We start from the raw sequence: 56,640 nt of genomic DNA, 5'->3' as shown, positions 1-56,640 counted from the left end.
GGCAATCTCACCGTCGAGAGCCTGAGCCAGATCGCCAAGGATCAGGGCCTCGATCCCGCTCCGATCCTCAAGCAGATGAACGATGACAAGGTGACCGAGGTGCTGCGTCAGAACTACCAGCTGGCACAGCGCATGGCGATTTCGGGCACCCCGGCCTTCGTGATCGGCGGGCAGCTGCTGCGCGGCTACGCGCCGGAAGCGGCGATGGCGAAAATGGTCACCGAAGAGCGCAACGCCGAGTGATCCGCATCTGAAGAACGCCGCGCACGGCATTCTTTGGATTGAGATTTTTAAGATAGCAAGCGCCGTCCGGGTCCATCGCGATCCGGGCGGCGTTTTCATGTCGTTTACCGTGCGAGTCCGAAGTTTTCACGTCTTAGGGGGCCGTTAATGGATCGGGCGTAGCCTGCCCTCGAAAAGGACTGTGATGCGACTCGAACTGCTGCTTATGACCCTCTCGGTGCTCTGCGCGCCGATCGCCGCCCTCGGCATGCTGCCAGAGGACCGACCGGGGCTTTACCTCGTGGTAGTCCCGCCTTGGCGCGCCGCCGATCAGGTGATCGCCGCCGCAGGGGCGCACCCCGTGGGACCGGTGCGCGCGCCCTTGGGGGAATTCGCAGCAGCAGATGCGCCGGGCACGCTCGCCCGGCTGCGGGCGGCGGGTGCATGGGTCGTTCTCGACGCCAAGAAAATGGCCTGGCTCTGCGGGGCGGCCGAGATTTGAGGGACCTCTGATGATTGACGGGAACACCGCTGGGCCGACCACTGTGCAAGCGCCACAAAAAGACGCGCATATGCGCCAGGTGCGGAAATTGCTGGCCTTCGGGACAGTCGCCATGGCCGCCATCGTCACGGCAACCGCCTATCTGGTGGGCAATGCCTTCCTCGTGGCCAGCGTGACCGCCTGGGTCTTCGCCTCTGCCGCTCTGCTCGGGTGGCGGATGCGCGATCGGCGGCGCGGCAACACCATCCTCGCGCAAGGGGTGATCGGCCAGGCCGTGGCCCTCACCGCCGCACTCTCCGGGCATCCGTGGCAAATCGATGCGCACCTTTCGTTTTTCGCGCTGATGGCCGTGCTGATCGTGATGGTCGACAACCGCGCGATCTTCTTCGCCGCAGCGACCATCGTGGTGCACCACCTCGCGCTCTCCGTCCTGATGCCCAGCCTGATCTATCCCAGTGCCGATATCTGGGAAAATGTCACGCGCTCGCTTTTCCACGGTGCGACCGTCGCCATCGAAACGGCGGTGCTCGTCTATGCCGTGCTCAACCGCCGCCGCATGGAAAGCTCGATGGAAGAGCGCGTGGCAGAGGCGATCGACGCCACCGCCCAAGCCGACGAAGCCCGTCGCCAAGCGGAGGGAGAGACCACGCGCGCCCAGCAGATGCAGGACGCCGCGAGCGAAGCCGCCCAAAAGGCAGAGGCGCTGCGCGTCGATGCGGAACGCAACGCGCGCGAGGTCGAAGAAGCGACCCGCCTCGCCCGCCTGGCCGAAGAAGATCTCGCCCAGGAACGCGCCGAAACCACAGCGCGCCAAACCCGCGTCGTCGAAGCGCTCGAAATCGCCCTACAACAGCTCTCGCGCAAGGACCTAAAGGCCCGGCTCGGTGAGGTGGATGCGGATTACGCGGGGCTGGCCGTCAATTTCAACACGGCGATTGAACAACTCGAAGGCGCCATCGCCCTCGTCACCGGCCACAGCGTCGACATCCGCCAGCAGATCGGCGAGATCAGCGCCGCCTCCGCCTCCCTCTCGACCCGGGCCGAGAAGCAATCGGGCACCCTTGCCGACGCGGCCGCCTCGCTCAACGAATTGACCTCCTCGGTGCAATCGGGCGCGAAAATGGCAGCCGAGGCCGCGAGTGCCGCCAGCAATGCGGAAACCGTCGCCAAGGAAAGTGCCGCGGTGGTCAGCGAGTCGATCCGCGCGATGAACGAAATCGAAACCAGTTCGAAACAGATCGAGCGCATCACCTCGGTGATCGACGATATCGCCTTCCAGACCAACCTCCTTGCGCTCAACGCCGGTGTGGAAGCTGCCCGCGCAGGTGAGGCCGGTCGCGGCTTCGCCGTCGTCGCCTCTGAAGTGCGAGACCTCGCGCAGCGCTCCTCCGCCTCCGCAAAAGAGATCACCGCACTGATCGAAGCCTCGGGCCAACAGGTCAGCACTGGCGTCGAACTCGTCAGCAAGACCGTCGCCTCGCTCGAAGGCATCGTGAAATCGGTCGAAGAGATTTCACAGCGCGTCGCCCAGATGGCGCGCTCCTCCGAGGAGCAATCCCGCACCCTCGCGGCGATCAACGGCTCGGTCGAACAGCTCGATCACGCCACCCGCCAGAATGTTGCGATGTTTGAAGAAACCACCGCCGCGAGCAAAATGCTCGACGACCTCGCCGAGGCGCTCCGCGAAGCCGTGACGCAATTCTCGACCTCCCCCGCTGTGATTGAGGACCAAGACGCGCTTCCGCGAGCGAGTTGACGATTGGCCCGGCTCAATAGCCGGAGCGCTCGACCGCGGCGAGGACCATGCCGCTCGCCGAGGCCCGCGACGCGGCAAGTCGATCGCGTTTGGCTGCGAACCGGATAGGACTGCGTGCGAACTGCCTACCGCGATAAAAAAGCCGGCGCGGTGAGGCGCCGGCTTTCTTTATGGTCTCTATCATCGAGCCTTACGAGGCGGGCACGACGTAGACGATCGCGCGGCTATCAGGGTTCACGAAGACCGTGTTGTCGTTGATGTTGCCATAGGCATAGGTGCTGTCCGGCACCGGCGTCAGCGTCACCATGTCCGGAATGACCTTGCCGGTCGCGACTTCCCCGTCGAGATAGACCGGCGCGACGGGGTGCTTCTCGACCCAGGTGATCGTGGTCGGCTCGGGCTTGGCCGCAGCGCCCACACCGGCCGAGCCGATCAGCGCGCCGACCACGGCGCCGACGGGGCCACCCACGGCCGCACCGGCTGCCCCGCCAGCAGCAGCACCGGTCAGGGCCGCTGCGCCTTGGCCATCCTTGTTGGCGTTATCACCCGGGACCTGAATCTGGTTCACGGTGACCGATTGCGGGCCGGTCGACAAAAGCGCCATCTGGCCGTCGACCATCACACCCAGCTGACCTGCGGGCGCATAGCCATTCATGCCATCAAAAGTCACCTGACAGATCGTGCCATCGGGCAGACAGCCTTCCACCGGGACGATGGTGCCGTCGGAGACCGTCGCGATCGTTTTCGACGAGGCCTCGATCCCGGCGTGGATATCGAACTCGCCTTGGGCGGTGGCCATCAGCGGCGGGCTGGTTTCGGCAAAAGCGGTACCGGCGATCATCGTGGTGCTGGCGGCAGCAGCGAGGATAGTTGCGAACTTGCGGGTCATTGGAATTACCTCCTTCATTACCCTGACCGTCGCGAGGGACGGCCTCTCTCCGTTGTGGGGAGGGAAATGTGGAGGGGCGCCAATTCGTTCCCCGGGAACCCCATCACGGCAGCGTGATAAGGGCTGATTTCGGGGGCACTGCGGCACTTTTCCGCTTATTCGGCGGCGGCTTTCTCCGCTTCGATTTCGGCCGATTTTTTCTCAACCAATTCAACGATATGGTCGATCATATCCGCGTTGGATTGCTTGTGATCCTGCTTGCCGGCCATGTAAACCATGCCCGATCCGGCACCGCCGCCGGTAAAGCCGATATCGGTCATCAGCGCCTCGCCGGGACCGTTCACGACGCAGCCGATGATCGACAGCGAGATCGGCGTCTTGATGTGTTCGAGCCGTTCTTCCAGCTCCGCCACGGTCGCAATCACGTCGAAGCCCTGGCGCGCGCAGGACGGGCAGGAGATGATCTGCACGCCGCGGGTCCGAAGCCCGAGCGATTTCAGGATCTCGAAACCGACCTTCACCTCTTCGACCGGATCGGCCGAGAGCGAGACGCGCAGCGTGTCGCCAATGCCCATCCACAGGAGGTTGCCCAGCCCGATCGCAGATTTCACCGTGCCGGAAGTCAGCCCCCCTGCTTCGGTGATACCAAGGTGGATCGGCGCGTCGGTCGCCTCAGCGATGCCTTGGTAGGCGGCGGCGGCGAGGAACACGTCCGATGCCTTCACCGAAATTTTGTATTCGCGAAAATCGTGATCTTCGAGAATGCGGATATGGTCCATCGCGCTCTCGACCATCGCCTCCGGACACGGCTCGCCGTATTTCTCCAGCAGGTGCCGCTCGAGCGAGCCCGCGTTCACGCCGATCCGGATCGAACAACCGTGATCCTTGGCGGCGCGCACGACCTCGGCAACGCGCTTCTCGTCGCCGATATTGCCGGGGTTGATGCGCAGGCAGGCCGCCCCCGCCTCCGCCGCCTCGATCGCGCGTTTGTAGTGGAAATGGATGTCCGCCACGATCGGCACCGGGCTTTCGCGGCAAATCTCGCGCAGGGCGCGCGTGCTGGATTCATCCGGGGTCGAGACGCGCACGATATCCGCGCCGACATCGGCCGCGCGGATCACCTGATCGAGCGTCGCGCGCACGTCCGAGCTGTCGGTATTGGTCATCGTCTGCACCGAGATCGGCGCATCACCCCCGACGGGGACATTGCCGACCATAATCTGGCGAGACTTGCGGCGGTAGATATTGCGCCACGGACGGACCGGGTTGAGAGACATGCAAACGCTCCTTCGAGACCTCGGCTCCTGATACGCCAAGGCCCGCTGCGGTGCAACGGGCCGGGGCGGATCGTGATCTGCGGTTTATTGCTGGTCGGTCTGGGCCGGCGCGGCGGCATCGCCCGCATCGGCCACGGCGATCATCTTCGCGAGGTCCTTGTCCTGCGCGAGATTGGCGACCGGATAGTCCTCGTCGAGTGCGGCGGAGGACAGCTTGATGTTCTTCGTGACCTGACCGCGCTTGCCGACCGGGCCATGCGTCACGCCGTTGACCGCGAAATAGATCGCGCCGGATTCACCCGTGCGCATCGTCGGCGCTTCCTCGAGCTTTGGCAGCACGTAACGCTCGCCCGCATCCATGACCTTCTCGAACAGCGTCGCGCCATCGGCAGACTTGATCCGCACCCAGGACGGGCGCACGGCCAGCACGACGACATCGGGCTGATCCGCTCCCAGCGCCTTGGCGACGGCGGATTGGATATTGTTCTCGGGGCCTGCCGCCGAGGCGAGTTGCGTGCCCTGCGGCGTGTTCGGGGACGTGTTGGACTGCGCCAGACCGATGAGATTGGGGGTCAGACCCGGAGCGGCCGCGCCCACGCCCTGCCCAGCAAGCGCGCCGGTGGCATTGGGGTCGATCGAGGCGATGGGCCCGTCGCGCGAGACCAGAACCGGCGCGTCGAGGGCCGCCGGACGGTAGATGCGCGCGGAGCGCTCGGGTTGGTTGACCTCGGGCAGCGTGTCGTCGGCCTGCGCCATCTCCGGCCCGTCCTTGACCGAGTCGAGCGGGTCGAGATCGGCCATCACGCCGGGGGCCTGATCCACGGGCGTCAGCTGCACGCGCTGCACTTCCTGCAGCACGGTCCAGCCGCCATAGCCGATACCGCCGCCGATCAGCGCCAGAACGAAAAGCGCACCGACGGCGCGCGGCTCGATCTTGGTCCAGAGCGATTCCTTGCGCGGAATGAAGGCGGGATTGGCGAGCGCCTCGGCCATGTCCTTCGGGTCGCGCTGCGGCTTCGGGCCGGAGGCGGCCTCGGACATGCCATGGGCGGGCGAGTAGCCAGCCTCGTTGCAGAAGCGCTGGAACGACCATTCCGGGTCAAGACCGAGATAGCGCGCGTAGGAGCGCACATAGCCCGCGATGAAGGAAGGCGTGTCGAAAGCCTCGACGTCGCAGGCTTCGATGGCCGCGATATAGGCTGCTTTGATCCGGAGTTCACGCTGGACATCAAGGAGCGATTTGGCGAGCGTCGCCCGCTCGCCGCGCATCACATCGCCAAGACGAAGTTCGAAATCGTCGAACCCTTTAGGTTTGACTTCGTCCCCCGTCGAAGGTTTAGCCCTTCGCCCGATCATGCTGCCTGTCCCTGCCGTTGCCCGCCTGCGTCGATTCGGAGCCAATAGCCCCTTCGATTAACAAAGGCTTATCACAAGCAAGCGAGCCGCGCACGCGCCTATGTGGCTTACGCGCTGGCTTCGGCGCGATTTAGCTCACAGCGCGCCCAAAGCGCGTCCATGCCCTTGACCAGACCGTCAATCATACCGGTGTCGTGCACCGGCGAGGGCGTGAAGCGCAGACGCTCAGTGCCGCGGGGCACGGTCGGGAAGTTGATCGGCTGGACATAGACCCCGAACTCGTCGAGCAGCATGTCCGACAAGGCCTTGGTATGTTTGGGGTCTCCGATGATCACAGGCACGATATGCGAGCCGTGGTCGATGATCGGCATGCCCATACCTTTCAGGCGCATCTTGAGAATCTTCGCGTGCAGCTGCTGCTTGTCGCGCAGCTCCTGACCGCCCTCGCCTTTCAGGAAGGCGATCGACGCGGCAGCGCCAGCCGCAACCGCCGGCGGGATCGAGGTGGTGAAGATGAAGCCCGGCGCATAGGAGCGCACGGCATCGACCATCTTGGCCGAAGCCGCGATATAGCCGCCGAACACGCCGAAGGCTTTGCCCAGCGTGCCGTTGAAGATGTCGATCCGGTCCATCTCGCCCAGCTTCTCGGCGATACCGGCACCGCGCGGGCCATACATGCCGACTGCGTGCACCTCGTCGAGATAGGTCAGCGCGCCGAATTCCTCGGCCAGATCGCACAGCTCGGAGATCGGGCCGAAATCGCCATCCATCGAATAGACCGACTCGAAGGCGATCAGCTTCGGCGCGGCCGGATCGTCGGCGGCCAGCAGCTCGCGCAGATGCGCGACGTCATTGTGACGGAAGATGCGCTTCGCCCCGCCGTTGCGACGGATGCCTTCGATCATCGAGGCGTGATTCAACTCGTCGGAATAGATGATGAGGCCGGGGAACAGCTTGGGCAGCGTGCTCAGCGTCGCGTCATTCGCGATATAGGCCGAGGAGAAGACCAGCGCGGCCTCTTTGCCGTGCAGATCAGCGATCTCATGCTCAAGCCGCTTGTGATAGACCGTCGTGCCCGAGATGTTGCGCGTCCCGCCCGAGCCTGCGCCGGTGGCGTCCAGCGCCTCGTGCATCGCGGCCAGCACAACCGGATGCTGACCCATGCCCAGATAATCGTTGCCGCACCAGATGGTGATGTCCTGCTTCGACCCGTCCGGCTTGGTCCAGACGGCGTGGGGGAAATTACCCTTTTCGCGCTCGATATCGATGAAGACGCGATAGCGGCCTTCCTCGTGCAGCTTGTCAATCGCCTGATCGAGTGCGCGGTCGTAATCCATCTCGTGCTTCCCTTGCATGACTGTTCGCTGGGTCTGCCCTACCGGGCACCACAAAGCGCGACATTGATAAATGTCAAATTCCTCTCCCTGAAGGGCAAAAATGTCGCAAATAGTCATGAAAAGCAAACATTCAGTTTTCGCAATTTGTCGCGCCCTTGCGTCACCCCCTCTGGACAGTGCCGCGCGCGGCCCTAGGCTGAGGCCAAAATAAAGGAGGCCAGCATGGCACTGAACGAGGTTCTCACGGAAATCGATAGCGGCCTGGACGCCGCGATGGACCGTCTTTTCGAGCTGCTGAAAATCCGCTCGATCTCGACCGATCCGGCCTATCGCGAAGAGACCCACGAAGCTGCGGAATGGCTCGTCAAGGAATTGAAATCGCTGGGTTTCGACGCCGAATTGCGCCCGACCACGGGGCACCCGATGGTGGTTGCGCATTCCAAGGGCGAGGGCCCGCGCCTGCTGTTCTACGGTCACTACGACGTGCAGCCGGTGGACCCGCTGGAGCTGTGGGACACGCCCCCCTTCGAGCCGCAGATCGAGGATACCGAGAACGGTCGCGTCATCCGCGGTCGCGGCGCGTCCGATGACAAGGGTCAGCTGATGACCTTCATCGAGGCCTGCCGCGCCTATAAGGCCGTGAACGGCGAGCTTCCTGGCAATCTTGTGATCTTTCTTGAAGGCGAGGAAGAATCGGGCTCGCCCTCGCTGGTGCCCTTCCTCGAGAACAATCGCGAAGAACTGACCTCAGATCTGGCGCTGATCTGCGACACCTCGATGGTCTCGCCCGGCGTGCCCTCGATCGCAGGCTCCTTGCGCGGGATGCTGAAAGAGGAATTCACCCTCCACGGCCCGCGCATCGACCTGCATTCGGGCCATTACGGCGGCCCTGCCCTGAACCCGCTGCGCGAGATTTCCAAGGTCATCGCGAGCTTCCATGACGATCAGGGCCGCGTTGCGGTGGATGGCTTCTACGAGGGCGTCCACGAAGTCCCGGCCGAACAGCTCGAAGCGTGGAAGACCTGCGGCTTCGACGAGAAGGAATACCTTCAGCACGCGGGCATGACTGTGCCGCATGGCGAAGAGGGCTATTCGACGCTGGAGCAGCAATGGGCACGCCCGACGCTGGAGATCAACGGCCTCTGGGGCGGCTATCAGGGTGCGGGCTCGAAAACCGTGATCCCGGCCGAGGCGCATTGCAAGATCACCTGCCGCCTCGTGGGCGACATGGACCCCGCCCACGTCCGCAAGGCGCTGCGCGCCCATGTCGAGGCACGCCTGCCCGTCGATGCGCGCATCACCTGGGACGGCGATCTCGATGGCGCACCGGCTTCCGTGATGGACACCTCGCGCCCCGAATTCGAAGCCGCGCGTCAGGCGCTTTCGGACGAATGGAACCGTGAGGCGGTGATCGTCGGCATGGGCGGCTCGATCCCGATCGGCTACTACTTCAAGTCGATCCTCGGCATGGACGCGATGCTGATCGGCTTCGCCAATGACGACGACGCGATCCACTCGCCGAACGAGAAATACGACGTGAAAAGCTTCCACAAGGGCATCCGCTCCTGGGCGCGCATCCTCGACCGGATCGCGAAATAAGCACATGGCGGGGGCTTCGCGGCCCTCGGCAGACGCAATTATCGCAGAAGGCTGCCGGAGCTTGGCCCGGCAGCCTTTTCATTTGTCATTGGGGCGCGATCATTTCGCAGCCTGCAGGACAGTGCCGAGGGGCGGCTCGGCGCGTTTCTCGACTGGCTGACGGAACCCAGCTGACCGACGCCTCAGCGCTCGGTCAGTTTCAGCTCGATCCGGCGGTTCTGGGCGCGCGCTTCGGGCGTGTCGGCGGTGTTCACCGGGTCGAACTGCGCGAAGCCGGCGGCGGCGAGGCGTTGCGGCGGGAAGCCGAGGCTCTCGACCATGTATTTCACCACCGACAGCGCGCGGGCCTGGCTCAGCTCCCAGTTATCCTTGAACTCGCCCTGCCCCGACAGCGGCGTGTCGTCGGTATGGCCATCGACGCGGATGATCCACGGGATGTCGCCGGGGATTTCCCCGCGCAGCTGGTCGAGCAGCGAAGTCACCTGTTTGATCTGCGCGCGGCCCGCATCCGAGAGGGTCGCGGAGGCCGGCGCAAACAGCACCTCGGAGGAGAACACGAAGCGGTCGCCTTCGATCTTCACGCCCTGCTTGCCCTTCAGAAGCTGCGACAGCTTCCCAAAGAATTCAGAGCGGTAGTTCTCCAGATCTTTTGCCTTGGCCTCGGCCTCCTTGCGCATCTTCTCCTGCAGGTCCGCGCGCTTCTTCTCCTCAGACGCCGCACGGGCGAGCGCCGCGTTCAGCTGCTGGCCGAGATTGTCGAGCTGCACCTTGGCCGCGGCATCCTTCTGCTGCGCCTCGTCGAGCACGTTTTGCAGCTGCGCGAGCTGGCCCCGCAACGCCGCGACCTGCTGGTTGAGCAGCGCGACTTTCTTCTGTGCCCCTTCCGAGATCGCCTGCTGATCGGCCAGCGCCTTCTGCGCGGTGGCTTTCAGCGCAGCCTGCTTCTCGGCCTCGGACAGCTGCTTGCCGAGTTGCTTTTCCAGATCGTCTTTCGCGGTCTGCGCGGCGGCGAGCTTGGTCAGCGTGTCCTCGGCCTTTTTGCGCGCCTCTTCGAGCTGCAGCGTCATCGCCGCGACCTCATCGCCCGATTTCGTCAGCTTGTCGCGCAGATCGGCGATGGTTTCCTTGCTCAGCCGGATTTCGTCGGCCTTGGCGCTCGCATCCTGCTGGGCGGCGTTGCGCTCGCCCACCAATTGCGCGACGCGGGCCTCGAATTCGGTGATCTTCTGCTTGGCATCGGCCAGCGCGGCCTTGCGGTCATCGAGCTGCGAGGTCAGCGTCGCGATCAGCGAATCCTGCTGGTCGGCCTTGTCCTTCGCATTCTCCAACTCGCCGGTCAGCTGCTGCGTCTTCGTCTGTTGCAGCGACAGCGCCTTGGCGAGGTTCGACACCTGTTCGTTCAGCTGGATCAGCTCGCCTTCCTTGGTGCTCAGCGTATCGCGCAGCACAGATTGCACGATCATGAAGATCGACAGCACGAACATCAGGACCAGAAGAAGCGCCGTCATCGCATCGACGAAACCCGGCCAGATATTGGTCGAGAACCGATTGCCGCCGCGCCGTGCCAGAGCCATGAATTAATCCTCGCGATGCGGTTTGTAGCCGAGGATCGCCCGGGTGAGACCTGCGAAATCATGGCGCAGCTCGGCCATGCTTTCCTGCCGCCCGGCGCTGACTTCCTCGAGCATCCGCATCATCTGCTGATCGATCGAGCGCAACCGCATCCGGGTCTCCATCAGCGCCTCTGCTTCGGGCGCGCCTTCGGCCGTGCGTTGCGCGAGGTGATCGAGCGCGCCGATCAGCCGCTCCTGCCCCTCGGCCATCTGCTGCAGCGCGCCTTGCTGGCGGTGGCGCGCATCCATCTCTGCCGAGAGCCGTTCCGACAGGTCGTGGATCGCGTTCGACAGATGCGCGATCCGCGCCTCGGTCTGCACGCGACCGGCATCGGAGCGCACGAACAGCGTCTGGATCTGGTCCATCTGCTCGGACATGTGATCGAGGACGCCCGCCACCATCGAGCCTTCGCCATCGCCACCTTCAAGCGCGGTGAAGCTGAGCCGCGTGATCGAGGAAATCCATTCCTCCAGCTCGCGGTAGAACCGGTTCTGACCGTGGCTCGCGAACAGTTCCAGCAAGCCCACCACCAGCGAGCCCGCGAGGCCCAGGAGCGACGAGGAAAACGCCGTGCCCATGCCGCCCAGCTGCGCCTCCAGCCCCGTCATCAGGTTGTCGAACACGCCGATCGCGCTCTCGCCTTCCTTGGGCGCCAGTGCGCGGATCGTCTCGACCACCGCAGGCACGGTGGTGGCGAGGCCGTAAAACGTCCCGAGAAGGCCGAGGAAGATCAGCAGCCCGGCAATATAGCGCGTGATGTCGCGCGCCTCGTCGATCCGGGTCGCGACGGATTCGAGGATCGAGCGGCCCGAGGACGACGAGACCGCGCGGCGTGCCTCGCGCGAACCCAGCAGGGACGCGAGCGGCGCCAGCATCGACGGCGGGCGCACCTGCGGACGACCGGGTCGGTCCGCGGCGAAGCTTTCGATCCAGTTCACCGCCTTCACCAGCTGCACCACCTGCCAGAAACAGGCGAGGATGCCGAAGACGAAGACCGCGAGGATCACCCCGTTCAGCCAGGGATTGGCGAGGAAAATCGGGAAGATGCGCGAATAGGCGAAATAGCCCCCCGTAGCGACCAAGCCGAGCACCAGAAGCATCAGGATCACCTGACGCACGGGTTGTGAGAATTGCGGCTCCAGCCGGATCGGCTCTTCCATTATTGCCCCTCTTGCCTGTTTGCGCAGAGCCTAGCGAGGGTGCAGCCCTTCGCCAAGGGCTATCACGACAAGTCGTGCAGCCGTGCCACCAATGCATCAAGATGGGGATCGGGGATGCCCAATTCGTGCAGATGCTGGGCAGTATTGAACAGATAATCGCGGTTCGGCCCGCGCCCGCCGGTGGCGCTGGCGATGATCCGCGCCTGCTCGTCATCGGAAAGCCCGCCGCAATACTGATCGTGATGGCGGTCGATCACATAGGTCACCGCGCGCAGGCGCCGCCCGTCATCGAACTCCACATCGATTTCACGTTCCAGATAGGCCGAGGTGACCAGTTCGCGCTCGCGCAGATAGGCCATGACCGCGTCTTCCTGTCCGGGCTTCACCGCGAAGGCGAGCCCCGCGCAGGCGCCCTGCCCTTCGTCGAGCGCCAGCACCAGCCCCGGCGCTTCGGGCGTGCCCCGATGCACCAGCGAGCGCAGGCAGAAGCTGCGCTCCCAACCCGGCGCACGGGCGAGCATCCGCTCGTCAAAATCGAAGCCGGGGTTCCAGATCAGCGAGCCGTAGCCGAAGACCCAGATCCTGTTGTCGTCGCACTGGTCCTGCATGAGAACACGGCTTACATGGGGTTCACCCGATTTGCAAAGAGGCGAAGATGCGCAAACTGATCATTCTGGTGCTGGTCGCGACGCTGGCCTATTGCGGCTACTGGTTTTACGGCGCGCATAAGATCGAAAACGGCGCGCGCGACATGCTCGCGCAGGCCCGGCAGGAAGGCTGGGGCGATGCGCAATCGGTGTCGCTGGCGGGCTTCCCCTCGCGCTTCGATCTGACCTTCGACAAGCCCGAACTGAAGGATCAGGGCGGCCTGTGGCACTGGAGCGCGCCCTTTGCGCAGCTCTTCGCTCTGGGATACGAACCCAATAAAGTGATCGCCTACCTGCCCTCGGGCCAGTCGCTGCAACTGGGCGATCAAAGCTACAAGCTGACGCAAGAGGACATGCGCGCCTCGCTGACGGTGGGCTATTCGACCGCGCTGCCGCTGGAGCGGGCGATTGCCGTGATCTCCGCGCCGGTGCTGACGCCCGCGGGCGAGACGGCCCCCGCGCTTTCGGCCGATCAGCTGCGCCTCGCCATCGAGCGCAAGGACAAGGCGCAGGGCGCGCTCGGCGGCTCGGCGCAAGCCGCCGATCTGGTGATGCCCGCCGCCGCCTATCGTCTGGGCGCGGAGGCGAAGTCGCTGAAACTCCCGGCCGATCTCCTAGAGCGGGTCGACCCGAAGGGCAAGCTGCCCGACACCATCGCACGCATCCATTTCGACGCGCTCATGGGCACGCGCGAGCCGATTGACCAGACCGCGCTGGAAGCGGGCCTACCGGGGCTGATGACGTTCTCGGTTTCGGACCTTTCGCTGAGCTGGGGCGGCAACGATGTTTCGGTCGAGGGCAACCTGACGGTCGATCCCTCGGGCTATCCCGACGGCACGCTGACGATCCGCTCTGCCTCGTGGCGCAACTGGGTCGGCATCGCGCAGAGCATGGGTCTGATCGGCAAGGACCAGATGAAGCTCGTAACCGGGATCGGCGCGATGCTGGCCGCGAAGAACCCCGATGGCGCGCTGGAAGTGCCGCTTGTCTTCAAGGACGGGCAGATGAGCCTCGGCCCGGTGCCGCTCGGCCCGGCACCGCAGCTGGTCGCGCAGCGGCAGTAAAGGTTAACGGCAGTAAGCCCCGCCGCGGTAGCTGGCCACGTCCACGTGGATGTGGTCCTGATGGAAGCGATCCGATTTCGGCCCCAGCACGGTGCCGAACGGGCCGCAGGCCGATTTGTGCATCCGCTTGATCACCCGGCCCCGGCGCCAATCCTCCAGCACGCTCAGCGTCTTGCCGTTGCGCAGGACCACGCCCGAGACGTCGATTGCGTTGCCCTTGGCATGTTCGGACAGCTTCGCGCCGGGCTGCGAATTGCGGCTCCGGCAGGAATAGGAGGCTGCGATGCGGATCGCCTCGATCCCGCCGCCGCGCCGCCCCACCGCCGGTTTGATCCCACGATCCACCCAGCGCTTGAAGGACTTCGCCGCCGAGCAATTCACCCGAACCGGCGAGGTCAGGCGGATACCGGAGACGGAGGTGATCTGAACCGGATCGGCGATGCCGCAGCGCCCCGGCCCGTCGATCGGCGCGATATGCGCGCCTTCCAGCCCCGCAATGCCGCAAAGCTCGCCCGACGAGGAATAGCGCGCCGAGCGCGCCGAGCGCCGATCTTCACCGCGCCCGCAAGAGCCAAGCGCCACCACTGCCGCAAGTGCGATCAGCGCCGCTACTCTCATGCGTCTTTCTTCGGCGCACCGCGCCCGAAATCGGGCGCATCCGTATCCTGCCCGGCCTCGATGATGCCGCGGCGGATCGCGCGGGTGCGCGTGAAATAGTCGTGCAGCATGTCGCCATCGCCCATGCGGATCGCGCGTTGCAGCATGAACAGCTCCTCGGTGAAGCGGCCAAGGATATCGAGCGTGGCTTCCTTGTTGGTCAGGAACACGTCGCGCCACATCGTCGGGTCCGAGGCCGCGATCCGGGTAAAATCGCGGAAACCCGTAGCGGAATATTTGATGACTTCCTCGTGGGTTACACGACGAAGATGATCCGCCACGCCAACCATCGTATAGGCGATCAGGTGCGGCGTGTGCGACACGACCGAGAGCACGAGATCGTGGTGATCGGGCGCCATCTCGTCGGTATTCGCGTCCATCGCCTCGACCAGAGATTTCAGCCGGGTCAGCGCCTCGGGGTCCGTGCCCTCGATCGGCGTGAACAGCCACCAGCGATTGGCGAAGAGCGTCGCAAAGCCCGAGCGCGGGCCGGATTGTTCCGTCCCCGCCAGCGGGTGGCCGGGGATGAAATGCACGCCTTCGGGCACATGCGGGCCGACCGCGTCGATCACCGCGCGTTTGACCGAGCCGACATCGGTGATCGTAGCCCCGGGGGCCAGATGCGGCGCGATCTCTTCGGCGATCTTCGCCATCGCGCCGACCGGCACGCAGAGCACCACCAGATCCGCGCCCGCGACGGCCTCGGCGGCGGTCTCGTAGACGGCATCGACCAGCCCGATCTCCAGCGCGGTGTCGCGCGTCTCGGAGGAGCGCGCATGACCGACGATCTCGCCCGCCAGGCCCTTCTCGCGCATAGCATGAGCCATCGACGAGGCGATCAGGCCGAGCCCGATCAGCGCGACCCGCTGGTAGAGTTGGCTCATCTGGGCACCTCGATCCCGCCTGCCTTGAAGACGCCGATCAGATGCGCCACGCGACGGCAGGACGGCTCGTCGCCCACCGTGATGCGCAGGCAGTTGGGCAGGTTATAGCCCGCGACCCGGCGCACGATGATCCCTTCGGATTTCAGATAGGTATCGCAATCGGCAGCCTCCTGCTCGGAGGCCAGACGTGCGAGGATGAAGTTCGCCGTGGAAGTATCTGACGGCACGCCCTTTTCCGCCAGCGCCTCTGCCAGCCACGCGCGCAGGCGCGTATTGTCATCGCGGCATTTGTTGACCCAGTCCTGATCGCGCACGGCGGCCTCTGCGGTCTCCTGCTGCGCGGTCGATAGGTTGAACGGCCCACGGATGCGGTTGAGCACGTCGATCACTTCGCGCGAGCCGTAGCCCCAGCCGACGCGCAACCCGCCGAGTCCGTAGATCTTCGAGAAGGTCCGCGTCATGAAGACATTGGGCAGGCGCGTCGCCAGCTCCGCCCCGCCGTCATAGCCTTCGACATATTCCGCATAGGCTGCATCGATCACCAGCAGCGCGCCTTTCGGCAGCCCCGCCGCCAGCCGCTCCAGTTCCGCCAGCTGGATCATCGTGCCGGTCGGGTTGTTCGGATTGGCGAGGAAGACGAGCTTGGTCTTCTTGGTGCAGGCGCTCAGGATCGCATCGACATCGGTCGTGCGGTCGCGCTCCTTGACCTCGATCGGGGTGCCGCCCGCGGCCATGGTCGAGATGCGATACATCAGAAAGCCGTGCTCGGTGAACACCACCTCGTCGCGCGCGCCGACATAGGCCTGGCACAGGAAGTGGATGATCTCGTCCGAGCCCACACCGCAGATGATCCGGTCGGGATCGAGCTTATGCACCTCGCCGATCGCCGTGCGCAGCTTGGCATGGTCGGTCGGGGGGTAGCGATGCATCGAATGGGCGCATTTCGCGAACGCGTCCTTGGCCTTGTCAGAGGGGCCGAACGGGTTCTCGTTCGAGCTGAGTTTGACGGCATCGGTGCGCCCCGCCACATGGGAGGCGCCGCCCTGATAGAGCTCGATGTCCATAATACCGGGCTGGGGGCGAATATGCGTGGTCATTGTGCACTCCTGAATCGTGGCCCGAGTTCTATCCGCCATGGCGCGACAGGGCTAGTGAGAAGATCACCCGCATAGCAGACGCGGCAGGGATGCAACGGATGTCATAGCACGTCGATGAGAGATGTATTGCCCAACGGTGCCGCAGGGCAGCGCCCGACCGCCGGGTGGGCGCGCTTCCTTCAGAGGTCGCCCCTTTATCTCTCCACATCCGCACAACCTCGCCGCGCGCGATGAGACCGAAAAGCGCCCGCCCGAGGGGGCGGTCGGGCGCTGCCCGGGCCGCTGCGCGGCTGTTCCGGGCAAAGGCGCGCCCAAAAGAAAAAGGCCGCGCCCCGGGGGCACGGCCTTTCCGAATGATCGGCGAAGACTGAGAGATCAGTTCTTCGCGTAGAATTCGACCACGAGGTTCGGTTCCATCTGAACCGCGAAGGGCACGTCGGACAGAGCCGGGGTGCGCACGAATTTCGCGGTCAGTTTGTTGTGGTCGACTTCGAGGTAATCCGGAACGTCACGCTCGGGCGACTGAACGGCTTCGAGAACCAGAGCCATCTGCTTGGACTTCTCGCGGACTTCCACCACGTCGCCTTCTTTCAGACGGTAGGAGGGGATGTTCACTTTCTTGCCGTTCACGAGCACGTGGCCGTGGTTCACGAACTGGCGCGCTGCGAAGACGGTCGGGACGAACTTGGCGCGGTAGACCAGCGCGTCGAGGCGGCGCTCGAGCAGACCGATCAGGTTTTCACCGGTGTCGCCCTTCACACGCTCGGCTTCGGCGTAGATGCGGCGGAACTGCTTCTCGGTCAGGTCGCCGTAATGGCCCTTCAGCTTCTGCTTGGCGCGGAGCTGGATACCGAAGTCGGACAGTTTGCCCTTGCGGCGCTGACCGTGCTGGCCGGGGCCGTATTCACGACGGTTGACGGGCGACTTGGCGCGGCCCCAGATGTTCTCGCCCATGCGGCGGTCGATTTTGTACTTGGCAGACGTGCGTTTGGTCACGGCTGATCTCCTTCTCTATAGTTTCGAAGGGCGTTGTCCTCCTCCGGGCCTCGCGGCGACCGGCGACAGGTTTCCTCTTACGAGGTCCACCAACACCAATGAATAATCCCGGCAACTCGCGTCACCGGAATGGCGGGCTTATACAGCGGCGCGCGCGGGTGTCAACCACTCCGGGGGACACATCGGTGCCGCGCGAAGTCAGCCGCCCGTTCCCCCTCCTCTTCTTAGCTGCCCCGGAACGCCACGCCCTCGCAGTTTCGTGAGTGTTTTGTGTTCGCCACCCCCCTGTTCAGAGCAACATTTCAAGCCATGATTGCGCTAACGGGACGCGTACCGGATGCGCGCCCCGGCGCTGCCCTGTCCGCAACCGGCACAGGCGGCGCGCTGGGGCAAGGCGACGCCACCCCACGGGAGGAACCCATCCGGCCTTAGGAGGATTATAATGAAAGACATTCGTCGCTCGACGTGCGGAACCGCCGCGCGTCTCGCTGGAACCAGCGTTCTCGCGCTTGGCCTGATTGCAGGTGCCGCGCAGGCTCAAGGCGTCACCGCCGACAGCTTCGGCGCTGATTTCTCGGCCATGGGCCAGCTCAAGGACGTCGCCGCCAAAGGCAAAGGCAAAGTGGGCGTGCTGCTGCCCGACACAGCAAGCTCGGCCCGCTACACCTCGTTCGACGAGCCCTACCTGAAGAAAGCCTTCAAGGCAGCAGGCCTGTCCGCGGACGATCTGATCATCACCAACGCGCAGGGCTCGGAAGCCGACCAGCTCACGCAGGCGCAAACCGATATCAGCCAGGGCGCGACCGTTCTGCTGATCGACCCGATCTCCTCGGGCGGCGGTGCGGCTGTCGAGAAATACGCCAAAGAGCACGGCGTCGCGGTCATCGACTATGACCGGATCACGCTTGGCGGCTCGCGCGACTACTATATCAGCTTCGATAACGAGTATGTCGGCGAGCTGATCGGCAAGGGCATGGAACAGTGCCTCAGCGACTGGAACATCGAGAAGCCGAATATCCTCGTGATGGCGGGCTCGCCCGATGACAACAACGCCACGCTGTTCAAGCAGGGCTACATGAGCGTGCTGAAGCCGAAATTCGACGATGGCAGCTACACCAATGCGGGCGAGCCCGCAGGCACCTGGGATCCGTCGGTCGCACGGACCACCTTCGAGCAGCAGTTCACCGCGCATCAGGACATGAACGCCGTCGTTACCCCGAATGACGACAACGCCAACGCGGTCATCTCCTATCTCAAGACGCTGAAGGTTCCGGCGAAAGCCTTCCCGACCACCGGTCAGGACGCGACGGTCACCGGCCTGCAGAACGTGCTCACCGGCTACCAGTGCGGCACCGTCTACAAGCCGATCTATCTGGAAGCTCAGGCCGCCGCCGCGCTCGCGCTCTACATGCGTGCTGGCGACACCCCGCCCGACGGTCTCGTCAACGGCAAGGTCAATGACAGCCAAGGCGGCATGGACGTGCCCTCGATCCTGCTCAAGCCGATCTGGGTCACCCCGGAGAACATGGCCGACACCGTCGTGAAAGACGGCTTCGTCGACACCTCCAAGCTTTGTGCGGGCGACGCGGCCGATGCGTGCAAAGCCGCTGGCATCGGGAACTGATAGCCAATGATGGACACGGGTAACGGTACCGGGTCCCTGACGGAGGATCGCGACGCGATCCTCCGTATTCGGGGTCTCGAAAAGAGCTTCGGTGCAGTGCAGGCGCTCAGCGGGGTCGATTTCGACGTCCGCCCCGGCGAGGTAACGGCACTGGTCGGTGACAATGGCGCGGGCAAATCCGTGCTGACGAAAACCATCGCTGGCATCCATGAAGCCGATGGCGGCGTAATTGAATGGGAAGGCAACGAGGTCCGCGTCCGCTCGCCCCGCGACAGTGCGGAGCTGGGCATCGAGGTCGTCTATCAAGACCTCGCGCTGTGCGACAATCTCGACGTCGTGCAGAATATGTTCCTCGGTCGCGAAATCCTGACCAACGGGATGCTCGACGAGGACGCGATGGAGCGCGCCGCGGCAGAGACGCTGCAAGGGCTCCGCGTGACCACGCTGCGCTCGATCCGCGCGCCGGTCTCGGCGCTTTCGGGCGGCCAGCGGCAATCGATCGCGGTCGCCAAGGCCGTGATGTGGAATTCCAAACTGGTGATCCTCGACGAGCCCACGGCGGCGCTCGGTGTGGCCCAGACCGGTCAGGTGCTGCAACTGGTGCGCCGCCTCGCCGATCAGGGCCTTGCAGTGGTGATGATCTCGCACAACCTCAACGACGTCTTCGCGGTCTCCGACCGCCTCGCGATCCTGCGTCTGGGCGAGATGGTCAGCCAGGGCCCGATCGAGGAATACGACACCCAGCGCGTGGTCGAGCTGATGACCACGGGCAAATCCGACCACGTGGTCGAAGCCGGTGCGATGCGCGCCGCCGCCTCGATCGCGGCAGAGAACGCCAAGGATGTCGCGGCGCAACGCGAGGCGTCGGGCGAAAGCGGCCCCTCCGCCGTGGTGGGCGCCACGACCGAGGATCAGAGCTTCTCGAGCTACCTTTCGCGCACATGGGCGAAGATCAAGGCAGGCGAAAGCGGCGTGCTGCCGGTGCTTCTGGGCTTCGTACTGATCTCGCTGATCTTCCAGTTGCAGAACCCGAAATTCCTCTCGCCGGGGAATGTCGTGAACCTGCTCGTTCAGGGCTCGGTCTTCATGATGATCGGGATGGGACAGGTCTTTGTCCTCTTGCTGGGCGAGATCGATCTGTCGCTCGGCTTCGTGGCCGGGATCGGGGCGACGGTGGCGACGCTGCTGGTGGCGCCGGGTACCGACTGGCCCTGGTGGGCGGCGGTCGTGGCGGGCCTGGCCGTTCCGGCGGTACTGGGCATCTTCCAGGGCTCGCTGATCACACGGCTCAAACTGCCCTCTTTCGTGGTGACGCTGGCGGGTCTTCTGGGCTTCAACGGTCTGATGATCCAACTGCTGGGCGCCGGGGGGACAATTCCCGTCGCGAGTGACACGATCAACAACTTCGCCAATGGCACGCTGAGCCCGCTGATGGGCTGGCTGATGACCGGAGCCGTTGTTCTGGTCTTCGCGATCATGACCTTCCGCAAGGATGCGAAACGCCGCAAGAGCGGCCTCGTCGCGCCGCCGATGGGTCTCACCATCGCGAAGATCGCCGCGGCCGTGATCGCGGGCATCGTGCTGGTGACGATCTCGAACATGAACCGGGGCGTCGCACGCTTCCCGCTCTCGGGCATGCCGTGGGTGATCCCGATCGTCTTCGCGGTGCTGCTGGCATGGTCCTTCCTGCTGGGACGGCTGAAATTCGGCCGCTACGTGCTCGCGATCGGCGGCAATGCAGAGGCCGCACGCCGGGCGGGCATCAACCTGCGCCTGATCCGGACCGCAGCTTTCACGCTGGCCGCGACGACGGCGGGTCTGGGCGGCATCATCTACGCCTCGCGCCTGCGCTCGATTTCCACCAGCTTCGACGGCGGCACGATCGTGCTCTACGTCGTCGCGACTGCGGTGATCGGCGGCACCTCGCTGTTCGGCGGGCGTGGCCATCCGATCCACGCGATCCTCGGCGGTGTCGTGATCGCGGCGATCGTCAACGGCATGGCGCTTCTGGGCCTGCCGGCGGCGGTGCAGCTGATGGCGACGGCGGCAGTGCTGCTTGCATCGATCACGGTCGACGTGGTGGTGCGCCGGCGCGGCGAGACGACCCGCTAAGCCAAGCGAAACCCCTTGAAAACGAAACGCGCGCGAGACATCTCGCGCGCGTTTTTCATTGCACCCGGCGCCCCTGCCCCACGCCGACCCGCGCCCCCGCCTGCGCCATCTCCGCCGCACGCGAGGGAAATCGCAAACCACCCGAATTTCCGCCGAAAAACCGCTTGTCTCCCCCCGAGACGATCCCTATACGGGTCCGCGGAGACGTGGCCGAGTGGTCGAAGGCGCTCCCCTGCTAAGGGAGTAGGCCCGGAAGGGTCTCGAGGGTTCGAATCCCTTCGTCTCCGCCATCACCCAGTGCGGAAAATCTAATCTGTTCCTGCCAATCGGTTATCGGGACAGATCAAAAGCCCTTCGCCACGCGTGAACACCCCACATCATCCTCTGCCACACAGTCTTGAACGATGAGCCCGGCGCATCTTCTATTGCTCGATCGGCCACACGTTCGACGATCTGCGGGTCGATCAGGTGACTGAGATCATCCGGCGCGGGATGCGGTGGGCGGGTCTGCGCAACCGACCTGCCCCCGAGCGATCCGGGACCGCGCCGTGCTATGCGCTGCGGGAATACGCGCCCATCGATGTCGCATCGGGGCATTGGAGCGACGTATGTGCTCGATTGGAAGATGAAAAATCGTCGTAGGCGCGGGGCACCTTTAATCCGGGTTTGCGCCCGGCGGTCGCCACGCGGTTCATTCTCCGCCTCGAATTTCCCCCGGAGGCCATCATGGCACGCCAGACAAAGCTCATCCTCTGCCCGATCAACCTGCGCCACGCTCAGGTCGAGCATCATGCCTATATGGAAGCCGTCGAGATGGCGCGGCGGCGGCGTGCGAAGCTGATCGTGGCGACGATCGCGCCCGAGATCGAGCGTAACCTCAATATCTACAACTCGGATACCTATTGGGGCCAGCAGCTGCGCAAATTCCTCAACGACAATCCCGCCAGCGGGGTGACCGAGGTCGAGATGGTCGTGCGCAAGGGCGCGGTACACCGCCAGATCGTCAAGCTGGCGGATGAGCGCAAGGTGGACCTGATCGTGATGGAAGCGGCCAACCCAAAGGTGCAGGACTACCTTCTAGGCACCACGGCGTCCCATGTCGTGACCCATGCGGAGTGCTCGGTCTACGTCGTGCGGAGCTAAGGGCTGGCCCGGGGTGCGACCAGCACACCGGGCAGCGCCCGACCTCCCCCCGGGAGGGCGCTTTTGCGCCACCTGCGCGCGGATGAATGTCGGAAGGGTGCGGCGGGATAAAGCGTAGACCACCAAGGTCGGGGACATGCGCCCACCCGAGGTCGGGCGCTGCCCTCTCGATGCGCCACCCCACGGGCCGGCGCGCGCCCCGCTTCCACGGCAGCACAAGCTGATATTCGGGAAAAGCCCGCGCCTGTCGCGCGGCGGGTCGGACCCGCCCCAATCAGGGGCGGATCCCTTTCTTCTTACCTCTTGGCGGTCTCGCCCGAGGATTGCGCGGGCACCAGCGCGCGCATGATCGAGGGCATGGTGAGGCTGCCCACCGGCTCGCCCCTCATCATCACGCGGTAGCGGCGGTCGAGCGCCCCTTCGGCCTTGGCGATGACGCTCTCGAGGTTGTCGTTGCCGTCGATATCGCCCGACATTTCGCCTTCCGGCGCGCCGCGCTCCATCACCGAGCGCACGCGCAACACGCGGGCGCGGTTGATGTCGGCCACGAAGTCCTCGATGTAGGGATCCGCCGGGTTGAGCAGAATCTCCTGTGGCTCGCCCTGCTGGACCACCCTACCGTCATTCAGGATCACCAGGTGATCGGCGAGCTTGAGCGCTTCGTCCAGATCGTGGGTGATGAAGATGATGGTCTTGTGCAGCTCGGCCTGAAGCTCGAGCAGCAGGTCCTGCATGTCGGTCCGGATCAGCGGATCGAGCGCCGAGAAGGCTTCGTCCATCAGCATGATGTCCGAGTTCGACGCCAGCGCCCGGGCGATGCCCACACGCTGCTGCATCCCGCCCGAGAGCTGGTGCGGGTGGTGATCGCCATAGCCGCCGAGCCCGACACGATCGAGCCATTTCTCGGCCTCGGAGACATAGTCGGAAGCCGGGAAGCCACGGGTGGCCAGCGCCATCGCCGTGTTCTCCGCCACCGTGCGGTGGGGCAGAAGGGCGAATTTCTGGAACACCATCGACATCCGCTCGCGCCGCAGCTTGCGCAGCTGCGCCTCGTTATAGTCGAGGATGTTCTCGCCATTGACGATCACTTCGCCGGCGGTGGGCTCGATGAGCCGGTTGAGGTGCCGGATCAGCGTGGATTTCCCCGAGCCCGAAAGGCCCATGATGACGGTGATCTCACCCTCTTTCATGTCCACGTTGATGTCGTTGAGCCCGAGCACGTGGTTGCGCTTCTCGAGCAGTTCCGGCTTGCCCATGCCCGCTTTGACGTCTTCGAGCGCCGCTTGCGGATCCGACCCGAAGATCTTGTAGAGGTGTCGGATCGAGACTTTGATTTCTTTCGTCATGTCTGTCTCCTCACTTCCGGCTCTTGCTGGTGTCGATCCGGGCGAGCGAGGCTTTCGTCACACGGTCGAGCAGGATCGCGATGATCACGATCCCGAAGCCAGCCACGAGACCCGTGCCCAGTTCGAGCGACCGGATGCCGCGCAGCACGAGCACGCCCAGACCCGGGGCCGAGACGAGCGAAGCGATCACCACCATGGCGAGGCTCATCATGATCGTCTGGTTCACACCGGCCATGATGTTGGGCAGCGCGAGCGGGATCTGCACGCCGAACAGCTTCTGGCGCTTGGTCATGCCGAAGGCGTCGGCCGCCTCGATCACGTCGGGATCGACCAGCCGGATGCCGAGGTCGGTCAGGCGCACCACGGGCACGATCGCATAGAGGATGATCGCGATACCGTAGAGCTTCGGTTCGGTGACCGAGAACAGGAAGATCAGCGGGATCAGATAGACGAAGGGCGGCAGCGTCTGCAGCATGTCGAGGATCGGGATCACGGTGCGCTGGAGCCGGTCGCTCCGAGACATCGCAATGCCTATGGGCACCCCGAAGAGGACGCATATGAAGGCACAGACGAAGATGATCGCCAGCGTCTGCATCGCCGCCTCATAGTGATTGATGAAGGCGAGGAAGGCGATCGAGACCAGCACGAAGACCACCAGTCTCCAGGACCGCGTCACCAGCCAGGTGATCAGCATCAGGATCGGGACCATCAGCCACCACGGCGTGTTGGTCATGACCCAGAGCATGTCACGCAGGGCCCAGCTCAGCGGCTGGGTCAGCGGATCGACGATGGCGCGCAGCCCGCCACGGATCGCGAGGAACCCGTCCTCGAGGCCCTGCGTCACGTCGCGCGAGGGCGGGATCGCCCCGCAGGCCTTGTTCAGTGCGTCGAGCGAGGGGAAGGGCCAGTTCCAGAGGCTGGGGCCCTGCGTCGTGGTGCCGTCGGTCTGCGCGATCAGGTCGGCCATCGACGTCATGCCGCCGCCACCGTCGCCGCCGGCCGAACACCAGTCCTTCAGCCCCACCGCGTTGAAGAAATTCTCGTAAGCTGCCATTGGTTTTCCGGGTCGCACAGGGAGACCCGTCCCATATTGTTGCGTGATTGATCGAAAAAGGACGGGGCCTGTCCCGGCCCCGTCCATGTGTTGCGCGTCAGGCGCGCGTCACGATCATCCGCCGATCAGCTTCGAAAGCTTCTTCTGGGCATCGGCATCGAGCCAGTTCTTCCAGGTGTCCTGGTAGTTCTTGATGAAGTAGACCGCCGTCTCTTCACCCGAGGCTTTGTTCTCGTCCTGCCAAGCGAGCAGCTTCGACATGGTGTCGGTCTTGAAGCTCATCTTCGAGAAGAACTCGGTCTCGGCCGGGTGGGTCTTCGCGAAGTCGCTCGTCACCGAGGTCAGCACCGGAGCTGCCGGGAAGTCCGAAACCTGCGGGTTCGACGCGTCCTTGTTCTGGAGATTGTCGAACTTGGCCTTGTCGTAATCGCCAAGCTTCACGCGGGTCATGTCGTAGTTGCCCATGACCACGGTCGGACCCCAGTAGTAGCCGAACCACGGCTTCTTGTCGGCGAAGGCCGAGCCGATCGACGAGGCGAGCGTCTGGCCGGAGCCGTGGTTGAACACCTCGATGCCCGAGCTCTTGAGGTCGAGCGCCTTGATCAGGTTGTCGCTCACGACGCGGCAGCCCCAGCCGTCGGGGCAGTTGTTGAACGTGCCGCCGACCCAGTCGGGGTGCGCCATCACGCCCTCGATGGTCTTCAGCTCGGGGTGCTCCTTGGCGAGGTAGGTGGGGATCCACCAGCCTTCGACACCACCCGGCTGGAGCGTCTTGGCGACGCGCTTGATCTTGCCTTCGCTCTCGAGCTTCTTGTAGGCGTCGCCGGCCGAGTTCAGCCACAGGTTGGTGACGACGTCCGGACGGCCGTTTTCGGCGATCGAGGTGATCGCGGGAATCGTGTCGGATTTGACCAGGCTGGTGTTACAGCCGTAGCCTTGGTCCAGCATGAACTTCGCGATGTTGGTGGTGACTTCGGCAGCAGCCCAGTTCATCTGGGCGATCGAGATGTCACCGCATTGCTCGGCGGCACGGGCGGTGCCCGTCTGTGCTGCAAAGCCGGTGACCATAGCGGTCGCACCGGCGACCGCGAGAAGTGTCGTCTTCCGCATGTATTTTCCTCTCATCCGTTGGATTGTCTGCGATCGTGTCGGGATCGCATTCGCATTGCGCGTGATGAGACCATCCGACCTCCCCGCGCGGGCGTGCTTCCACCCGGGGGAGCGTCTAGGCCCATCGTCGATCTTAAGGTTGCGCAGTGCACGCGAATGCGCCCTCTCGACGATTGCCGCGAACGGTAGCGCCCACAGCCCTGATCAGCAATCGTCCGCCGGTCACATTAATTTGAGAAAAGCCTTAGGGAACCCAATGATTACTGAGGGAAATTTTGTAAAAGGAGACACTTGCGCGGCGACAGAACGGCAAAGAGATCCGGCCGCCGGGGGATGCCGGACCGATAACTTCGGCGCGTGTGTGCGCGAAGTAGCTAGGCGCGCCTTCGTTGCGTGAATTGACGCACTGACGCCCCTGCACGAGACGACGTCGCCTCGCCCCTCGCCCGCGCAAATTTCCGCGCTGCCCGGGCCGCACGCCCGGGCTTTTGGAGTCAGACCGCCATGCCGTCCGCGTCGAAGAAGACCGTGCGATCCGGCTCGAAGCTCAGCCCTGCCACATCGCCCGGACGCAGATCGGTATCGCCCGCGACGCGCACGTTCACGGCGCCCAAGGGGCCGCAATCGAACAGGATGAACGTGTCCGCGCCGAGGAATTCCACCACATCGACGCGCCCGTCGCATTGCCCCTCGCCCTCGGCCACCAGCGAGATGTGCTCGGGCCGGATGCCAAGCTGCGTGGCTTGCGGTGCGGGACAGGCCCCGCCGCGCCCGCCTTCGAGGCTGTAGCTGCCGCCCGAGACCGCGCAGGGCATCACGTTCATCTTCGGGCTGCCGATGAATTGCGCGACGAACAGGTTCGCGGGTTTCTCGTAGAGCTCGCGCGGCGTACCGACCTGCGCGATACGACCGTATTCCAGCACCACGATCCGATCCGCCAGCGTCATCGCCTCCACCTGATCGTGGGTGACGTAGATCATCGTGCGCTGGAGGTTGCGGTGCAGCCGCGCGATTTCCAGCCGCATCTCCACGCGCAGCGCCGCATCGAGGTTCGACAGCGGCTCGTCGAAGAGAAACGCCGTCGGGTCGCGCACGATCGAGCGCCCGATCGCCACGCGCTGACGCTGGCCGCCCGACAGGTCCTTGGGTCGCCGGTCGAGGAAGCTCTGCAGCTTCAGGATATCGGCCGCCTCGTCGACCTTGGCGCGCCAGTCTTCCTGGGGGGCCCCCGCCATCTTGAGCGAGAAGCCCATATTCTCGGCCACCGACATATGCGGGTAGAGCGCATAGGACTGGAACACCATCGCGAGGCCGCGTTTCGAGGGCGGCTGGTCGGTCACATTCGCCCCGTCGATCTCGATCGCCCCGCGCGAGGTATCCTCAAGCCCGCCGATCATCCGCAGAAGCGTGGACTTGCCGCAGCCCGAGGGCCCCACGAAGACGACGAATTCGCCATCCTTGATCTCGAGGTCGATGCCCTTGATGACCTGGACGTCGCCGAACCACTTCTCGACACCGTTTAGCGTGATCGAACCCATTTCACCCCTCCTTGCCGGCCCAGGCGAGCCAGACGGCCGCCGTCCAGGTAAATGCCTTGCCGCCAGCTGCCGCGCCCGTCATCGGGTCGAAATACTCGACGAAGCCATAGCGCCCGATCACCTCGCGGGTGCGCTTGCGGACCTCTTCGCCAAGCGCGACGCCCCGCTCCGAGGCGCCCTCGCCGATCATCATGTTCATCATCCCCCAGGTCGGGCCGCGCCAGTAGCGCTTGGCGTCGAACCGCGGATCGAAAGGCGCGAGCGACGGCACGCCATAGGGGGCCGCATCGAGCACGCGGGCCAGATGCTGTTCCATATGCGGTGCGTCGAGCCCGCCGAACCAGCACAGGAAGGAAGCGTTGCTCAGCGCATTCGACCAGATACCGTTGTTGCAGTTGTAGCTGTCGTAATAGCCCATGCCGGGGTTCCACAGCGCCTCTGCTCCGGCTTCCAGCTCGGCCAGCTGCGTGGCCATGTCGCCGGTGTCGAGATCCTGCGCCTCACCAGCCGCCAGCAGGTCGCGCAGGCCGCGCATCAGGATGAAATGCATCGTCGGATCGGCCACCTTGAACGGGTTGCCCTCGGCGACTTTCGCGTCGTCCCAATCGAGCGCCTTGGCGCGCTGCACCAGCCAGATATAGCGATCGTAATCGTACTTCGTCGGACGCATCGAGGCATCGACATGCTGGGTGTCGCGGCGCTCGTAATAGCCCACATCCTGCGGGTCGATCCCGCTCATCGCGTCATCCCAGTCCGGCGCGTTGTCACGGCCCGACTCCCACGGATGGATCACGAAGATCGCGCCCTTCTCGTCGCGGCGCCATTTCAGGAACCACTCCGCCCATTTGCGCATCTTCGGATAGAGCGCGGCGAAACGGGCCGCGCCTGCCTCCGGGTCAGCCGCCAGAAGCCGCGTCGCGAAGCTGAGTGCGACCGGCGGCTGGGTGATGCCCGAGGACGCGATCGGCCCGTTGCAGCCCCAGACGTCGGGGCCGGGGAAATAGCCCGGATCGGGCTTGTGGAAGATGATATGCGGGACCATGCCGTTGTCCCACTGCCCCGAGAACAGCGTCTCGATCTCCTGCCAGGCCCGGTTCAGGTCGAACTCGGCGAAGCCGAGGCTCGCGAAGGCGCTGTCCCAGTTCCACTGGTAGGGATAGAGGCCGTCGGTCGGCACGGTATAGCCGCCCCGGTCGTTCTGGGTGAGGATGTCGCGCGCCGCGGCATCCCGGTCGGAGAAGTCGTCTGCGGCAGCCAGAGTTTCGGTCATCATATCTTATCCTTTCACCGCGCCAGCCGTCAGGCCGCGGGTCATGAAACGTTCGAGCCCGAGGAACAGCGCCATGATCGGCACCGTCGCGATGACGGCACCCGCCATCAGGTGCTGGCGCGGAATCTCGGAGGAGTTGAGCGAGGCAATGCCCCGCGTGAGGGTGAATTTGCTGGGATCGTCGAGCAGCATGAAGGCGAGCAGGAACTCGTTCCATGCGATCATGAAGACATAGAGCCCGACGGAAGCCATCGCGGGCAGCGCCAGCGGCAGCGTGATCTTCCAGATCACCTTGAGCCGCGAGAGCCCGTCCATCAGGCCCGCCTCCTCGACCTCGACGGGGAGGCCGCGGAAATAGCCCTGCAGCATGTAGAGCGCGACGGGAATGGTCGTGACCGGGTAGATCATGACGATCCCGAGGATCGAGTTGCGCAGACCGACCATCGAGTAGGCGATGTAGATCGGCAGCGCGAGCACGATCATCGGCACCATGTAGATCAGCAGGATGCCGCGCGAGAACACTTTCTGCCCGCGGAAGCGCAGCCGCGCCACCGCATAGGCGCCGGGCACCGAGAACAACAGCGTCAGCAGTACGGTCAGCACTGAGACATAGAAACTCGTCCAGAGGTAGCGCCCGAAATGGAACCGCGTCATCAACTCGTAATAGCTGTCGAACAGGTGCCAGCCCCGGCTCAGGTCGATCGAGAAATCGAGCGGGTTGAGCATCAGCTGCTGCTGCGACTTCATCGAGGTCATGACCATCACGTAGAACGGGATGACCACGATCGCGGTGAAGAAGATATAGCCGAAGCCGGTGAGGAAGCGGATCACCGCATCCTCGAATTGGTGGCGGGTGAGCGCACCGAACCGCAGCTCGCGCAGGATCGAGTTGAGCGGGATCGAGACCGCTCCCGCCAGCACCACGCTGAGTGCGACGCGCCAGACAAAGTTGAAGCTGTCGTCGAATTGCAGCGCGCCGAGGCCCACCGCCATCAGCGCCAGCGCCACGATCACCGCCACCGCATCCGCGGCCCAGCGATTGGCGATGCGCACGCGGGCAAACCCGGTCGCGAGGCCGAGGATCAGCGACCCGATCAGAGCGGGCTTGGCCGCAGCGCCGGTCGCAAAGGAGATCGCGCCCCCCAGCGTGACCGACATGACCAGCGCCCAGAGCGCCCCGATGATCGGCCCGGTAAGGTAGCCTTTATGCAGGATTTTCATAGCCCTTCCTCCCGGCTCATGGTGCGGAAGAACAGCCCCGAGAAGACGAGAAGGCAGGCGAAGATCACCACGGCGACCGCGGCACCCGCACCGATATTCGACACCGCGAAAGCCTGTTCGTAGACATTGACCGTCAGGACCCGCGTGCCGGCATTGCCGCCGGTGAGCAGGAAGATGTCGTCGAACTTGTTGAAGGTCCAGATGAAGCGCAGCAGGAACAGGACCGACAGGATCCCCAGTAGCTGCGGCATCGAGAGATACCAGAATTTCTGGAATGGCGAGGCCCCGTCCATATCCGCCGCCTCATACATATCCGTGTCGATGCTCTGCATCCGCGCGAGGATGAAGAGGAACGAGAGCGGGAAATAGCGCCAGATCTCGAACACCGTCACCATGATCAGTGCGAGCGGCTTGGCCCCGAAGAAGTTGATCGCGCCTTCGCTCACGCCCATCTGCACCAGAAGCGCGTTGGCGGAGCCCGAATAGGGATCGAACAGCGTGATCCATGTGAAAGCCACGGCGATCACCGGGGCCACATAGGGAAAGAGGTAAAGCCCGCGCAGGATACCCTGCCCGCGGAAGCTCTTGTTCAGCAGCAGCGCCGCAAACAGCCCCACGACCAGCGCGCCCAGCGTGCCGAAGACCGTATAGAACAGCGTAATACCCAGAACGCTCCAGAACTCGCTGCCCGAAAAGAGCTGGCGGAAGTTGTCGAGCGTGAAGGTGGAATTCGTCAGAACGTTCGAGACGTGACCGGTCGCTTTGACCTCGGCGTCACGCATCGCGCGCTCTGCCTCGCGGGTGTCCCCCGTCACCTGCGCATCGACGCGGAAACGTTCGTTCGCGCCGGCCTCAAGCGTGCCGAAATCGCAAGACAGGTCTTGCCCGTCCATTGCGCAGCCCTGAGGCAGATCGCCGGTCAGCGCAACGCCTTCAGGCAGGGTCACATTGAGCGCCGCATTGCGCATCTCCTGCTCGCGCGAGGGGTTGATGACGCGCAGTTCCAGAAGCGCCTGATCGCCGCGGTCGCGCAGCGCGACCCGTGTGCGGATCTCGGCCGGACGCAGATCGCCCAGCGTCACCGGCTTGAAGGAGATCCAGAAGATCGCCAGCAGCGGCACGATCACGACAAGCGCCACGATCGCGATGGTCGGGAACAGCAGGCCCCAGGCCAGGCGCGCCTCGCGACGGGCAAGCGCGCCGCGCCCCTTGGGCGGCGATATGTCAGTCATGACAGTCTCCAATCCATGCAGTCAGAGCGGGCTTTGGTCCCGGGGCAAGGCGCAACCGCCCTGCCCCGGCCAGAGGTCGGATCAGTTGATCTTGCCCAGCTCGTCGTTCATCTTCGCGACCGCATCCTCGGTCGAGATGTTGCCGTCGATGAAGTCGCGCACAACCCGGTTGATGACCTGGCTGTTGAGCATCTTCGAGGCCAGCGCGAGCTGCCCGTCCTTCACGCCCCAGCGCTGTGCGGTGTCGAGACCCTTGGTGATCTCGTCGACCACGGCCGGCGCGTAGAGATCCTTGAGCGGCGCCTTGCGATCCACGCCCACCGGCAGGGTCGCCCAGAGCTTGGTGAACTTCTCCGGATCCGCATCGGTGCCGCGACGGGTCGGGAACTTGCCCTCCGGCGCGATCGACAGCGTCTGCTCGTAGCCGTCATTCATCGAGTAATCGACGAATTGCTCGGCCGCTTCGGTGTCGGCATCGGCGGTGATGGTGAAGTAACGCAGGTCCGCCCAGCTCGCACCGTCGGGGTTCGACGGGCCCGCGAGGTTGGTCACGACGCCGGTATCCTTCGACAGCTCGGTCGAGGTCGGATCGTCGTTGATCATCGGCGGAGCGCTGTCACGCAGACCGGCCAGCTCGTCGAGGATGAAGGGCGACCACATGATCATCGCCGCCTTGCCCGCGAAATACAGCTCGCGCGACTGCTTCCAGTAGTTCTCGCCGGGCGGGGAGGCGTCGGCCAGCTTCTTGTAGAAGTTCAGCACCTCGACCGTCTTCTTCTCATCGAGAGGCTTGAAGCCGTCCGGTCCCACCGGCGAGACGCCGTTGGCGAGGAAGATCTGTTCGAGGATCTGGCTCATGTAGTTTTCGTCGACCTTGGTCGCGGCAACGAAACCATACATGCTCGGCGGATTGTTGAGCTTGTCGAGCGCGGCTTCGATCGACTTGAAATCGGTCGGCGGCGCGAGGCCCGCCTTGTCGAACAGGTCCTTGCGATAAAGGATCATCTGGGTCCAGCCATCGACCGGCACGGCGGCGTAATCGCCATCCGTCTCGACCATTTTCAGCGCACCGGGCGCGAAGGTCGCCGGATCGAGCTTGTCGACCACATCGGTGCTCGCCAGCGTGTCGACGATGCCCGCATCGGTCCAGGGCAGCACGTTTTGCAGCGGCGTGTAGATCACGTCGGGCAGATCACCCGCCGCGAAAGCCGCGGTGGCACGCTGGTTCAGGTCGCTTTCCGTCACCGGGATCACGTCGACGGTGATGCCGGTCTTGGCCTTGAAGTCGTCGGCCATCTGCTGCTGCTTGGCCAGACGCTCAGGCTGTTCCTCGGTGGTCCAGAACTTGATCGTCTCGGCCTGCACCGCGACGGCGCCCGCCATCAGCGCCAGCACGGTCGAGCCCATCAGCATCGCCGTTTTATGTCCTCGAATTAGCTTCATTTACTTTCCTCCCGGTAGATTGCGTTTCTCTTATGGGTCGACGGGTGGCCCGTCGGAGCCTCCCGGTTCCAGTTGCGCCGCCACCAATTCCGTCAGCTCTCCGGGCGGCGCACCGCGGAGCTGCGCGATCAGCAGTGACGCGAGACGCGCGCCCGCGTGCTGGCTGTCGACTGCGAATGTCGTGAGGGGCGGATCGACCATCCGGCCCTCGGGAATACCGTCATAGGAGATGATCGACAGGTCGCGCCCGATCGTCAGCCCCCGCTCGCGCGCCACGTCATAGGCCCCCAGCGCAGTCGCGTCGGTGGAATAGACGATCGCGGTCGGGGGATTTGGCAGATCGAGCAGATCGCGCGCGGCCTGCGCACCTTCCGAACGGTCGGAGATTTCCATCACCTCAAGCGCGGGATCGAAGGGCAGACCAGCCTCTTCCAGCCCCTCGCGGTAGCCGTCGCGGCGCAGCAGCGCGAAATTGTAGCTCGCATGCGACCCGGCAAAGGCGATGCGGCGATGACCGAAGCCCGCCAGCCGCGCGACCGCGGCACGCATCGCGCCCTCGCCATCCACGTCGTACCACGACAGACCCGGATCGGGCTGACCGTGACCGGTGCGGCCGAACAGCACGAAGGGCACGTGTTTCGCCTGCAGGAACTTCACCCGCGGGTCCACGACCTGCGTCCGCGGCAAAATGAAGCCGTCGACCTTGTGCTCCTGCAAGAGCCGCGTGACCGTGTCCTCCATCTCCTCGCGCGAATTCGACGACGCGATCGTCAGCGTCCAACCTTCCAGCGAGGCCTCCTGCGTGATCCCGCCAAGGAAATCCGTGAGGAACGGCCCGTAGCGATCCGGCGCATCCAGTTCGAGCACCAGACCCAGCGCCCGCACCCGCCCCGTGCGCACGGCCTGCGCATAAGGCATCGGCGCGTAGCCCATCTCGGCGGCGACGCGCGCCACGCGCTCGCGGGTCTCGGGAGAAATGTCGGAATAATTGTTAAGCGCCCGCGACACGGTGCTCTTGGTCAGGCCCAGCGCCTGCGCAAGATCAGAAATCCGCACCCGACGCGGCGCCGGTTCGGACGGTTTCTTGTCTGTGTCGCGAATCTCCTCCATGGCGAGAGACTAGGTTAACGAAACCGATTTCGTAAAGCCGAAACCGGTTTCGAAACACGAATTCGGCCTCAAGTCGCCGTGTGCCGCGGCGCGGCAATGTGGCTATGGACGGCCCGTGTTGAGGCCCCGCGATTTTTAGAAAACCTCGCGAAATCAGATTATTAAAGGACGACTTTGACACAGCGAGGGACCGTGCGTTTGCCGTCCTCTCTCGCTGCACCGGTAGTCCGCCAGCGTCCGGCCCGGGGAAGCATCGCCTTATTGCGATCACAGCTTGGTGTTGAAGACAAAACCGCCGCGCGTCCCTATCGGAGAAAATCATTTATTCACAAGTTGTTACGCGCCACAGTTAAACGACTCGGCTTCGCCACCCGGCACCAGTTCCCTTTCCTTGTGGCTGAACCAAAGGCCGATCCAGTCCGTTGACTTACAGGGCAATCCAAACGCGCCCCCGAGTTTTTCAAAAGTTTCCTCAAGGACTGACCAGCATCAGCCTTCAGCGGAAAGGAATTGCCATGTCAGTTTATCTCCACGGCCTCTCGACTGCGCTACCGCCGCATTGCCTCGCGCAGTCCGAGGTGCGTAAGCGCGCCGAGATCATCTTCGGCGAGACCTACCCGCAATTCGAGCGGCTATCGAAGACCTTCGACACGGCCGGGATCGATCGGCGCTATTCGGTCGTGCCGATCGATTGGTTCTCGGAAGAGCACGGCTGGGCGGATCGCAACGCGGCTTTCATGGAAGGCGCGAAGGCGCTGTTCATCGACGCGGCGCAGGCGGCCCTCGACACCGCAGGCTGGCAGGGCTCGGAGGTCGATTGCGTGGTCACGGTCTGCTCGACCGGGCTCGCGACGCCCTCGCTCGAGGCGCAAGTTCTCGGCGAGATGGGATTTCGCAATGACATCATGCGGGTGCCGATTTTCGGTCTGGGCTGCGCGGGCGGCGTCTCGGGACTGTCGACGGCTCAATCCATCGCGGCGGGGCGTCCGGGGGCGAAGGTTCTGCTCGTCGTGGTCGAAACCTGCTCGCTGTCCTTCCGTGCGGACCGGATGCAGAAGGCCGATATCGTGGCGGCCGTGCTGTTTGCAGATGGCGCGGCTGCGGCCTGTATCAGCACCGAGGCGCCGGGCGCGGGTCAGGTGATCTCGCTCGGTCAGGGGCACCAGAAGACATGGCCCAACACGCTCGACGTCATGGGCTGGGATGTCGACGAGATCGGCTTTGGTGTGATCTTCGACCGCTCGATCCCGGGCTTCGTGACAGCCGAATTCGCCGCGGCCGCGGAAGGTGCGCTCAAGGCCGCGAACCTTAACCATGACGATATCGAGCGCTATGTCTGCCACCCCGGCGGCGCGAAGGTCGTGGAGGCGATTGAAGGCGCGCTGCATCTGGAACAGGGCGTTCTGGATGCCGAACGCGCGGTACTGCGCGAGGCGGGCAATATGTCGGCGCCCACGATGCTGTTCGTGATGCGCGCGGTGTTGGACGCGGGCAAGACCGGGCAGATGATGGGCTGCGCACTCGGCCCCGGCTTCACCGCCTCCTTCCTGCCCTTCCATGTCGGTCCGGCCCAAAGCGAGAAGGAGGCCGCCTGATGGTCCTCCCGAGCCTCCTGTTCCTGGCTTTCATCGTCGTGCAACGGCTGAGCGAATTGGTGATCGCCAAGCGCAACACCGCCCGGCTTCTGGCGCGCGGGGCCCATGAGGTCGGCGCGTCGCATTACCCGGTGATGGTCGCGATGCACAGCGCCTGGATTTTCTGCCTGATCGTCTTCGGGCTCGGCCAGCCGGTCCACCTCGGTTGGCTCGCGATCTTCGCGGTCCTGCAGGTGCTGCGCGTCTGGATTCTCTCCAGCCTTGGCGCGCGCTGGACGACGCGGGTGATCATCCTCGACGAGCCGCTGGTCGCGCGCGGGCCGTTCAAATACGTCTCGCATCCAAACTACATGCTGGTCGTGGCGGAGATTTTCGTGGCCCCGATGGTGCTGGGGCTGTTCTGGGTCGCTGTGCTGTTCACCGTTCTCAACGCGGCGATGCTCTGGGTGAGGATCGGGGTGGAGAACAAGGCCCTCGCCCCGATGCGCTCGGGCTGAATGCGAAACGGGGGGCGTCTCCGCCCCCCGCTCTATTTCATCCGTTCATACGATCGCTCAGCCGCCCAGCACCCGCGGCAGCCACAGCGTCAGCGCCGGGAAGCCCAGCAGAAGCGCGACACGCACCAGCTCGGACAGGAAGAACGGGAAGACACCGCGGAAGGTGGTGCCCATCGGCACGTTCTTCGCCAGCGCCGAGATCACGAAGACATTCATCCCCACCGGTGGCGTGATCAGTCCCAGTTCCACCACGACAAGCGCGAGGATACCGAACCAGACCTTCAGCTCGTCGGTCGAGAGGCCGAAGCCAGAGCCGTCCGCCATCTGGTAGAGCCCGCCATTGATCTCGACCAGCACCGGCCAGAAGAAGGGCAGCACCAGCAGGATCATCGACATCGAGTCCATCAGGCAGCCCAGCACGATCAGCGCGATCAGCAGGATCGCCATCACCATCATCGGCGGCAGTCCGGAATTCACCGCCATATCGGCAGCCGCCTGCGGCACCCCTGCCCGCGACATGAAGATCTTCAGCAGCTCGGCGCCCAGCAGGATCAGGTAGATCATGCCCGTGGTGCCCGCCGTCTCGAGGATGGACGACCGCATCGCCTCGCGCGACATCAGCCCGCGGAAGAGCCCGTAGACGAAGACCGCGAAGACGCCGATCGCAGCGGCGGGCGTCGGGTTGTAGAAGCCCGCATAGATGCCGCCGATCACGACGCCGAAGATGCCGAGCACCGGCAGCACGCCGCGCGTGGCCGCCCAGAACTCCGCCTTGTCCGACACGCCCTGCGCGGGGCCCGCGCTCGGTACGAGGCGGACATAGATCGCAATGGTCATCAGGAACAGCACGACCGCGATCAGACCGGGGATCAGCGCGGCCATGAACATGGTGACGATATTGGCCTCCACGATCACCGCGTAGATCACGAGGATCACCGAGGGCGGGATCAGGATGCCCAGCACGCCGCCCGCCGCGACCGAACCGGTCGCGAGTGCGGGCGAGTAGTTGTAGCGCTCCAGTTCCGGCAGGGCGACCTTGCCCATCGTCGAGGCCGTGGCGAGCGAAGACCCGCAGACCGCGCCGAAACCCGCACAGGCGGCGATCGAGGCCATCGCTGTGCCGCCGCGCATCCAGCCGAACCACGCGTTCGCGGCGCGGAACATATCGCGCGACAGGCCCGTCTTGGTGGCCAACGCCCCCATCAGGACGAACATCGGCACGACCGAGAGATCATAGATCGAGAATTGGCCGTAAGCGAGCGTCTTGAGCTGGCTCAGCAGGATCGCCGGGCCGTTGATGATCGCGGTGCCGCCAGCGCCCACGACGATCATCGCATAGGCGATGGGCACACGCATCACGATGAGCCCCACGAGAATGGCGAGGCCCAGCAGGCCGAGAGTAATCGGGTCCATCAGGCACGCCCCGTCCAGTTGTCCCGCAGGCTCAGCGCTGCGGCGATGAAAAGTAGCGCCAGCGAAGCAAGCGCGGGAAGGTAGGCCCACCAGACCGGGATCTGCAGGATCGTGGTCGCGAGCGAGTAGGATTTCTGGTCAAGCATCCCGAAATACATCCGCCACAGCAGGAGCGCCGCGAAGCCCAGCGCCAGCACCGAGCCGATCGACGAGAAGCGGCGCTGCACGGCGGCGCTCAGTTTCGAGGTGAAGATATCCGCCGTCACGTTCTGATCGGCGAGTTGGCAATAAGGCAGGAACATGAAGGCCGCGATGGCGACCCCCATCTCCGTCAGCTCGAAGTCTCCCGCGAAGGGCAGCCCGATAAAGCCGCCCACCACGGTCCAGACGTTTACGGCGACGATCGCTGCAAGCACCCCGCCTCCGGCGAGGGCCCAGGCATAGATCGCCTTGCGCAAGAAAGTCTCAGTTGCAGAATGCATGATCGTCGCCGCTCCGTTGGTTACTGGCTCGCCAGGTTCTTTTCTTCTTCAGCAGTCAGCTCGCGGGCTTCTTTCACCAGCGCCGGACCGTCGATGCCTTGGCCTTTCACTTCGTCTTCCCAACGGGTGACGACCGGCTGCATCGCATCCTTGAAGGCTTGGGTCTCATCGGCCGAGAGCGTGATCAGCTCGTTGCCATCCGCTTCGGCGGCCTTGATCCCGTTATTGTCGCTGGTGCGCCAGATATCACCGACCTGCTTGAGCCACTCCTCGTCGGAGGCCTTGCGGAACGCCGCTTTGACGTCGTCAGGCAGGCTGTCCCACTTCGCCTTGTTCATCGACACCTGGAAGATCGAGGTGCCCAGACGCCAATGGTCCTGCCCTTCGATCTGGTACTGGGTCTGCTGCTGCAGCTTCAGCGCGGGGATGATTTCCCAAGGGATCAGCGCACCGTCGACGACCTTCTTCGAGAGCGCCTGCGGCAGTTCCGGCACCGGCATCGCGACCGGCTGCGCGTTCAGCGCCTCGATCACCCAGGCCCCCGTGCGCGACGGCGTGCGCAGCTTCATGCCCTTCACGTCGGCGGGGCTGTGAACCGGGGTATCCACGGTGTGGATGCCGTTGCCCGCATGGGCATGCAGGAACATCACTTCGAGGCCCTTGTCCTCGTATTCCTGCTTCAGCTCCTTATCGAACATGTCGCGCATCGCGAGGTTGGTCGCAGCCGGGTCGTTGTTGAAGACGGTCGGCAGTTCGAACACCTCGGTGCGAGGGAAGAGACCGGGCGTGTAGCCGTTGAGCGTCCAGATCAGATCGACCACGCCGTCGCGTGCCTGCTGCACGAGTTCCGGCGGGCGACCACCCAGCGTCATCGCGGGGTAGATATCGATCTTGACCTTGCCGTTCGACAGCTCTTCGACGCGCTTCGCCCAGGGCTCCAGCATCTGCGTCTGCACCGGCGCTTTGGCGCCAAGGAAATGGTGCAACTTGAGGGTGATCTCCTGTGCGAAGCTCCCGCTTGCCCAAAGCATCGCCGCGGCGCTCAGCCCCAGCAGTTTCGTAAATTTCATCGTTATTTCCTCCCTTTATGCCCCTCGCGCGGGGGCGGTTCGGCCTGTCAGTAAGGCAGGCCCACGTAGTTTTCGGCAAAGCTCTTGCGTGCGGTCTCCGACATCTGGAGATATTCGAACTCCGCGCGCTGCATCCGGCGCTCGAACGCGCCCGTTTCCGGAAAATCGTGCAGCATCGAGGTCATCCACCACGAGAAGCGCTCGCATTTCCAGACCCGCGACAGCGCCGTCTCGGAATAGGCGTCGAGCCCTTCGGACGTGCCGTGGTTGTAGAACCGATCGAAGGCGCGGTGCAAATAGTAGACGTCGGACGCCGCGAGGTTGAGACCCTTCGCGCCAGTCGGCGGCACGATATGGGCGCTGTCGCCCGCAAGGAACAGACGCCCGTGGCGCATCGGCTCGGAGACGAAGCTGCGCAGCGGCGCGATCGACATCTCCAGCGGCTCGCCGGTAACCAGCGTCTCGGCCACATCGGCCGGGATGCGGGTGCGCAGCTCGTCCCAGAACCGCTCGGCGGGCCAGTCTTCCAGCTTCTCGCTCAGCGACACCTGCACGTAATAGCGGCTCAGCGTGGGCGAGCGCATCGAACAAAGCGCAAAGCCCCGATCATGGGCCGCGTAGATCAGCTCGGGCGCGGCGGGCGGCGTCTCCGACAGAAGGCCCAGCCAGCCGAACGGATAGGCGCGCTCGAATTCCTGACGGTGGCTTTCGGGGATCGCCTTGCGCGACGGCCCGTGGAAACCGTCGCAGCCCGCCACGAAATCGGCGGTCAGCGTCTTGGCCTCGCCCTCATGGGTGAAATGCACGGTGACGCCGTCGCCTTCGACCCCCTCGATCGCGGTCACCTCGGCCTCGTGCAGCACCGTGCCGCCGCGCGCATCGCGGGCGGTATACAGGTCCTGCGTCACCTCGGTCTGGCCATAGACCATCACGCCGCGGCCCGTCAGATCCTTGATGTCGATATTGAGCCGCTCGTCATGCCACGAGATTTCGACGCCGTCATGGATCTCGCCCTGACGGTCCATCCGCGCACCCACTTCAGCGGCGCGCAGCAGATCGACGGTGCCCTGTTCGAGCACCCCGGCGCGGATCCGCGACAGCACGTAGTCCCGCGAGCGCCGTTCCAGCACGACGCTCTCGATCCCATGCAGGTCGAGCAATTGCGACAGCAGCAGCCCGGCCGGGCCCCCACCGATGATAGCGACTTGGGTCTTCATGCGTTTCCTCCGCAAAGGTCATTGCAGCGCTGCGCAAAAGCGCGCGCCTGCGCCGGGGACTGCCCTGCCGCGAGAAGCGGATCGGTCAGGGTGTCCCCGTCGAGTTCGGGATGGGCGGCCAGCAATGCCGCCGCCGGATCGGGTGCGGCCATCGCCTCTTGCACCGCTGTCTTCGCCGCGTTGCGCGGCAGCGTCTTGGCGAGCGTGAAAATCGCGCGCTCGGCATAGGGGCCGAAGCCCGCCGCCTCGAGATTGGCGCGCATCCGGGGCGCGTCTGCCTGGAGGCCGTTCAGCATCTCCCCGGCGAGGCGCAGCGATGCGCCGCAGGCCACGAGGATCGGGCGCAGGCTCATCCATTCCAGCGCCCAGGCTGCGCCGTCGCGGAACTGACCATGCAGTGCGGATTCGAAAAGGCTGACCTGCAGATGCGCGGCGTGCCGCGCCAGCGCCACCAGCGCCTCGGCGGCCACGGGGTTCGATTTATGCGGCATAGTGGACGAGCCTCCGCCCGCGATCCGCACCTCGTTGATCCCCGACTGCGCGAGCGTCACCACATCCGTGCCGATCTTGCCCAGCGAACCGGTCAGCAGCACCGCCTGCGCGCCGGTCGCGGCCATCGCGTCACGGCGGCTGTGCCACGGCTGATCCTCGGCCTGCAGGCCCAGCGCCGTGGCCATGCGGTTGCGCACCGCCTGCGCCCTGTCGCCGAGCGCCGCATCGGTACCGACCGCGCCATGCAGCGAGATCCGTCCCGCGCCTTGCATCACGGCCATCCGCGCCGCCGCGTCGATCAGCGGCTGCCCCCAGGACGCCACCAGCGCGCCGAAAGTCACCGGCAGGCCGATCTGGCTGCGAGTGCGCCCGGCCATCACCGTCTCGGCCTCGCGCCCGGCCAGCGCGCCGGTCACACGGATCACGCGCCGCAGCCGCGCCGCGATCACGGCAAGCGCCTGCGTCATCAGAAGCGCCGTCGCACTGTCGATAATGTCTTGCGATGTCGCTCCCCAATGGAGCGCCTGCCCCGCCTCTTCCGAGAGCTTGCCGCGCAAATCGCTCAGCAGCGCCGGAACCGGCACGCCATCGCGCGCGGCTCCTGCGGCCAGCGCGGCGGGATCGGGCTGGTATCCATGCAGCTTTTCCGCAATCTCGGCAGCGGCAGCCTCGGACACGACATCTTCGGCGGCGCAAGCCTCGGCCAATGCCACCTCGACACGCACCATTGCAGCCAGCAGCGCAGCATCGCCAAGCATCGCACCCAGTTCCGGATCGCCGTAGAGACCGGACCAGAGCGGGCTGTCGAGGGGCGACAGGCTCATGCGGCCCCCTTCATCGGCAGCGCGAGGATCTCGCGCGCCTGCTGCCATGTGGCAACCGGACGGCCCGCCTTTTCGCACAGATCGACCGTGCGCTGCACCAGCGCCGCATTCGAGGGCGCGAGCGTGTCCCGATCAAGCCGGATGTTGTCCTCCAGCCCGGTGCGGCAATGGCCGCCGGTCTCGATGCACCACTGGTTGATCACCACCTGCCCCGGCCCGACGCCCGCCGCGCACCATGTCGCCTCGGGCAGCACCCGCGCTCGAGTCTCGCGCATGAAATCGAACGCCGCGCGGTCGACCGGCATCGCGTTTTTCACACCCATCACGAATTGCACATGGACATTCGCGGGCAGCCGCCCGTCGCTGACCAGTTTCGCGGCCTGAAAGATGTGGCTGAGGTCGAAGCACTCGATCTCGGGGCGCACGTCATAGGTCTTCATCTCCGAGGCCAGCCAGTCGACAAGATCCGGCGGGTTCTCATAGACCCGCGTCGGGAAGTTGTTCGACCCGACCGAGAGCGAGGCCATGTCGGGCCGCAAAGGCAGCATCCCGCCCCGCGTCTTGCCCGCGCCGGACCGGCCGCCGGTCGAGAGCTGCACGATCATGCCGGGGCAATGCTGGTGCAGCCCCTCCATCAGCCGCGCGAAGCGGTCGGGGTCGGAACTGGGCGAGCCGTCCTCATTGCGCACATGGCAATGCGCGATGGTCGCGCCCGCCTCGAACGCGGCCTGCGTCGACTCGATCTGCTCGGAGATCGTGATCGGCACAGCGGGGTTGTCGGATTGCTGCGGCACGGAGCCGGTGATCGCGACACAGATGATGCAAGGGTCCTGGGTCATGGCTCAGATATCGAAGAAGACGGTTTCGCCTGCACCTTGCAGACGGATGTCGAAGCGGTATTCGCCCGGGCCGGTCGCCTCGGCGACCATCGTGGCGATCCGGTCGCGATGCTCGATCCGCGCCAGAAGCGGGTCGCCCGACAGATTGTCCTCGGGGAAATACATCCGGGTGTGCAGCCCGTGATTGATCCCGCGCGCGAAAATCCAGAACGAGATATGCGGCGGCGTCTTGCGGTCGCCCGAAAGCGCAATCGCACCGGGTTTGATCGTCTCGAAGGTGATCTCGCCGGTGGTGAAATCGGCGGGCATACGGCCGAAACCGGAGACAGCCGGGTCGGCCCCCTCCTGCCCCGGATAGATACCGGCGGCATCGGCCTGCCAGGTCTCGACGAGACAGTCGCGCAGCGGCAGATCGCCCCCGTCGACGACGCGACAGGTGATCTTGATCCGGTCGCCTTTCGCCTCCGGCCCGGCGATCTCGCGGCCCAGCGTCTCGAAGGGCACATCCTCGATGCCGCAGGCCTCGGGGGCGAGACCGATATGGACGTAAGGCCCTGCCGTTTGCGAAGGCGTCAGGATCGGCTTGTCGAATTTCTGCACCATCACAATCCCTCCGGGCGGTTTTCGAAATGGGTCTGGCGGTGGCCGCGCAGCACGATGTCGAAGCGATAGGCAATCGCGTCCATCGGTTTCGTCTCGCTCATGTCGAGCGCCGCCACGAGCCGGTCGAGCGCGGCCTTGTCGGGGATCGTCTGTGCGATCGGGCAGCGCGCGATCAGCGGATCACCTTCGAAATACATCTGGGAGATCAGACGCTGGCCGAAGCTGTGGCCGAAGATCGAGAAGTGAATATGCGCGGGACGCCATTCGTTCGGACCGTTGGGCCACGGATAGGCACCGGGCTTCACGGTGCGGAACGCGTAGGAGCCGTCCGCGCCGGTGATCGTGCGCCCGCAGCCGCCGAAATCGGGATCGAGCGCCGCCAGATAGCCGTCTTTCTTGTGGCGGTAACGCCCGCCCGCATTGGCCTGCCAGATCTCGATCAGCGCGTTCGGGATCGGCCGGTTGTTCTCGTCCAGAAGCCGACCGTGCACGATGATCCGCTCGCCGATGGCGCTGGTGCCGGGGCGCGCGTAGTTCAGCAACAGGTCGTTATCGAGCGCGCCGAGCTTTACATGGCCGAAGGTCGGGCCGGTCTCCTCGCTGGGCGAACTGTCGAAAGAGATCAGCGCGCGCTGAGGGCTGCGCAGCACCGAGGTCTTGTAGGCTGGCGTGAAGAGAGGCGGATGGATACCGGCCTCGCGGGGGATCAAACGACCGGTCATTGGCCCATCTCCTTCAGCGTTTCCTTGATGATCTTGATCGCGTGATTGGCGCGGGGCACGCCCGCGTAGACCGCGACATGCAGCATCGCTTCGCGCAGGTCTTCCGGCGTGGCCCCCGTGTTGGCGGTGGCGCGGGTATGCATCGCGATCTCCTCGTGATTGCCCTGCGCGGCCAGAAGCGCGATCGTCACGATGGAGCGTTCGCGCGGCGTCAGGTCGGGCCGCGACCAGACCGAGCCCCAGGCGCCTTCGGTGATGAATTCCTGAAACGGCGCGTCGAACTCGGTCTTGCCCGCATCGGCGCGGTCGACATGGGCGTCGCCCAACACGCGACGGCGCGTTTCCATCCCTGCTTCATATCGCTCAGACACGCTCATGCTCCTTCAGAAATTCAGTGATGAGGCGCGCCAGCTGCTCGGGCGCCTCGATTGCGGGAATATGCCCCGCGCCTTCAATCAATTCGGCCCGCGCGCCGGGAATGGCGGCGGCCATCTCCATGACCTGCTCGGGCGGGGTTGCGCCGTCATGGCTGCCCGCGATCACCAGCGTCGGGGCGGAAATCTCGGACAGAGCGTCGCGCAGATCGGCCCCGGCGAGCGCCGCGCAGCAATTCGCATAGCCCTTGGCGTCGGTGCGCGCGACTTCGGTCACCCAGAGCGCACAATCGGGATGGGCGCGGAAGGTGGGACCGAACCAGCGCTCGATCACGCCTTGCGCCATCGCGGGCAGGCCCTGGCTTTCCACGGTGGCGATCCGCTCGGCCCAGCTTTCCTCGGTGCCGATCTTGGCGGCGGTGTTGCTGAGAATGAGTGCAAGCACGCGTTCCGGGGCGATCCGCGCGATCTCCTGCGCGATCATGCCGCCGATCGAACAGCCGACGAAAACCGCACGCTCGATGCCCAGATGATCGGCCACCGCCAATGCATCGCGCGCCAGATCGGTGATCGTGGGGGCGACGTCAGAGGTCGCGCTCAGCCCGTGGCCGCGCTTGTCCATGCGCACCAGACGATAGCCGGAGAGCGGGGCGACAAGCCCATCCCACATCCGCAGATCGGTGCCCAGCGAGTTCAGACATATAACCGGAACGCCCTGTGCCACACCGTCTTCGCGGTAATGGATATGCCCCCAGTCGCAAATAAGTGCGTGCATCCTCTTCCTCCCGTCATAATCTTTTCTGAAGTTTTCGCTTGAGCCAAATATAAAATGCACGTTAATCCATAACCCCATGGCTATGCATAAAGGTCTCAAGCTGCGGCACATCCGCGCCTTTCTCGACACGATCGAGGCGGGCGGCGTCTCCGCTGCGGCGCGCAAACAGGGGATTTCACAGCCTGCCCTGTCGAAAACCCTCTCCGAGATGGAGGCGATGCTGGGCGGCGCGCTGCTGGAACGGCGTGGACGGCGCCTGACCGTGACGCCCGCGGGCGAGGCGTTTCGCCGCCATGCGATACAGGCGCTGCAGGAGCTTGAGGCAGGCGCCGCTGCGCTGAGCGGCGACGGGATCGGCGACGTGATCAATGTGGGCGCGCTGCCCACTGTGGCGGGCTCGATCTTTCCGGGCGTGGCGCTCGACTTCAGCCGCGCTCATCCGGGCACGCGGCTCTCGATCAGCACCGGGCCGAACCTGTATCTGCTCGACCGGATCCGCTCCGGCGCGCTGGACCTGATGATCGGGCGGATGCCGGCCGCAGCCGACATGCCCGGGCTGCGCTTCGATTTCCTCTATGAGGAAGAGGTCATCCTCGCGGCGCGCGCGGGCCATCCTTTCGCAAACAGCCCCGCCCCCGAGGCGCTACGCCAATGCGACGTGATCCTGCCCACGCGCGGCGCGATCATCCGGCGCATCGTCGACGATTATCTGGGCGCACAAGGCATCACCGAGCCGCGCTGCCCGATCGAGACTGTCTCGCTCGCGACCGGGCTCGGGCTTCTGGAGGGGTCGGATATGCTGTGGTTCATCTCGCGCGGCGTGGTGGCGCGCGAACTGGCCTCGGGGCTTCTGGTGAGCCTGCCGCTGGGCGCGCAGTTCATGTCGGGCGCGGTCGGGCTGACGATGAAGCACGAGATGACCGAACGGCCCGAAGTCGCCCGGCTGACCGCGATGATGCATGAGGCCGCCCGCGTGCGCGAGGCGACGCCGGGCTGAGGCGCGGGCAAGCCGCCCTGCCCCGGCGTATTACACCTCAAAAGGCGTTATGATCCGGGCGAGGTCGCCGCAGCGCGCGCCTGTCTTTGCGCTTGCCTGCGCGCCTTGAAAGCCGCGACCAGACGCGGGATGCGATGCTCCTTGCCACGGCTGGCGAGATGGTCTTCCATCACCTTGCGATAAAGGTAGATATCCTTGCGGCTTCGGGTCGACCGATAATACCAACCCTCGGTCAGCTCGCCCGTGACCGCGCGCGCAATGACCGCCTTCAGAAGCTCCATCCGGCGCAACACCAGCGCCGTCTTGTGCCCCTGCCCGAATGCCTTGAGCAGCGTGACGTTATCGCGCGGCAGACGCCCGACCTGTCGCATATCCTCTTGCAGGAAGGGATCGCAGATCACCCAGACCTTGGCCGCAGCACCGCTATGTTCAGCCGCATCCGAGCGCGGCAGCGACCAGTCCTGGTCGCGCCCCCGCGCAAAGCGCCGCTCCCACGGAGCCAAATCGCGCGCGAGCGTCGTCTGTGGGCTGAAGGCCACCACGTCGCAGCCCGGCGCCAGATCGGCGAAGGCCAGCGCGCCGAAGCCGCCCATCGAGGTGCCCGTCATCACGACCCGTGCGTATCCTTCGAAAAAGCCCTGATCACGCAATGCCTCCATCCGGGCGATCAGCCGCGCGTCGCGAAACCATGTCGGGCCCTGCGCCACCACGCCCAGATGGCTCCAGCCATTGTCGCGGATGAATTTCTCGGCCCAGGGCCGGATGTCGTAGCCGGGATAGCCCGCATCCGAGAGGTTATCGAACGTCACGACCAGCGTGGCCGGGTCGCGCGCGACATGGATCAGCGCATGAGCCCCGAGCTTTTCATAGAACCCGTCGCGGGGACCTGCGGGAAAAATCTCGCGATACCAATCGGGCAGCTTCTCCTCGAGCCCGGACTCATCACCTGCGGCGTCGTCTTCGAAATCATCGGCCATCGAAATCGCTTTTTCCTGCTCGGGATCCGTTGAGGTCTGACATTTTTTCTTGCGCCGATCAATTACATACGGATGGTTTGGTGCTATCGTCACGGCGAGGGCGAGATAAGAAAAACCAAAGAGATCGGGCACATTTATGGCAACAGGGAAGCGGAGCGCAGAATGTGGCCTGAGCCGCAGGATGCAGAATGGATCGACCCCGTCATATTGTGAACGAGATTTCGTGCATTCTCGCCCCCGTTGGACGCCCGACGTCTCCACCGAACTTACCGGATACCGCCCCCACGCAGCCTGACCGCCGCGAAAGACCTTTCCAAACAGGAGCCTACCCTTGTCCCAACTGCCGACGATCGCGACCCTGTGGATCGGAGACCGCCTGTCCTGGCTCGAACAGCTGAGCCTGAAATCTTTCGTCGATGCGGGCCATGACACGCTGCTTTATTGCTACAACCTGATCCCGAACGCCCCGCCCGGCGTGACGCTGCGCGACGCGCGCGAGATCTTTCCGGGCGACGAAATCATCCGCCACAAGCGCACCGGCAGCCCCGCGATCCATGCCGATCTGTGGCGCCTGCATCTGATGGAGAAGACCGATTACATCTGGGTCGATGCCGATGTGCTTTGCGTGAAACCCTTCGATTTCAAAGATGATTACGTGTTCGGGCTGGAGAAGCCGCACCTGATCTGCAACGCGGTGATGCGCTTGCCTGCGGAGTCGCAGACGCTGCGCGGGCTGCTGGATTTCGTGGCCGACCCCTATGCGATCGGGCCATGGCTGAAAGAAGAACAGCAAGAGGAACTGCGCGCAGCCCGCGACCGCGGCGAACCGGTGCATTTCTCCGAGCAGGAATGGGGGCTGACCGGCCCTGCCGCGTTGAGCCACTTCCTGCGCGAGACCGGCGAATGGGACCATGCGCTCTCGCAACAGGCCTTCTATCCGATCCCGTTCAAGAACCGGAACAAGATGATCATGTCGCGCTTCGACGTGGAGACGGATTTCCTGACCGACGACACCTATGCGGTGCATATGTGGGCACGCCGGATGAAGCCCCGTCTGGAAGAGGCAGAGAACAACCGCCCGCGGCGCGGCAGCTACATGCACAAGGCGTTGCAGAAGCACGGGATCGACCCGTCCGAGGCCCCGATCCCGCCCAAGGTGAAACCCGTAGACGCCTGAGGCGGCGGGGGGCACCGGCACTCGACGCCAGGTGCGAAAGCGCAGTCCCTGCCCGCGCCCAGCCTTGACCTCGACGGTCCGCTGACCCATCTTTTTGCTCAGATGCAGGTCACACTGAACGCCCGAGTGCTCGAACCTGCATCCAGATGATGTTAGCCTGCTGTTTCATTGACCCGGCTTGCAGCCACAGACAATCCGCCTTTGCTGTTCAGCCCGGAGGAGGTCCGCCATTAGCGCTCAGATACTTGCTGCCGTGATACTTTTGCCGTTCGTGTTCGTCGCTCTCTACGCGGGCATTCACGAGTTTCTCCGTTTCAGATCGGAGGGACGCGCGAACTACGGTCTGATCTTCGATGAAGAGACGGGAACCTCCTACGTGACCGGCATCGCGGAAGAAGAGGACGTGTTCGACCCTGACGACTTCGATCCCAACGACTACAACGATCCCGAAATCGCCGGGGAACCGGATGAGAGTAAAACCTGAGAATTGCGGCCTCTGAGCCTTCTTTGTCGGCGCGACCGCTCACGGGCGGTGCCCCCCCCCCCCGGCCCTAAACCTTCGCGCCTGAGCGCTTAGGGACGTGGCAAATGCCTGTGCGATGCGTTCGAAGCGAGCGAACCCTCGCGATTATCTCTGGTCAGCCATCTACCTTCGTGACGCTCTGCGCGACCAGCCAGTCGCGGAATTTCTTCGCCTTTGCGGACGCGCGGCGGTGAACCTTGATGTAGAAGCACTGTGGCGACACGACGCTTTCTGACCCGAGCGCGACGAGCTCTCCGGCGTCGATCAGGTGGCCGACCAGACCGTCCCAGCCAAGCAGAGCGCCGACGCCTTCCTTCGCCATCTGCAGCCCGATCATGTAGTTATTGACGGTGATCCGTTTGCCGGTCGACTGCGGAGCGCCGAGCTCGGACAGCCAATCGGGCCATTCGGTCCAACGATGGCGCTCGCGCGTGATGTGGATCAGGGGGACGCGGTGCAAGTCATGCGCGGAGGTGATGGCATAGCGCGCAGCAAAAGCCTCCGAGCCCACCGCGCAGATACGGTCCTGAAAAAGCTGCGTGCAGCTTTCATCGCCCTCGGGAAACTCGCCGTAATGCAGGCTGAGATCGACGGTCGCTTCCAAATCCACCGCGTCGCTCACGATCTGCGAGACGTTGATATCCGAATGGTTCAGCCAGAACTCCGTCAGTTTTGGGGTAAGCCACAAAGAGCTGACTGCGGTCGAGGCCAGCACCATCACGTCGTCCTCCGCGACAGGCCCGCGCATATCCCTCACCACGTCGGATATGGCTTCAAAACTGCGCTGCACGGCGTTGAAAAGATAGGCCCCGGCCTCGGTCAATTCGACGCCGCGGTGTTGGCGGCGGAACAGCTGCTGACCGAGCTCCGTCTCGAGCGCCCGAATCTGATGGCTGACGGCGGTCGGCGTCACGTTCAGCTCTGACGCCGCCGCCTTGAAGCTTAATTTTCGGGCAGCAGCTTCGAAACAATTCAGTGAGCTAAGCGAGGGAAGATCATAGGGGCGCTGCATGATGTCGGTTTCGAACCATTCCGTGTCGAAATATGTCTTAGGTGAGCTGAACTCACCCGGGATGAATATTTATGACGTTGAGAGGCACGAAAAAGCAAATTTGAAATGAGGTGAAATCACGCTTGTATAGGAAAGGCCGCGCCCGTGACACCTCCTCTTGCCGATCTGCTCGCACATCGCAAACCCGGGTATTCTCTCGACCGGGCCTTCTATACCGACCCGGGCATCTTCGAGGAGGATCTCGAGCATATCTACTACCGCGAGTGGCTTTATGCGATTCCGGCCTGTCAGTTGGTCAAGACCGGCGACTACGCGCGCCTGAAGATCGGGGCTTATGACGTCATTCTGGTCAAGGGCAGCGACGGCGAGATCCGGGGCTTTCACAACACCTGCCGCCACCGCGGCTCGATCCTGTGCAAGGCGTCCGGCGGGCGCGTAGCCAAGCTCGTCTGCCCCTATCACCAGTGGACCTACGATCTCGATGGCAGCCTGCTCTGGGCGCGCGAGATGGGACCGGAGTTCGACCCGAAAGAGCATCGCCTGCATGCCGTTCAGACCCGCGATCTCTGCGGCCTGATCTATGTCTGTCTGGCCGATGACGCCCCGGATTTCGAGGCCTTCGCGGCCATGGCGCGCCCCTATCTGGAGGTCCACGACCTGCACCGGGGCAAGGTCGCCTTCACCTCGTCGATCATCGAGGAAGGCAACTGGAAGCTGGTCTGGGAAAACAACCGCGAGTGCTATCACTGCTCGAGCAACCACCCCGAGCTGTGCAACTCCTTCCCGCTCGACCCGGAAGTCGCGGGCGTCTCCGCCGATGGTTCGATCTCAGCCCGGCTTCAGGGGCATTTCGACCGCTGCGAGGCATCCGGCGCGCCGGCGCAATTCCGTCTGGGGGGCGACGGCCAATACCGTCTGGCGCGGATGCCGCTGCAGGACAATGCCGTCAGCTACACGATGGACGGTCAGGCGGCAGTGCGGCGTCCCCTCGGCCGCGTCGCTCTGCCCGATGCGGGATCGCTGCTGAAATTCCACTACCCGTCGACCTGGAACCACTTCCTGCCCGACATCACGCTGACCTTCCGGGTGATGCCGATCAGCCCCACGCAAACCGAGGTGACGACCTGCTGGATCGTGGATCGCGATGCGGTCGAAGGCGTGGATTACGATCTGCAGCGCCTGACGGAGGTCTGGATCGCCACCAACGATCAGGATCGCGAGATCGTCGAGGACAACCAGCGCGGCATCAATTCTCCGGCCTACACGCCGGGCCCCTACAGCCCGGATTGGGAGTCGGGCGTGATCCAGTTCGTCGACTGGTATGCGGACACCATGACCCGCGCGATTGCCCCGCGCAGCGTCGCGGCGGAGTAGGCTCATGGCTGCAAATGCTCAACCGCTCCTTCAGTTCTGGACCGATGACGAACCGCTGGAATGCGTCAACTTCCTGCCCGAGGCCCCGAATACGGCGAGCTTCACCTTTCGCCCGCCCTCGGGGGCGCTGTTCCACTTCAATGCCGGGCAGTTCGTGACGCTCGAATTGCCGGTGGCGGGCGGCCCGCTGCACCGGACTTTCACGATCTCCTCCTCGCCATCGCGGCCCACCTCGCTCACCGTCACGGTGAAGGCGCAACAGGACTCGCTTGGCACGCGCTGGATGCTCGACAATCTGCGCCCCGGCATGCGGATCAAGGCCTTGGGACCGGCGGGGATGTTTTCGAACGTCGTTCATCCGGCGTCGAAATACCTGTTCATCTCGGCAGGCTCCGGCATCACTCCGATGATGTCGATGACGACGCAGCTCTATGACGCGGGCAGCGACCCGGACATCGTCTTCATCAATTGCGCGCGTCGTCCGTCGGAGATCATCTTCCGCGAACGGCTGGAGCATATGGCCTCGCGCCTGCCGGGCATCGCGCTGACCTGGGTGGTCGAGGAGCAGGATCGCTACGCGCCCTGGACCGGGATCAAAGGGCAGTTGAACCAGCTCATCCTCGGTCTCGCAGCCCCCGACTATCTCGAGCGTGAAGTGTTCTGCTGCGGCCCCGAACCCTTTATGCGCGCGGTGCGCGAGGCGCTGACCGGTCTGGGGTTCGACATGGACCACTACCATCAGGAGAGCTTCAACGCCCCGATCGCCGACCGCCCAGTCGAACCCGAAGACGACGTGACCCCCGACGAGGATGCCGCCGTCGAGGTCACCTTCGCCAAATCCGGCAAGACCGCGAAGATCAAGGAGACCGAAACCCTGCTCGCCGCCGCAAGGGCCGCGGGCGTGCCGCTGCCGTCTGGTTGCACCTTCGGGGTCTGCGGCACCTGCAAGATCAAGACCAAGGGCGGTCAGGTCCACATGGTCCACAACGGCGGCATCACCGATGACGAGATCGAGGAAGGCTACGTTCTCGCCTGCTGCTCGAACCCGATCGGCGACGTCTCGATCGACGCCTGACGCCCCTACCCTCAAGACCCGACCTCAAGGAGTCCGCCCATGTCCAGTGATCCGCTTCTGCAGCCCTATCAGCTCAAGCATCTGACGCTGAAGAACCGCCTGATGATCACGAGCCACGAGCCCGCCTACCCCGAGGACGGGATGCCCAAGGATCGCTACCGCGCCTATCATGTCGAGCGGGCGCGCGCGGGCGTGGCGCTGACGATGACCGCAGGCTCCGCTTCTGTTGCCCGCGACAGCCCGCCGGTCTTCAACAACATCCTCGCGTGGAAAGACGAGGTCGTCGGCTGGATGAAGGACCTGACGGATGCCTGCCACGAGCACGATTGCGCCGTGATGATCCAGCTGACCCATCTCGGCCGTCGCACCCGCTGGGACAAGGCCGACTGGCTTCCGGTCGTCTCGTCGAGCCATGAACGCGAGGCCTCGCACAAGGCATTCCCGAAGAAGGCCGAGGATTGGGACATCGCGCGCATCATCGAGGACTACGCCGACGCCGCCGAGCGGATGAAAGCGGCAGGGCTCGACGGGATCGAGCTGCAAGCCTATGGCCACCTGATGGATCAGTTCTGGTCGCCTCTGACCAACGATCTGGAGGGCCCCTATGGTGGCAGTCTCGAGAACCGTCTGCGCTTCACTTTCGACACGCTCAAGGCGATCCGCGCGCGGGTGGGCGAGGAGTTCATCGTGGGCGTGCGCTACACCGGTGACGAGGACCTGCCCGGCGGCCTCACCCGCGAAGAGGGGCTGGAAATCTCGCAGCGTCTGAAAGACAGCGGCATGGTCGATTTCCTCAACGTGGTGAAGGGCCATATCGACACCGATGCGGGCCTGACCGACGTGATCCCGGTGCAGGGCATGCGAAGCGCGCCGCATCTCGATTTCGCGGGGGAGATCCGCGCCGCCACCAAGTTCCCGACCTTCCACGCCGCAAAGATTCAGGATGTCGCCACCGCGCGGCACGCGATCGCGGAGGGCAAGCTCGACATGGTCGGCATGACCCGCGCCCATATGGCCGACCCGCATATCGTCGCCAAGATCATGCGCGGCGAGGAAGAGCGTATCCGCCCCTGCGTCGGCGCGAATTATTGCCTCGACCGGATCTATCAGGGCGGCATGGCGCTGTGCCTGCACAACCCCTCGACCGGGCGCGAATTGGAAGTTCCTCATGAGATCGCTAAGGCCGATGCGCCGCGCCGCGTGGTCATCGTCGGGGCCGGTCCGGCGGGGCTCGAGGCCGCCCGCGTGGCTGCGGAACGCGGTCATGAGGTCATCGTGCATGAGGCCGCCAACGATCCCGGCGGACAGGTCCGCCTGACCGCGCAATCCAAGCGCCGCCACGAGATGATCCAGCTGATCCAATGGCGTTTCGCGGAATGCGAGCGTCTCGGCGTGAGTTTCCGGTTCAACAGCTATGCCGACGCGGACACGATCCGCGCAGAACAGCCCGATGTCGTCGTGATCGCGACCGGCGGCCTGCCGCATACCGAGGTGCTGGATGCAGGCGACGATCTCGTCGTCTCGTCCTGGGACATCCTCTCGGGCGACGCCCGCCCCGGCAGCAACGTGCTGATCTATGACGACGCCGGCGACTACGCCGCCCTTCAGGCCGCCGAGACCCTCGCCGCCAGCGGTGCCAAGGTCGAGGTCATGACGCGCGACCGCAATTTCTCCTCCGAGGTCATGGCGATGTCGCTAACCCCGTCCTTACGCGAATTGCAGGCCCGCGACGTGACCTTCACCGTGCTTTGGAAACTGACGGGCGTCGCGAAGGACGGAAACGGCTTGGTCGCGCGCGTCGGCAGCGATTATGGCCCCTTCACCCGCGAGCGTCATGTCGATCAGGTCGTCGTCAATCACGGCACCCGCCCGCTCGACGACATCTATTTCGATCTTCGCGAAGACGCGACCAATCAGGGCGAAGTCGATTACGAAGCCCTGATCGCCGGCCAGCCGCAAACGGTCACGCGAAACCCGAGCGGCGCCTATCAGCTCTTCCGCATCGGCGACGCCGTGGCCGCGCGCAATACTCACGCAGCAATCTACGACGCCCTGCGGCTGATGCGCACGGTCTGATCTCGGTTGCAGGGGAACGGCACGCCCCAGTCTCCCACGACACGAGAGCCTGCGGCACACCGCGCAGGCTGCGGTCAGTGAAAAGGAAGTCCTACCTTCAGGCCATCTGAAACGCAAAGAGCCTCGCGGGGAGCGAGGCTAAGCGTTTGATATGCTTTAGAAGATTTGGTTGCGGGAGTAGGATTTGAACCTACGACCTTCAGGTTATGAGCCTGACGAGCTACCGGGCTGCTCCATCCCGCGTCCGTTGAGCGTTTGCCCTTTTTGTCAGGTTATGAGCCTGACGAGGCGATCGCGTTAGGCAAACTCTCGAGGAGAGTTTGTAGCGATTGCGGGCTGCTCCATCCCGCGTTTGTTTCCCGAGGGCTTTATGTTTTTGCGATCGGGATTTTGTTTGTCATCGTTGTTTGAGAGATGAAGTTTTATCGCTTCTTTCTAGGTTTGGCGGTGACCTACTCTCCCACGTCTTAAGACGCAGTACCATTGGCGCGACGGCACTTAACGGCCGGGTTCGGAATGGAGCCGGGTGTTTTGCTCGTGCTATGACCACCAAACCGAGGAAGAAGCGATGAAGTTCAAGTCAAGTTGCTATGCAGCTTTTGATTATGATCGGAGCCAGAGGTCTGGCTTCTACCGGATCAAATCAAGCCAATCGGGCAATTAGTACTGGTCAACTGAACGCGTTGCCGCGCTTACATCTCCAGCCTATCGACGTGGTGGTCTTCCACGGCCCTCAAGGGATACCTAGTTTTGAAGGGGGCTTCCCGCTTAGATGCTTTCAGCGGTTATCCTGTCCGGACATAGCTACCCAGCACTACCGTTGGCACGATAACTGGTCCACCAGTGGTCCGTTCACCCCGGTCCTCTCGTACTAGGGGCAACTCTTCTCAAGTATCCTACACCCACGGCAGATAGGGACCGAACTGTCTCACGACGTTCTAAACCCAGCTCACGTACCTCTTTAAACGGCGAACAGCCGTACCCTTGGGACCTGCTCCAGCCCCAGGATGAGATGAGCCGACATCGAGGTGCCAAACGGTGCCGTCGATATGGACTCTTGGGCACCATCAGCCTGTTATCCCCAGAGTACCTTTTATCCGTTGAGCGATGGCCCTTCCACTCGGGACCACCGGATCACTATGGCCGACTTTCGTCTCTGCTCGACTTGTCAGTCTTGCAGTCAGGCTGGCTTCTGCCATTGCACTCAACGACCGATTTCCGACCGGTCTGAGCCAACCTTCGCGCGCCTCCGTTACACTTTGGGAGGCGACCGCCCCAGTCAAACTACCCACCACGCAGGGTCCCGGATCCCGATAAGGGACCGCGGTTAGACATCAAGCAGGCGAAGGGTGGTATCTCAAGGATGGCTCCACGAAGACTGGCGTCCCCGTTTCAAAGCCTACCACCTATCCTGCACATCACATGCCTGATGCCAGTGCGAAGCTATAGTAAAGGTTCATGGGGTCTTTCCGTCTAACCGCGGGTAGTGTGCATCTTGACACACAGTTCAATTTCGCTGAGTCCACGTTTGAGACAGCGGGGAGATCGTTACGCCATTCGTGCAGGTCGGAACTTACCCGACAAGGAATTTCGCTACCTTAGGACCGTTATAGTTACGGCCGCCGTTTACCGGGGCTTCAATTCGGAGCTTGCACTCCTCCTTTTAACCTTCCGGCACCGGGCAGGCGTCAGACTGTATACGTCGCCTTACGGCTTCGCACAGCCCTGTGTTTTAAGTAAACAGTCGCCACCCCCTAGTTTGTGCCCCCCACCCTCACTTGCGTGAGAATGGGGCCTCCTTCTCGCGAACTTACGGAGGCATTTTGCCGAGTTCCTTAAACGTGGTTCTCTCAAGCGCCTTGGTATTCTCTACCAGTCCACCTGTGTCGGTTTCGGGTACGGTCCGATAGTGGGGCTATTTCCAGGAACTGCTAAGCGGCCCACACAATCCGATAAGTGTGAACAACCCTCGCAATCCGTCACCACCACATGGCCCAGGAATATTAACCTGGTTCCCATCGACTACGCCTTTCGGCCTCGCCTTAGGGGCCGGCTTACCCTGCTCAGATTAGCTTTAAGCAGGAACCCTTGGACTTTCGGCGACAGGGTCTCTCACCCTGTTTGTCGCTACTCATGTCAACATTCTCACTTCTGATCACTCCACCGGATGCCTTACAGCCCGGCTTCACAGTCAGAACATTGCCTCCAATACTCCCGAAGGAGATAAGGAGGCAGCGTTCTATATCACAGAACGCTCCGCTACCACGCACATCACTGTGCATCCAAAGCTTCGGCTCATGGCTTGAGCCCCGTTACATCTTCGCCGCAAGACCTCTTGACTAGACCAGTGAGCTGTTACGCTATCTTTAAAGGATGGCTGCTTCTAAGCCAACCTCCTGGTTGTTTTGGAAGTCTCACATGCTTTCCCACTTAGCCATGAATTGGGGGCCTTAGCTGTTGGTCAGGGTTGTTTCCCTCTCCACGACGGACGTTAGCACCCGCCGTGTGTCTGCCGATCAGTTCTTCCCGGTATTCGGAGTTTGCTTAGACTCAGTAAGGCTGTGGGCCCCCATCATCCATGCAGTGCTCTACCCCCGGGAGAATACAATCGACGCGCTACCTAAATAGCTTTCGCGGAGAACCAGCTATCTCCAGATTTGATTGGCCTTTCACCCCTAGCCACACGTCATCCGGACCCTTTTCAACGGGTGTCGGTTCGGCCCTCCAGTGAGTGTTACCTCACCTTCAGCCTGCACATGGCTAGATCATCTGGTTTCGGGTCTGATCCATCGAACTCATTCGCCCTGTTAAGACTCGCTTTCGCTACGCCTACACCTAACGGCTTAAGCTTGCTCGATAGACCAAGTCGTTGACCCATTATACAAAAGGTACGCCGTCAGAGCTCAAGGCTCCTCCGACTGCTTGTAGGCGTCCGGTTTCAGAAACTGTTTCACTCCCCTCGTCGGGGTGCTTTTCACCTTTCCCTCACGGTACTGGTTCGCTATCGGTCAGTAAGGAGTACTTAGCCTTCGAGGGTGGTCCCCCGATCTTCAGACAGGATTACACGTGTCCCGCCCTACTTAATACGTCCAATTGAACTTCCCATACGGGGCTGTCACCCGCTCTGGCTGATCTTTCCAGATCATTCTGGTCATTCTCATGGCTCGGCTGGTCCGCGTTCGCTCGCCACTACTAGCGGAGTATCTGTTGATTTCCTTTCCTCCGGGTACTTAGATGTTTCAGTTCCCCGGGTTCGCTCTTATAAC

The 56,640-nt window shown here is 64.0% G+C and carries 48 protein-coding genes, 2 tRNA genes and 2 rRNA genes (2 of these 52 only partly in view); 17 read left to right on the top strand and 35 right to left on the bottom strand.

Annotated features, from left to right (window positions below; translation table 11 throughout):
- From ACZ7GB_RS17755 to ACZ7GB_RS17745, 3 genes are all read left to right on the top strand, one after another.
- Positions 1-243, top strand: the end of a protein-coding gene (locus tag ACZ7GB_RS17755) for a DsbA family protein (RefSeq protein ID WP_472159779.1). The gene continues 528 nt to the left of window position 1, outside the view; the window shows 243 of its 771 coding nt (coding positions 529-771); its start codon lies off the left edge, out of view; it ends in the stop codon at positions 241-243.
- A gap of 184 nt (positions 244-427) precedes the next feature.
- Positions 428-724 carry a hypothetical protein gene (locus ACZ7GB_RS17750; protein WP_078540530.1) on the top strand — a complete coding sequence of 99 codons (297 nt, stop codon included), beginning with the start codon at positions 428-430 and terminating at the stop codon, positions 722-724.
- A gap of 112 nt (positions 725-836) precedes the next feature.
- Positions 837-2,480, top strand: a complete 1,644-nt coding sequence (locus ACZ7GB_RS17745) for a methyl-accepting chemotaxis protein (protein ID WP_472159777.1) — start codon at positions 837-839, stop codon at positions 2,478-2,480.
- Between the two features lie 190 nt (positions 2,481-2,670).
- On the opposite strand, the gene ACZ7GB_RS17740 is transcribed toward ACZ7GB_RS17745, so the two are convergent.
- The 4 genes from ACZ7GB_RS17740 to hemA form a co-directional block, all read right to left on the bottom strand.
- Positions 2,671-3,369 (bottom strand): DUF1236 domain-containing protein, encoded by a 699-nt coding sequence (locus ACZ7GB_RS17740; RefSeq protein ID WP_472159776.1) that lies wholly within the window; start codon positions 3,367-3,369, stop codon positions 2,671-2,673.
- 155 nt (positions 3,370-3,524) lie between these two features.
- Positions 3,525-4,646 (bottom strand): flavodoxin-dependent (E)-4-hydroxy-3-methylbut-2-enyl-diphosphate synthase, encoded by a 1,122-nt coding sequence (gene ispG / locus ACZ7GB_RS17735; protein WP_134332810.1) that lies wholly within the window; start codon positions 4,644-4,646, stop codon positions 3,525-3,527.
- Positions 4,647-4,730: 84 nt separating this feature from the next.
- Positions 4,731-6,002 (bottom strand): helix-turn-helix domain-containing protein, encoded by a 1,272-nt coding sequence (locus ACZ7GB_RS17730; RefSeq protein WP_078549917.1) that lies wholly within the window; start codon positions 6,000-6,002, stop codon positions 4,731-4,733.
- A gap of 107 nt (positions 6,003-6,109) precedes the next feature.
- Positions 6,110-7,339: a 5-aminolevulinate synthase gene (gene hemA, locus ACZ7GB_RS17725; protein ID WP_078520969.1), complete on the bottom strand. Its 1,230-nt coding sequence runs from the start codon at positions 7,337-7,339 to the stop codon at positions 6,110-6,112.
- A 222-nt stretch (positions 7,340-7,561) separates the two neighbouring features.
- Between hemA and ACZ7GB_RS17720 the strand changes: the two genes are divergently transcribed.
- On the top strand, positions 7,562-8,938 hold the full coding sequence (locus ACZ7GB_RS17720; protein WP_078570876.1) for a dipeptidase: 1,377 nt from the start codon (positions 7,562-7,564) through the stop codon (positions 8,936-8,938).
- Positions 8,939-9,120: 182 nt separating this feature from the next.
- Here the strand turns inward: ACZ7GB_RS17720 and ACZ7GB_RS17715 are convergent, their stop codons facing one another.
- The 3 genes from ACZ7GB_RS17715 to ACZ7GB_RS17705 all read right to left on the bottom strand — a co-directional run bounded on the left by ACZ7GB_RS17715 (position 9,121) and on the right by ACZ7GB_RS17705 (position 12,320).
- Positions 9,121-10,512, bottom strand: coding sequence for a peptidoglycan -binding protein (locus tag ACZ7GB_RS17715; protein WP_078570875.1), 1,392 nt, complete (start codon positions 10,510-10,512; stop codon positions 9,121-9,123).
- Positions 10,513-10,515: 3 nt separating this feature from the next.
- Entirely contained in the window at positions 10,516-11,712 is a 1,197-nt protein-coding gene (locus ACZ7GB_RS17710; RefSeq protein ID WP_078520972.1) for a biopolymer transporter ExbB, read from the bottom strand.
- A 62-nt stretch (positions 11,713-11,774) separates the two neighbouring features.
- Positions 11,775-12,320, bottom strand: a complete 546-nt coding sequence (locus tag ACZ7GB_RS17705) for a gamma-glutamylcyclotransferase (protein ID WP_472159773.1) — start codon at positions 12,318-12,320, stop codon at positions 11,775-11,777.
- Positions 12,321-12,367: 47 nt separating this feature from the next.
- Between ACZ7GB_RS17705 and ACZ7GB_RS17700 the strand changes: the two genes are divergently transcribed.
- Positions 12,368-13,423, top strand: a complete 1,056-nt coding sequence (locus tag ACZ7GB_RS17700; RefSeq protein ID WP_078549909.1) for a DUF2125 domain-containing protein — start codon at positions 12,368-12,370, stop codon at positions 13,421-13,423.
- Between the two features lie 3 nt (positions 13,424-13,426).
- Here the strand turns inward: ACZ7GB_RS17700 and ACZ7GB_RS17695 are convergent, their stop codons facing one another.
- The 4 genes from ACZ7GB_RS17695 to rpsD form a co-directional block, all read right to left on the bottom strand.
- Complete coding sequence (locus ACZ7GB_RS17695; protein WP_472159771.1) at positions 13,427-14,041, bottom strand: extensin-like domain-containing protein; 615 nt, start codon at positions 14,039-14,041, stop codon at positions 13,427-13,429.
- A complete protein-coding gene (locus ACZ7GB_RS17690; RefSeq protein WP_472159769.1) occupies positions 14,038-14,964 on the bottom strand; it encodes a prephenate/arogenate dehydrogenase family protein in 927 nt (308 codons plus the stop codon). Before ACZ7GB_RS17690 ends, ACZ7GB_RS17695 begins: the two co-directional genes overlap by 4 nt.
- Positions 14,961-16,061 carry a histidinol-phosphate transaminase gene (gene hisC, locus ACZ7GB_RS17685; RefSeq protein WP_078520975.1) on the bottom strand — a complete coding sequence of 367 codons (1,101 nt, stop codon included), beginning with the start codon at positions 16,059-16,061 and terminating at the stop codon, positions 14,961-14,963. Before hisC ends, ACZ7GB_RS17690 begins: the two co-directional genes overlap by 4 nt.
- Positions 16,062-16,436: 375 nt before the next feature.
- Entirely contained in the window at positions 16,437-17,057 is a 621-nt protein-coding gene (gene rpsD / locus ACZ7GB_RS17680; RefSeq protein ID WP_078540514.1) for a 30S ribosomal protein S4, read from the bottom strand.
- Positions 17,058-17,499: 442 nt separating this feature from the next.
- Between rpsD and ACZ7GB_RS17675 the strand changes: the two genes are divergently transcribed.
- The 4 genes from ACZ7GB_RS17675 to ACZ7GB_RS17660 all read left to right on the top strand — a co-directional run bounded on the left by ACZ7GB_RS17675 (position 17,500) and on the right by ACZ7GB_RS17660 (position 21,936).
- Positions 17,500-18,681 carry a sugar ABC transporter substrate-binding protein gene (locus tag ACZ7GB_RS17675; protein WP_472159767.1) on the top strand — a complete coding sequence of 394 codons (1,182 nt, stop codon included), beginning with the start codon at positions 17,500-17,502 and terminating at the stop codon, positions 18,679-18,681.
- Positions 18,682-18,687: 6 nt separating this feature from the next.
- Entirely contained in the window at positions 18,688-20,793 is a 2,106-nt protein-coding gene (locus ACZ7GB_RS17670) for an ATP-binding cassette domain-containing protein (protein WP_472159765.1), read from the top strand.
- Positions 20,794-20,993: 200 nt separating this feature from the next.
- Positions 20,994-21,083 (top strand) — tRNA-Ser (locus tag ACZ7GB_RS17665).
- 436 nt (positions 21,084-21,519) lie between these two features.
- Positions 21,520-21,936: a universal stress protein gene (locus ACZ7GB_RS17660; RefSeq protein WP_078520990.1), complete on the top strand. Its 417-nt coding sequence runs from the start codon at positions 21,520-21,522 to the stop codon at positions 21,934-21,936.
- Positions 21,937-22,232: 296 nt separating this feature from the next.
- Here the strand turns inward: ACZ7GB_RS17660 and ACZ7GB_RS17655 are convergent, their stop codons facing one another.
- From ACZ7GB_RS17655 to ACZ7GB_RS17615, 9 genes are all read right to left on the bottom strand, one after another.
- Positions 22,233-23,282, bottom strand: a complete 1,050-nt coding sequence (locus ACZ7GB_RS17655; protein WP_078540498.1) for a quaternary amine ABC transporter ATP-binding protein — start codon at positions 23,280-23,282, stop codon at positions 22,233-22,235.
- A gap of 10 nt (positions 23,283-23,292) precedes the next feature.
- Complete coding sequence (locus ACZ7GB_RS17650; RefSeq protein WP_472159763.1) at positions 23,293-24,336, bottom strand: ABC transporter permease; 1,044 nt, start codon at positions 24,334-24,336, stop codon at positions 23,293-23,295.
- Positions 24,337-24,450: 114 nt separating this feature from the next.
- The gene (locus ACZ7GB_RS17645; RefSeq protein WP_078540494.1) at positions 24,451-25,446 is read right to left on the bottom strand and encodes an ABC transporter substrate-binding protein; all 996 of its coding nucleotides are present in this window, start codon (positions 25,444-25,446) and stop codon (positions 24,451-24,453) included.
- 494 nt (positions 25,447-25,940) lie between these two features.
- Positions 25,941-26,984, bottom strand: a complete 1,044-nt coding sequence (locus ACZ7GB_RS17640) for an ABC transporter ATP-binding protein (RefSeq protein ID WP_472159761.1) — start codon at positions 26,982-26,984, stop codon at positions 25,941-25,943.
- A 1-nt stretch (position 26,985) separates the two neighbouring features.
- Complete coding sequence (locus ACZ7GB_RS17635) at positions 26,986-28,254, bottom strand: MGH1-like glycoside hydrolase domain-containing protein (RefSeq protein WP_152845672.1); 1,269 nt, start codon at positions 28,252-28,254, stop codon at positions 26,986-26,988.
- Between the two features lie 6 nt (positions 28,255-28,260).
- Positions 28,261-29,475, bottom strand: coding sequence for a carbohydrate ABC transporter permease (locus ACZ7GB_RS17630; RefSeq protein ID WP_472159759.1), 1,215 nt, complete (start codon positions 29,473-29,475; stop codon positions 28,261-28,263).
- A complete protein-coding gene (locus ACZ7GB_RS17625; protein WP_078605739.1) occupies positions 29,472-30,707 on the bottom strand; it encodes a carbohydrate ABC transporter permease in 1,236 nt (411 codons plus the stop codon). The genes ACZ7GB_RS17630 and ACZ7GB_RS17625 overlap by 4 nt, the downstream gene beginning before the upstream one ends.
- Before the next feature lie 81 nt (positions 30,708-30,788).
- A complete protein-coding gene (locus tag ACZ7GB_RS17620; RefSeq protein WP_472159758.1) occupies positions 30,789-32,150 on the bottom strand; it encodes an ABC transporter substrate-binding protein in 1,362 nt (453 codons plus the stop codon).
- 30 nt (positions 32,151-32,180) lie between these two features.
- Positions 32,181-33,260, bottom strand: coding sequence for a LacI family DNA-binding transcriptional regulator (locus ACZ7GB_RS17615; protein WP_472159757.1), 1,080 nt, complete (start codon positions 33,258-33,260; stop codon positions 32,181-32,183).
- Between the two features lie 515 nt (positions 33,261-33,775).
- Between ACZ7GB_RS17615 and ACZ7GB_RS17610 the strand changes: the two genes are divergently transcribed.
- Both ACZ7GB_RS17610 and ACZ7GB_RS17605 read left to right on the top strand, forming a co-directional pair.
- Positions 33,776-34,855 (top strand): type III polyketide synthase, encoded by a 1,080-nt coding sequence (locus tag ACZ7GB_RS17610; protein WP_472159756.1) that lies wholly within the window; start codon positions 33,776-33,778, stop codon positions 34,853-34,855.
- A complete protein-coding gene (locus ACZ7GB_RS17605) occupies positions 34,855-35,352 on the top strand; it encodes an isoprenylcysteine carboxyl methyltransferase family protein (RefSeq protein ID WP_472159755.1) in 498 nt (165 codons plus the stop codon). Before ACZ7GB_RS17610 ends, ACZ7GB_RS17605 begins: the two co-directional genes overlap by 1 nt.
- Positions 35,353-35,409: 57 nt before the next feature.
- On the opposite strand, the gene ACZ7GB_RS17600 is transcribed toward ACZ7GB_RS17605, so the two are convergent.
- Genes ACZ7GB_RS17600 through pcaD form a run of 10 tightly spaced genes read right to left on the bottom strand, consistent with a single transcriptional unit; the run spans position 35,410 to position 44,163 of the window.
- Positions 35,410-36,765 carry a TRAP transporter large permease gene (locus tag ACZ7GB_RS17600; protein ID WP_078521001.1) on the bottom strand — a complete coding sequence of 452 codons (1,356 nt, stop codon included), beginning with the start codon at positions 36,763-36,765 and terminating at the stop codon, positions 35,410-35,412.
- Positions 36,765-37,247, bottom strand: a complete 483-nt coding sequence (locus tag ACZ7GB_RS17595; RefSeq protein WP_098411275.1) for a TRAP transporter small permease — start codon at positions 37,245-37,247, stop codon at positions 36,765-36,767. Before ACZ7GB_RS17595 ends, ACZ7GB_RS17600 begins: the two co-directional genes overlap by 1 nt.
- A 20-nt stretch (positions 37,248-37,267) precedes the next feature.
- Entirely contained in the window at positions 37,268-38,317 is a 1,050-nt protein-coding gene (locus tag ACZ7GB_RS17590) for a TRAP transporter substrate-binding protein (RefSeq protein WP_078570860.1), read from the bottom strand.
- A 47-nt stretch (positions 38,318-38,364) separates the two neighbouring features.
- Positions 38,365-39,534 (bottom strand): 4-hydroxybenzoate 3-monooxygenase, encoded by a 1,170-nt coding sequence (gene pobA / locus ACZ7GB_RS17585; RefSeq protein WP_347431187.1) that lies wholly within the window; start codon positions 39,532-39,534, stop codon positions 38,365-38,367.
- Positions 39,531-40,850: a lyase family protein gene (locus ACZ7GB_RS17580; RefSeq protein WP_472159754.1), complete on the bottom strand. Its 1,320-nt coding sequence runs from the start codon at positions 40,848-40,850 to the stop codon at positions 39,531-39,533. Before ACZ7GB_RS17580 ends, pobA begins: the two co-directional genes overlap by 4 nt.
- Positions 40,847-41,689, bottom strand: a complete 843-nt coding sequence (locus ACZ7GB_RS17575) for a 3-oxoadipate:acetyl-CoA acetyltransferase (protein ID WP_472159753.1) — start codon at positions 41,687-41,689, stop codon at positions 40,847-40,849. The genes ACZ7GB_RS17580 and ACZ7GB_RS17575 overlap by 4 nt, the downstream gene beginning before the upstream one ends.
- Positions 41,690-41,692: 3 nt before the next feature.
- Positions 41,693-42,292 (bottom strand): protocatechuate 3,4-dioxygenase subunit alpha, encoded by a 600-nt coding sequence (pcaG, locus tag ACZ7GB_RS17570; protein WP_472159752.1) that lies wholly within the window; start codon positions 42,290-42,292, stop codon positions 41,693-41,695.
- Complete coding sequence (gene pcaH / locus ACZ7GB_RS17565; protein ID WP_472159751.1) at positions 42,292-43,014, bottom strand: protocatechuate 3,4-dioxygenase subunit beta; 723 nt, start codon at positions 43,012-43,014, stop codon at positions 42,292-42,294. Before pcaH ends, pcaG begins: the two co-directional genes overlap by 1 nt.
- Positions 43,011-43,391 (bottom strand): 4-carboxymuconolactone decarboxylase, encoded by a 381-nt coding sequence (pcaC, locus tag ACZ7GB_RS17560; RefSeq protein ID WP_078549859.1) that lies wholly within the window; start codon positions 43,389-43,391, stop codon positions 43,011-43,013. The genes pcaH and pcaC overlap by 4 nt, the downstream gene beginning before the upstream one ends.
- Positions 43,378-44,163, bottom strand: coding sequence for a 3-oxoadipate enol-lactonase (gene pcaD / locus ACZ7GB_RS17555; protein ID WP_472159750.1), 786 nt, complete (start codon positions 44,161-44,163; stop codon positions 43,378-43,380). Before pcaD ends, pcaC begins: the two co-directional genes overlap by 14 nt.
- Before the next feature lie 76 nt (positions 44,164-44,239).
- Between pcaD and ACZ7GB_RS17550 the strand changes: the two genes are divergently transcribed.
- Complete coding sequence (locus ACZ7GB_RS17550) at positions 44,240-45,160, top strand: LysR substrate-binding domain-containing protein (RefSeq protein ID WP_472159749.1); 921 nt, start codon at positions 44,240-44,242, stop codon at positions 45,158-45,160.
- A gap of 47 nt (positions 45,161-45,207) precedes the next feature.
- Here ACZ7GB_RS17550 and ACZ7GB_RS17545 read toward each other — a convergent pair whose 3' ends face one another.
- On the bottom strand, positions 45,208-46,137 hold the full coding sequence (locus tag ACZ7GB_RS17545) for a hypothetical protein (protein WP_472159747.1): 930 nt from the start codon (positions 46,135-46,137) through the stop codon (positions 45,208-45,210).
- A 331-nt stretch (positions 46,138-46,468) separates the two neighbouring features.
- On the opposite strand from ACZ7GB_RS17545, the gene ACZ7GB_RS17540 reads away from it, so the two are divergent.
- Together ACZ7GB_RS17540 and ACZ7GB_RS17535 are read left to right on the top strand one after the other, a co-directional pair.
- A complete protein-coding gene (locus ACZ7GB_RS17540) occupies positions 46,469-47,314 on the top strand; it encodes a hypothetical protein (RefSeq protein ID WP_078570853.1) in 846 nt (281 codons plus the stop codon).
- A gap of 253 nt (positions 47,315-47,567) precedes the next feature.
- The gene (locus ACZ7GB_RS17535; RefSeq protein WP_472159745.1) at positions 47,568-47,798 is read left to right on the top strand and encodes a hypothetical protein; all 231 of its coding nucleotides are present in this window, start codon (positions 47,568-47,570) and stop codon (positions 47,796-47,798) included.
- Positions 47,799-47,952: 154 nt separating this feature from the next.
- On the opposite strand, the gene ACZ7GB_RS17530 is transcribed toward ACZ7GB_RS17535, so the two are convergent.
- Positions 47,953-48,849, bottom strand: a complete 897-nt coding sequence (locus ACZ7GB_RS17530) for a LysR family transcriptional regulator (RefSeq protein ID WP_472159743.1) — start codon at positions 48,847-48,849, stop codon at positions 47,953-47,955.
- A gap of 144 nt (positions 48,850-48,993) precedes the next feature.
- Here ACZ7GB_RS17530 and ACZ7GB_RS17525 point away from each other — a divergent pair, with 144 nt between their 5' ends.
- Genes ACZ7GB_RS17525 through ACZ7GB_RS17515 form a run of 3 tightly spaced genes read left to right on the top strand, consistent with a single transcriptional unit; the run spans position 48,994 to position 53,374 of the window.
- A complete protein-coding gene (locus ACZ7GB_RS17525) occupies positions 48,994-50,223 on the top strand; it encodes an aromatic ring-hydroxylating oxygenase subunit alpha (protein WP_472159741.1) in 1,230 nt (409 codons plus the stop codon).
- A gap of 4 nt (positions 50,224-50,227) precedes the next feature.
- Positions 50,228-51,298: an FAD-binding oxidoreductase gene (locus tag ACZ7GB_RS17520; RefSeq protein ID WP_472159740.1), complete on the top strand. Its 1,071-nt coding sequence runs from the start codon at positions 50,228-50,230 to the stop codon at positions 51,296-51,298.
- 39 nt (positions 51,299-51,337) lie between these two features.
- Entirely contained in the window at positions 51,338-53,374 is a 2,037-nt protein-coding gene (locus ACZ7GB_RS17515; RefSeq protein ID WP_472159738.1) for an oxidoreductase, read from the top strand.
- A gap of 166 nt (positions 53,375-53,540) precedes the next feature.
- Here the strand turns inward: ACZ7GB_RS17515 and ACZ7GB_RS17510 are convergent.
- The 3 genes from ACZ7GB_RS17510 to ACZ7GB_RS17500 all read right to left on the bottom strand — a co-directional run.
- A tRNA-Met gene (locus tag ACZ7GB_RS17510) sits at positions 53,541-53,617 on the bottom strand.
- Positions 53,618-53,813: 196 nt separating this feature from the next.
- Positions 53,814-53,928: ribosomal RNA gene (rrf, locus tag ACZ7GB_RS17505) — 5S ribosomal RNA — on the bottom strand.
- A gap of 85 nt (positions 53,929-54,013) precedes the next feature.
- A 23S ribosomal RNA gene (locus ACZ7GB_RS17500) occupies positions 54,014-56,640 on the bottom strand; it runs 205 nt beyond the window's last position.

Source organism: Thioclava sp. PTB-PU3-1 (genome assembly GCF_055666785.1).
Note: the sequence above shows the minus strand (reverse complement) of the source record. Positions and strands in the feature narration are given on the sequence as shown.

Bases quoted from the DNA above. Each gene is read 5' to 3' on its own strand.
- ACZ7GB_RS17675 (WP_472159767.1), top strand. From the start codon at position 17,500: ATGAAAGACATTCGTCGCTCGACGTGCGGAACCGCCGCGCGTCTCGCT.
- pcaC (WP_078549859.1), bottom strand. From the start codon at position 43,391: ATGAGCGTGTCTGAGCGATATGAAGCAGGGATGGAAACGCGCCGTCGC.
- ACZ7GB_RS17700 (WP_078549909.1), top strand. From the start codon at position 12,368: ATGCGCAAACTGATCATTCTGGTGCTGGTCGCGACGCTGGCCTATTGC.
- hisC (WP_078520975.1), bottom strand. From the start codon at position 16,061: ATGACCACGCATATTCGCCCCCAGCCCGGTATTATGGACATCGAGCTC.
- pobA (WP_347431187.1), bottom strand. From the start codon at position 39,534: ATGAAGACCCAAGTCGCTATCATCGGTGGGGGCCCGGCCGGGCTGCTG.
- ACZ7GB_RS17740 (WP_472159776.1), bottom strand. From the start codon at position 3,369: ATGACCCGCAAGTTCGCAACTATCCTCGCTGCTGCCGCCAGCACCACG.
- ACZ7GB_RS17645 (WP_078540494.1), bottom strand. From the start codon at position 25,446: ATGCGGAAGACGACACTTCTCGCGGTCGCCGGTGCGACCGCTATGGTC.
- ACZ7GB_RS17695 (WP_472159771.1), bottom strand. From the start codon at position 14,041: ATGAGAGTAGCGGCGCTGATCGCACTTGCGGCAGTGGTGGCGCTTGGC.
- ACZ7GB_RS17530 (WP_472159743.1), bottom strand. From the start codon at position 48,849: ATGCAGCGCCCCTATGATCTTCCCTCGCTTAGCTCACTGAATTGTTTC.
- ACZ7GB_RS17630 (WP_472159759.1), bottom strand. From the start codon at position 29,475: ATGAAAATCCTGCATAAAGGCTACCTTACCGGGCCGATCATCGGGGCG.
- ACZ7GB_RS17720 (WP_078570876.1), top strand. From the start codon at position 7,562: ATGGCACTGAACGAGGTTCTCACGGAAATCGATAGCGGCCTGGACGCC.
- ACZ7GB_RS17615 (WP_472159757.1), bottom strand. From the start codon at position 33,260: ATGGAGGAGATTCGCGACACAGACAAGAAACCGTCCGAACCGGCGCCG.
- hemA (WP_078520969.1), bottom strand. From the start codon at position 7,339: ATGGATTACGACCGCGCACTCGATCAGGCGATTGACAAGCTGCACGAG.
- ACZ7GB_RS17625 (WP_078605739.1), bottom strand. From the start codon at position 30,707: ATGACTGACATATCGCCGCCCAAGGGGCGCGGCGCGCTTGCCCGTCGC.
- ACZ7GB_RS17650 (WP_472159763.1), bottom strand. From the start codon at position 24,336: ATGGCAGCTTACGAGAATTTCTTCAACGCGGTGGGGCTGAAGGACTGG.
- pcaG (WP_472159752.1), bottom strand. From the start codon at position 42,292: ATGGTGCAGAAATTCGACAAGCCGATCCTGACGCCTTCGCAAACGGCA.
- pcaH (WP_472159751.1), bottom strand. From the start codon at position 43,014: ATGACCGGTCGTTTGATCCCCCGCGAGGCCGGTATCCATCCGCCTCTC.
- ACZ7GB_RS17545 (WP_472159747.1), bottom strand. From the start codon at position 46,137: ATGGCCGATGATTTCGAAGACGACGCCGCAGGTGATGAGTCCGGGCTC.
- ACZ7GB_RS17520 (WP_472159740.1), top strand. From the start codon at position 50,228: ATGGCTGCAAATGCTCAACCGCTCCTTCAGTTCTGGACCGATGACGAA.
- ACZ7GB_RS17730 (WP_078549917.1), bottom strand. From the start codon at position 6,002: ATGATCGGGCGAAGGGCTAAACCTTCGACGGGGGACGAAGTCAAACCT.
- ACZ7GB_RS17575 (WP_472159753.1), bottom strand. From the start codon at position 41,689: ATGACCCAGGACCCTTGCATCATCTGTGTCGCGATCACCGGCTCCGTG.
- ACZ7GB_RS17605 (WP_472159755.1), top strand. From the start codon at position 34,855: ATGGTCCTCCCGAGCCTCCTGTTCCTGGCTTTCATCGTCGTGCAACGG.
- ACZ7GB_RS17550 (WP_472159749.1), top strand. From the start codon at position 44,240: ATGGCTATGCATAAAGGTCTCAAGCTGCGGCACATCCGCGCCTTTCTC.
- ACZ7GB_RS17670 (WP_472159765.1), top strand. From the start codon at position 18,688: ATGATGGACACGGGTAACGGTACCGGGTCCCTGACGGAGGATCGCGAC.
- ACZ7GB_RS17660 (WP_078520990.1), top strand. From the start codon at position 21,520: ATGGCACGCCAGACAAAGCTCATCCTCTGCCCGATCAACCTGCGCCAC.
- ACZ7GB_RS17715 (WP_078570875.1), bottom strand. From the start codon at position 10,512: ATGGCTCTGGCACGGCGCGGCGGCAATCGGTTCTCGACCAATATCTGG.
- ACZ7GB_RS17750 (WP_078540530.1), top strand. From the start codon at position 428: ATGCGACTCGAACTGCTGCTTATGACCCTCTCGGTGCTCTGCGCGCCG.
- ACZ7GB_RS17620 (WP_472159758.1), bottom strand. From the start codon at position 32,150: ATGAAGCTAATTCGAGGACATAAAACGGCGATGCTGATGGGCTCGACC.
- ACZ7GB_RS17745 (WP_472159777.1), top strand. From the start codon at position 837: ATGGCCGCCATCGTCACGGCAACCGCCTATCTGGTGGGCAATGCCTTC.
- ACZ7GB_RS17635 (WP_152845672.1), bottom strand. From the start codon at position 28,254: ATGACCGAAACTCTGGCTGCCGCAGACGACTTCTCCGACCGGGATGCC.
- ACZ7GB_RS17590 (WP_078570860.1), bottom strand. From the start codon at position 38,317: ATGAAATTTACGAAACTGCTGGGGCTGAGCGCCGCGGCGATGCTTTGG.
- ACZ7GB_RS17600 (WP_078521001.1), bottom strand. From the start codon at position 36,765: ATGGACCCGATTACTCTCGGCCTGCTGGGCCTCGCCATTCTCGTGGGG.
- ACZ7GB_RS17515 (WP_472159738.1), top strand. From the start codon at position 51,338: ATGTCCAGTGATCCGCTTCTGCAGCCCTATCAGCTCAAGCATCTGACG.
- ACZ7GB_RS17640 (WP_472159761.1), bottom strand. From the start codon at position 26,984: ATGGGTTCGATCACGCTAAACGGTGTCGAGAAGTGGTTCGGCGACGTC.
- ACZ7GB_RS17710 (WP_078520972.1), bottom strand. From the start codon at position 11,712: ATGGAAGAGCCGATCCGGCTGGAGCCGCAATTCTCACAACCCGTGCGT.
- ACZ7GB_RS17580 (WP_472159754.1), bottom strand. From the start codon at position 40,850: ATGAGCCTGTCGCCCCTCGACAGCCCGCTCTGGTCCGGTCTCTACGGC.
- ACZ7GB_RS17705 (WP_472159773.1), bottom strand. From the start codon at position 12,320: ATGCAGGACCAGTGCGACGACAACAGGATCTGGGTCTTCGGCTACGGC.
- pcaD (WP_472159750.1), bottom strand. From the start codon at position 44,163: ATGCACGCACTTATTTGCGACTGGGGGCATATCCATTACCGCGAAGAC.
- ACZ7GB_RS17610 (WP_472159756.1), top strand. From the start codon at position 33,776: ATGTCAGTTTATCTCCACGGCCTCTCGACTGCGCTACCGCCGCATTGC.
- ACZ7GB_RS17690 (WP_472159769.1), bottom strand. From the start codon at position 14,964: ATGAGCCAACTCTACCAGCGGGTCGCGCTGATCGGGCTCGGCCTGATC.
- ACZ7GB_RS17595 (WP_098411275.1), bottom strand. From the start codon at position 37,247: ATGCATTCTGCAACTGAGACTTTCTTGCGCAAGGCGATCTATGCCTGG.
- ispG (WP_134332810.1), bottom strand. From the start codon at position 4,646: ATGTCTCTCAACCCGGTCCGTCCGTGGCGCAATATCTACCGCCGCAAG.
- ACZ7GB_RS17655 (WP_078540498.1), bottom strand. From the start codon at position 23,282: ATGACGAAAGAAATCAAAGTCTCGATCCGACACCTCTACAAGATCTTC.